Below are 57671 nucleotides of genomic sequence, written 5' to 3' on the forward strand. Positions count from 1 at the left end.
TGCCGCTGAACACATGACTGCGGTCGAATGCATCAAGGTTGATGCCACTGTCGCCACCAGACTTGAGAATCGCGAAGTCCAGGACCAGTATCGCCAGATACTCGGCAATCACCACCACCGACAGCACCCGCGCCGACAGGTCAATCTTGCGGTAGCCCAGGATCGCAATGCTTGCCATCGCCATCAGCGAGTAGGACCACCAGGGCAGCACCAGGCCGACCACGCTTTCCAGGGTGCCACTGACCACCCCGCCGAACATGCCATACAGGCCGACCTGCAGGATGTTATAGGCAAACATCGCCAGTACCCCGGCGGCGCCACCGGCCAGGCCGCCCAGGCCACGGGAGGTGAAGGCATAAAAACCGCCGGCATGGGTCAGGTGGCGGGACATGGTGGTGTACCCCACCGAGAATGCCAGCAGCACCAGCAAGGCCAGGAGCAGCAAGGCCGGCGTACCGGCGCCATTGCCCAGCATGATGCCAATCGGGAAGCCGCCGGCGATCACGCTGAGCGGACTCGCCGCCGAGATCACGAAGAAGATGATGAAGCCCACGCCCAGGGCGCCACGCTTGAGCTCCGTGGAGCAGTTGACCGGGATAGATACACTCATTTTTTTGACCTTATTGTATGAGGCAGTCGCTTTAGGGGTGGCCCGATCAGACAACATCGGCACCGGTTGCACGCTGGATTTGATCCTATGCGCGCCTGCGAACCGCTCGCTATCCCAAATCGGTAGCATCCGCGACGCCGCCCCAAAACAGGTCGGGCTTGCACGTCCACTCCCCCAGCAGTTGCCGATTCGGGATAGCCGCCGAGCCTTTCATCCCCGCAACCTAGGCTAGCCCGCGCTCTGCCCGGGTGCCGACAACAAGAATAAAAAAGCCAAAGCCCTCAGCAGGAAGTCTCAGCCATGCCTCTAGCCCACCTCACCCTCCAATGGCGCATCACCTTGCTCAGTGGGCTCTGCCTGCTGGCGGTGGTTGCTGCACTGATCGGTGCCAGCGCGCACCAGAATCAAAGCAGTGCAAAACGGCTCAAAGAGCAGAGCAGCCAGTTGCTCGGGCAGGCCGCGGTAGAGCGCTTGCAGGCCCAGGCCGTCGCCCATGGCCAACAAGTGGAGCGCTTTTTCAACGAAACCGCGTTGTATGGCGAAGGGTTCGCACAACAGGTCCTGCAACTGCGCGAGCAAACGCTCAGTGGCCGCCTCACAGTCGCGCAATTACGCCAAACCCTGATCGGCGCCACCCGTGAAACCCTGGAAAAACGCGAGAAAGTACTCGGCCTGTACGTCATCCTGCTGCCGGATGCGCTGGCCGGCCCTGACGCCGCTTGGCGCGGCCAACGTGACCTGGCGGGCAATGAAACCGGGCGCTTTGCCTTGTATTGGTCGCAGAGCCAGCCGGGGCGGCTGGTACAGGAGGTGCTGAGCGAGGCACAGATCAACGCCAACACGGCGCCCTCCGGCAGCGAACCGGCAAACGCCTGGTACACCTGCCCTCAAGCGCAACGACGAACGTGCGTGGTAGAGCCCTACACCATCGAAGTGGAAGGCCGGAAAGTCCTGATGAGCAGTATTTCTATCCCCTTGATCAGCAACGGAAAGACCCTCGGCGTGGTGGGCATGGACATCAGCCTCGACACCTTGCAAAAGCTGGCCGCCAACCTCGGCCAGGACCTGTACCAGGGCAACAGCGAAGTGAGCATTGTGTCGTCCGCAGGCCAAGTGGCAGGCCGTAGCGGCGAAGTCTCGGCGACCGCTCTGGATATACGCCAGGCCGTGCAGACCGTGGCAGGCAATCCCCCCTGGCAACTGCAGATCAAGGTCCCGCAAGCCCTGGTGCAGGCTCCCGCCCGACAGATGCAAAGCGAGCTGGACGACAAAAGCCGTGAGGCCAACTGGCTCAACCTGGGCCTGGGCCTCCTGGCCAGCAGCCTGGGCATGTTGCTGATCTGGTTGGCCGCCTACGGCGTGACGCGCCCGCTGCTCAAGATGGCCGGGCTGCTTGACGCCATTGTCGAGGGCGATGGTGACCTCACCCAGCGCCTGCCTGCCGGAGGGCGCGACGAGTTGGGTCAATTGGCCACGGGGTTCAACCGTTTCCTGGACACGTTGCAGCCGATCATTCGTGACATTCAGGCTGTCTGCCACAACACCCGCAACAGTGCCGATACCTCGTCGGGTATTGCCCGGGACGTCAGCGCCGGCATGCAGAACCAGTACCGCGAAGTGGAACTGGCGGCGACCGCGCTGCACGAAATGAGCACCAGCGCCCAGGAAGTGGCGCGTCACTCCCACAGTGCCGCCAACGCCGCGACCGCCGCCGAAAACGCGAGCCGATCTGGCCAGGCGGTGTTCTCGACCGCCGAGCGCAGCATCGAAGCCCTGGATCAACGCCTGGAAACCACCCTCAAGCAAGTCCACGACCTGGCCGTTAGCAGCACCCAGATCGGCCAGGTCCTGGACGTGATCAGCAGCATTGCGCAGCAGACCAATCTGCTGGCGTTGAATGCCGCCATCGAAGCGGCCCGGGCCGGCGAACAGGGACGCGGTTTTGCAGTGGTGGCCGATGAGGTCAGGCACCTGGCCAGCAACACCCAAAGCTCGGTGGAACAGGTGCGTACGGTGATCGAGACCTTGCAGCAGTTGAGCCAGGCGGTGGTGCACAGTACCCAACTGAGCCGCGAGCAAGCCGGCGGCAGCGTGCTCCAGGTACAACAGACCCGGGTAGCCCTGGAGCACATTTCCCAGGCGGTGGATGTGATCGAGCAGATGAACCAGCAGATCGCCAGTGCCGCCCTGGAGCAAAGCACGGTGGTGGAAGCTATCAGCCGCCGGGTCAGCGACATCCGCGGCATCAGCGAAACACTTACTCGCCGGATGAGCGACGCCTCAAAGGCCAGTGATTCACTGCATCAAATGGCCAATCATCAACAGCAACTGGTCGGCCATTTCCGGGTGTAAGGGGTAGGAAGCGAAGCTGTCGTTTCAAAGCAGGGTTTAGAGCTTGTGGTAACCCAGGGCCAGAAAGCGCTGCGGCGCTGTCTTGCGCAGTCGCATGGCGAGGAACAGACCGCCCAGCAGGGCCATCGGGATAATGACGCAGAGGCCATATGACAAAGCCATGCTGGCCCCCGTCAACACATCGAAATGCACCACCGCAAGTACCAGCACCACCAACAGGGCAAGGCACGAGCAACCGGGGAAGATTTGCCCGCGCCAGGCCCCGACCTTGAGCTCGGGGTGGCGCCAAAAGAACACCAGCACAGCCGCCGAGGTGAGCGCCATCAGCAAAATCATGCACAGCGTGGCCAGGTTGGACAGCCAGGCAAACAGCTGCAGGATCGGGTCCGCCCCCATTGCGGCGAACACCAGCACCACCACCGCAGAGATCAGACTCTGCAACGCCGAGCCCATATGCGGGCTCTGGTGCACGCGGTGGGTGGTGCCCAACAGGCTGTGCAACAAGCCGTCGCGGCCAATGGCATAGAAATAACGCGCCGCCGCGTTATGAAAGGCCAGCAGCCCGGCATAGATACTGACCATGAACAGCACCCGGATGATCTGCGTCAGGTGCGGGCCGACAAAGTGACCGTCGCGGCCAATGGCATAGAAATAACGCGCCGCCGCGTTATGAAAGGCCAGCAGCCCGGCATAGATACTGACCATGAACAGCACCCGGATGATCTGCGTCAGGTGCGGGCCGACAAAGTGGTCAGACATGCCGTAGATAAAGGTGGTCGGGTCCTGCAAGGCCTGGAGCATCGGCACGATCTTGTCCGCGCCCACCCCCACCACCATCGACCACACCGACAGCGCGTAGAACCCGCCGATCAACAACACCGAGCAGTAGGTGGCAATCGGGATGGTACGTTGCGGGTTCCTTGCCTCTTCGCCGTAGATGGTCGTGGCCTCGAAGCCGATAAAAGCTGCAAAACAGAACAGCAAACCAATGGACGGCGTGCCGCTGAACACATGACTGCGGTCGAATGCATCAAGGTTGATGCCACTGTCGCCACCAGACTTGAGAATCGCGAAGTCCAGGACCAGAGTGCCGCTGAACACATGACTGCGGTCGAATGCATCAAGGTTGATGCCACTGTCGCCACCAGACTTGAGAATCGCGAAGTCCAGGACCAGGATCGCCAGATACTCGGCGATCACCACCACCGACAGCACCCGCGCCGACAGGTCAATCTTGCGGTAGCCCAGGATCGCAATGCTCGCCATCGCCATCAACGAGTAGGACCACCAGGGCAGCACCAGGCCGACCACGCTTTCCAGGGTGCCACTGACCACTCCGCCGAACATGCCATACAGGCCGACTTGCAGGATGTTATAGGCAAACATCGCCAGCACCCCGGCGGCGCCGCCGGCCAGGCCGCCCAGGCCACGGGAAGTGAAGGCATAAAACCCGCCGGCATGGGTCAGGTGGCGGGACATGGTGGTGTACCCCACCGAGAACGCCAGCAGCACTAGCAAGGCCAGGAGCAGCAAGGCCGGCGTACCGGCGCCATTGCCCAGCATGATGCCAATCGGGAAGCCGCCGGCGATCACGCTGAGCGGACTCGCCGCCGAGATCACGAAGAAGATGATGAAGCCCACGCCCAGGGCGCCACGCTTGAGCTCCGTGGAGCGATTGACCGGGTTAGATACGCTCATGTCATTGACCTTATTGGCTGGAGGATCGGTGGCGCGATCCTAGGCCTGCGCCAAAACGCCCCGGTATCCCAAATCGGTCATTCGCTGTTTGTGTTCAGGCGCGCGCGTCACCGTGGATAGCCGCACGGGCCGTCTGGGACGGCAACTCTGCAAACAGCTCCTGATACTGCGCCGCAAAATGGCTCAGGTGATAGAAGCCCCACTGGGCAGCGGCATCCCCGATCGAGAGGTCGGCTGCGCGAGTGGACATCAAGGTGCGTCGTACCCCATTGAGCCGCACAGAACGCAAGTAGTTGAGCGGCGTGGTCTCGGCAACCGCCCGGAAACTGTTCTGCACCGTACGCCGGCTCACCTGCAGGCGCTGGCACAACTCGATCACGCTAGGCACGTTGAGCATTTGCGTGGTTGCCAGGCGGTGGCATTTTTCGACGATAAAGCTGCGCGTGGAGCTGGGGCTGCGCTGGTGTTTGTCACAGGCCGGGTCAGTCATCAGTTGCAGCAACTCATCGAGCATGGCCTGCTCCAGCGCCAACTCCCGTGCTCGCGTGCTGTCGCCACCGTCATGGGTCAAGGCCTGGGAGAACAGCGCCAGCAAGCGTCGCCGGGCCTGTGCAAAGCGCTGGGGAGACACCCTGATCACCGGCTGGCGCAGCAACAGCTTGAGTTCCCTGGACGCCGTCGTCTGCTCCAGCGCCTGCTCGAACAAATCCCGCTCGAAGGTGATGGACAGCAGCTCCATGCCCATCGGCATATGGAACATGAACTCTTCGCCACCGTGCAGAAAGAACAGGCTGCTGTCATCCACTTCCCGCCCCTGCATCCGAATCGCCCCCGGCACGTTGATCGGCACGGCAAAACACATCTTGCCCCGCGGGGCCACGCCGTTCTGCACCACACGTTGGTTGATCTGTTCGAGAAACAAGTGACAACCCGCCGTCGTCAGTTGCATCAGCGAACTTTCGGCCGAACCGGCGGTTAACTGGTTGTAGTCCTGGTTCCACTCTTGCACGGTCGCCGCATGCACATGGACGTCTCGAAAATGGCTGATATTCATAGTTGTCATGATGTACGCACGCCTCGACCAGTCTTCTTGTTTTTAGAGCGCTTTTCTTGATGATATTCGCACATGGCGAGATTCCTGCAAGTTATTTGCCGTGTTTTCTCGCCATTGCACCCTGCCTTCAAGCCGGCCTGGCCAAGTGCCGATTCGGGCTACCGGCCCGGCCTGCGCCACGGGGATGATCGACTCACTGAAAACAACACGCAGAGAAGTCGTCATGAGTGAAGCCAAACTGGAATCCCTCCACTTCGCGGATGCCCCGCGGATTATCTCCAACACACTGCCCGGCCCCAGGGCCAGCGAGGCGCTGGCCCTGTCAGCGCGTACCGAGTCGATGGCCCGCGGCGGTGGACGCATGCCGGTGGCCATGGACCGTGCGTTCGGTGCAACCTTCAAGGACCCCGACGGCAATACCTACATTGACCTGTCCGCCGGCGTTGGCGTCAGCAGTGTGGGCCGTTGCCATCCCAAGGTGGTACAGGCCATTCGCGAGCAGTCCGAAGTGCTGATGCATGCCCTGGAAATCAACAGCACGCGCCGCACCGAGCTGGCCGCCAAGCTCTCCGAGATCGCGCCCGATGGCTTGCGTGGCGATTGCATCACCTTCTTCACCCAGAGCGGCAGCGATGCACTGGAGGCCGCGATCAAGTTCGCCAAACGTGTCACCGGGCGCCATCAGATCATCGCTTTCCACGGTGGCTACCACGGCGTGTGGAACGCCTCGGGCGCCCTGACCACCGGCACCGCCTACCGCAAAGGCTATGGCGCGCAGATGGGTGGCGTGATCCATGCCCCCTACCCTTATGCCTACCGTTTTCCGTTCGACACCACCCACAAAAGCGCCGAGCAGATCGCCGGCGAGTACGTGGACTACCTGCTGAACACGCCCTACACCGCCGCCGACGATGTCGCCGCCGTGATCGTCGAGCCGGTACAGGGCGAAGGCGGTTACGTGCCACCCTCGCCAGATTTCCTGCAACGCCTGCGCCAGGCCTGCGACCGCAGTGGCACGCTGCTGATCGTCGATGAAGTGCAATCCGGCGCTGGGCGCACCGGCAAGATGTGGGCGGTCGAGCATGCCGGCGTGAAGCCCGACATGCTCACCTTCGGCAAAGGAATCGGCAGCGACCTGCCCATGGCCGGCCTGATCATGCGCTCGGACCTGGCGGCCAGGATTCCCGACGGCTCCATGCCCAATACCTTCGCTGCCAACTCGTTATCGGCGACGGTGGCGCTGACCAACATCAGCCTCCTGCAGGACCCCGAACTCGACCTGCTCAACCGTGCCCACACGCTGGGGCTGGAAGCGCAGGCGCGGATCCGTGGTTTTAACAGCCCATTTGTCGGTGAGGTCCGTGGCCGCGGCCTGATGATCGGTATCGAACTGGTCGAAGACCCAGTCAGCAAGACGCCCCTGGCGGGCGAAAAAATCGGCCAGCTCATGGGCTACCTGCTCAACCATGGCGTGCTGATGGTGCCCTGCGGCCGCTACAGCAACGTCATGCGCGTGATGCCCTCGCTGACGATCTCACGCGCGCTGTTCTTCAAGGCGCTGGACATCTTCGGCGCGGCCCTGGCGACCCTCAAGGCCTGATCCTGCACACTGTTTATGGACTGCAAAATGACTAATCACTTCAATCACTTTATCGAGGGTGCGTCCTGCGCAGCCTCTGACGGGCGCAGCATTACCCTGGTCAACCCCATTACCGAACAGGTCTACGCCACCTGCGCGCGCGGCACGGCGCAGGACGTGAACCGCGCGGTGGGCGCGGCGTGCGCCCAGCTTGAGCGTGGCGCCTGGAGCCGGCTTGACGGCGCCCAGCGCGCTCGGCTGCTGTTGAAACTCGCGGACCTGGTCGAACGCGACGCCCACTTGCTGGCCGACCTGGACGCCAACGCCATCGGCCGCTCCCCCGTCGAACCACGACGGATGGACCTGCCCAACGCAATCGCCAATCTGCGCGCCGCCGCCGGCTGGGCCAACCAGCTTGAGGGACGCACCATTCCCACCGGCGGCTATTTCGGCAGCAAGACCCTCTCCTATACGGTACGCGAGCCCGTGGGCGTGGTCGGCGCCATCGTGCCCTGGAACTCACCGCTGATGATCACCGTCTGGAAACTCGCCGCGCTGCTGGCAGCCGGCTGTACCGTCGTGATCAAGCCATCGGAAGAAACCCCGCAGTCGGCCCTGCACCTGGCGGCGCTGGCCCAGGAGGCGGGCTTCCCCGACGGGGTCATCAATGTGGTCACCGGCTACGGTGACGAGGTGGGTCGCGCCCTGTGCGAACACCCACACGTCGCCAAGATCAGCTTTACCGGTAGCCCCGAGGCCGGGCGCGAGATCCAACGCACCGCCGGCGTGCGCTTCAAGCGCGTGGCCCTGGAGCTGGGCGGCAAAAGCCCACAGATCGTGTTCGACGATGCCTCCTTCGACGACGCGTTGCGTGGCTGCGCCCTCGGCCTGTTCGCCAACCAGGGGCAGATCTGTGCGGCCGGCTCGCGCATCCTGGTCCAACGCGGCCTCGCCGAGCGCTTCGCTGCGGCGCTGGCCGATGCCGCGCGGGCGGTCACGGTGGGTGATCCCCGGGAGCCCGGCATCCAGATGGGACCGGTGGCCAAGAAAGCCCAGTTCGATCGCGTCAACCGCTACATCCAACTGGGTATCGACCAAGGCGCTTCTCTGTTGGCCGGTGGTGTCTCGACTCCTGAGCGGGGCTGGTTTGTGCGCCCGACAATCTTCGCCAATGCCCGCAACGACATGACCATCGCCCGCGACGAAATCTTCGGCCCCGTCGGCACGGTGATCACGTTCGACAGTGAAGACGAGGCGGTCGCCCTGGCCAACGACTCCACCTACGGCCTGGCGGCTACGGTCTGGACCCGCGACCTGGTGCGTGCCCATCGCGTCGCCGCCGCCGTGAAGGCCGGTGCCGTGGGCATCAATTGCTGGAGCCCGCTGGATGCCAACCTGCCCTGGGGCGGCGTCAAGACCAGCGGCATTGGCCGTGAGGGCGGGTTTGGCGGCGCGCTGGCCTACACCGAAGAAAAAGTCATCACCGTGCTGCTGCCTGCCTGAGCACCTTCCCTGTCCTGACCGGGCCACCCTGTGCCAAGGGTGGCCCCCTGACGCCTTTGCTGATCAATGGAGAGCCTGCGATGAACCCGATAGACCAACCGACAATTGATCGGTATCCGACCGCCCTGCGCCTGTTGCATTGGCTGCGCGCCGTACTTGTGCTGGGCCTGCTCTGGGCCGGCTGGCATATGACTGGCCTGAATGATGACGTGGCAAGCAAATACGAGCTCTATTACCCCTGGCACAAGTCCTTCGGGTTGTTGACGTTCCTAGTGGTCCTGACCCAGGTCACCCTGCGCTGGCGCACCCCGCACCTGCCGCAGCCCCTGAAAACCCTGGCGCAGTACGAGAGGGTCTTGTCCAGGCTCGCGCAACGGGCCATGTATGCGCTGCTGGTGCTCGTGCCGTTGATGGGGTACTCCATGTCGAGCACTTACACCATGAGCGACGGGGTATTCTTTTTTGGGGTCAACCTGCCGGAACTCTTGACCAAGAATGACGAGTGGTTCGCTGTGTTCCAATGGCTGCACAAAGTGTTCGCCTATAGCCTGCTCGGGCTGATCGTGCTGCATGTCGCGGGGGCCCTCAAGCATCGGTTCTACGACCAGGACCCGCGCAACGACGCCCTGCGCCGCATGCTGTGACGGCATGAGGTGTTGGCGCAGGACGCCAACACCTTCACGGCTTGGGCTGTCGATCCCGGGTAAAGTCCTGCGGCACAGCGACAGGCTGGACCCGGCGGGCATCCTCCAGCAGCAAGTAACCCTCCTGGATCGCCTGTTGCTTGGCCGCCTCGAAGCGCCCTGCATACTGGGTATAACTGCCATAAAGCGCCTGCAATCGTTGCGCGGAATACGGCACCTTCGTGTCGTACACCGTCCCGCAAGCGGTCTCCTGATCGGTCAGGTAGGTGGCGCTCGGCACCTGGATCCACGGTGGGCGCACCCCTCCCAGCAGGTTGCCACTGTGCGGATCGCGAGCAACGCCCTGGCCCTCGCGAACCACCCGTTCAGCCTTGGGCATCGGCGTACCGTCACGTACCCAGCGATCCATCGCCTCGAGGATCGCCGACACAACCGTCTCCACCGGCTCGTCATAGAGGAACTGGCATTGCAGCTCGTTGCGCTTGTCCCCGTCAGCCGGGTGTGGTTCCGTGCTGTCGGTGCCCTGATCGGCAAGACGCAGGTGCGGCATCCCGGTCACTTCGTAGTAACGTAGCTTCGGCTGGTTCGTATCGGGCGGTAGCGCGATTGCCTGGCTGGCATCGTGCACCACCTCGGTCTGGCTATAGACCGTCACAAACGGCGCATCCCCGGGCAGGTTGCGCGGCGTTCGCAGCACCTCTCCCCCCAGGTCGCCGTACACAACGTGGCCGGTCATATAGGCGTCGATCAGCGCTTGCCCATCGGGCATGCGCCACTGCTGGTGGCGCCCCTGGTCGAGATAATCGAACCAGAGCTGGCCGTTGATTGCCCAGGTGTTGACATAAAGGCGCTTGACGTTCAACCCCGGCATGGGGCCGCTCGCGAGGTTGGACTTGAGCAGCAAGGCCAGTTGCGCGGCAATCCCCTGCGCCTGCGGCGGGTACTGGTCGGGGCCATTACCACGCCGGAACCGGTCGCTGTCATAGTAGCTGCCGAGCGGCGCATAACGCTTGTAGTCATAGCGGCGCATAAAGTCCAGGTTCAAGTTGCGCGGCTCGGGGTCCCACTCCAGGGTCTTGGGATCATTCGCCGGCCGGTTGATGCTCAGTGTGTAGCCGACGAAGGCATAGCCCTTGCGCATCAGGTAGTCGCGGGTGAGGATCCAGCCCGCGCCACGCTCGCCCATCCAGCTGAACGGTTCGATCACCACGGTGCCGTTGAATCGCCCGGGGTCCTTGGGTTTTCTGATCAGGAAGCGCGTCACGTAAGGTGCGTCGAACAAACGCTCGCCAGCGGCGGTGATCGCTGGCGCGAGCCCCACCATGTAGTACTCCTCCTCGACGTAGCCGAGCTTCTCCAGGTCGACATATTCCGTGCCATGCCGTGCCGCCGACGCCAGTGGCAGCCGGCCGCTTGCAGGCACCGGCGCGATCTGCGGCATGACCGGCGTTTGCGCAGCGACGGGCTCGCCCCTCGTCAACACCAGGAAAGCCGCCAGGGATAGGATGGGGAGCCGCGGCCCGCCGACGGGCCTCACTTCCAGGCTCCAATGACTTTACCATCGGGCAGGCGCAGCGCCTGAAGGGCACCGCCCGCCTTCGTCTCGTCTTTCATCGGCGCAAGTTGCACGTTGATCCTGTCGCCCGGCTTGAGGGTGTTGGCCATCCAGCCCTGGCGCATCAGGATGTTCGGGCCGCCGGCTTCGATGGCCCAGGTCTCGGTCTTGTCCCCGGTCTGCACATCGACGAACAACCAGACATGCGGGTTTTTATACTGCACCTCCCCCACCGTACCGACGATCTCCACCATCCTCGCCATATCGAACGCCGAGTAGGAATGGTGGGCAAACGCAATGGGTGCCGTAAAGCCCAGCAGCACCAAGCTGAACACCATGGGTTTGATATTCACTGTGTCTCTCCTTGTTTCTTATTGTTCTTGCGCTCGGGGATGGTCGTGACTTCCGCTCCCGTCACCGGGTCGATCGACTCGTTATTGCTGTCCTCGCACACGTACTCAATGAATTCGACGCCCTTGGGCGCGCGGCGGAAAGTCAGCGGCGCCCAATGCCATGGCTTGACCAGCGCATCCGGGTCTTCGACCAGGCCATCCACCTGCAGCAGGCCTTTATCGTTGATGAAGATCCGCTCCCTGATGATCATGCGCGGGCCGTGGCCAAGTGCATCGTCGGCATGGCCATACTCATTCAATGTGGTTTCCTGCCGGATGTTGGTGGTTTCGACGACCAATACATTGCCCTCCCAGTGCGCGGTCGAATGCCCCTCGAACGTCGGGGGGGCTTCCTCGGGGTTGGGGTGGGCACGCCCGTCGAGGTAAATGCGCCGTGTCTCGCGCAGGAACTCCTGCGCCCAGTTGACCTGCGTCGGCGTCTGCATGATCTCTACCGCGTAGGGCCCCACCATGTTCGTCGGCATGCCCAACACCTTGCACGAGGTCTTGAACTCACTGCCGACCGCCGCGAGCGCCGCCGTGCGCTTCTTGAAGCTTTCGAGGTACACCCCCTTGAGCTGCGGCACGCTGCCGAACGGAGGGCCGACATTGGTCTCGGGGTTATCGGCCCCGGTGCTGTTGACGAGCGGGTCCACGGAGCTGCCCACCGGCATCCAAAGCCCGCTGATATCGGGCGGCGCGGCGCTTGAGTTGAGCGGGTACCCGGTTGCCGCCAGGGCAACCAGCAGTATGAGAAAGAGGGATTTTGTTATAGGCATAATCTGCATGTCCTCTATTAGCGGTTTGGCATCCCGGCCAGCGCCGGGCGCGTGGGGACGATACGCAAGCACTCTGCGGGTGAGGTAGCCCAAATCAGCATGCGCTCACGCTGCTGGGCGACCTGGGCACCCCTTCAGTAATTCACCCACACAATGAACTGCAAGTAGGTGTTGGTGGCGGCGCTCCCGCTCTGCAGGCCGCCGTCCCCGAACCATTTCCTGGGCTTGTAGAAGCCAATGAGCGGCGAGAGCGTGATGCTGTCTGTCACCCTCCAGTCCAGGAACAGGTCCACCTCCCGCGCACTGGCATCCTGCGAGTCCCGGTCGGAGAGTTGGTGGTAATTGAAGAACATCGCATTGAGGGTCAACTTGTCGGTGGGGCGGACCGAGAACAGCACATCGTTGATCTGCATGTTCCAGGTCACCGATGCGGCGTAGTTGACCGCCACCTCGCCTTGATAACGCCGGCGATACCCCCCCTGGAACATGAAGTCCCAGCCTTCGGAATAGCGCGCATATCGATAGCTGACCGTCGGTTGCCACGGGGCATCGGCAAAGGTGTAGCCCGCGTCGAAGAACATCGCCCGTTGCGACCCCGAGCGTTTTTCCTGGCGTGCCACCTCGAAGGCGAAATCGGCATGCTCGATCCCCGCATTGCCCTGGCCACGCAAGCTGTAGGTCTCCAGGCCCTTGCGCTCAAGGCGCTCGCCAAAGGCATAGCGCTCGTCGACATCCAGGCCGCGCACATAGGTCGAGCCGATAGAGCCGATGGGCGTCGTGTAGTCGAGGGTGGCGGCGGCCACTTCAGTCTTCGACTGCCCGGGATTGTCCGATTTCAGCCAGATCAGGCTGCCGTGCAAGCCCTGCTCGCCCCCCAGCTTCAATACGGCGCTATGGCCGAACGCCAGGCGCGGGCCCAGGTAGTAGGCCCCGCCACGATTGAAGCGGCCATCCGCTACGCCTTCGATGGGGCTGAAGGCCCTGCCGGGCGCGAAGCCATCGTCGGTAATCAGAAAACCATTCACCGACACGATCTGCCGGCCAAAGGAAAAATCCACGCCGTCCTTGCCCAGCGCGGGAATCAGCTCACCGGAGCGCCAGCCCAGATAGGCCTCTTCCACCGCCGTTCTGCTTTCATCGCCGGCGCTGATCCCCCCCGGATCCCCATCGCCCCATGAGGCGGTGCTGATCAGGCTGAACCCGCCATAGATCGAGCCGGCATCGAGCTTATCCGTGGCACCACTGACGCCATATTTGGCGAAGCCCTCTTGCCAGCGCATCCTGCCGGGCTCCCTCTGCGGGTCGCCGATATAGTTCCTGGCACTGCTGAACCAGCCCAACCCCGCCCAGAGGTCGGCGTTGAGCACGGTTGCACCTTCGTCTTCGTTATACAGCTCATAACCCTGGGCCGCCGGTTCAAAAGCGCAGAGTGCAACCAGCGAAATCAATGGGCCGTACGGGGGAATGCGCATGACGTCTCTCCTGTTTTTATAGTTATGAGGCGAGTCATGAGTGTTGCGGCTTGAGTGGCGCACCGGGTATCCCAAATCAGCACCTGCAAGGGCAACGGTCCTCCCCCTGCAAAACTTGCCCAGCCCCTTGAACAGTTGCCGTTTTGGGATACGGCTTCGGCACATGCTCCCCCTAAGCTGGGCGCCATAAGAACGTATAAAAACCGAGGCACCCGTCATGATTCCTTTGCCACGTCCGCCCCTGTCACGCCGGCAACTGTGACTGTTGACCCTCATCGCCTGCAGTGCCCTGCCGTCCCTGGTGACCGCCCACCATTCGTTCGCGATTTTCGACCAGACCCGCACGATCACGCTCAAGGGGGTGGTCGGGCGCTTTGCCTGGACCAACCCTCACGTCGCGATTTACCTCGATACGCCCGGCCCGCCGCCCCAGCAATTCAAGATCGAGACCGGCAGTGTCAACGCCTTGAAGCGCACCGGCTGGAACGCTGACTCGATCAAGGCCGGCGAGAGTGCCGAGATCTCCTTCAAGCCGCTGAAAAACGGTGACCCAGGCGGGCTGCTGGTGGAAATCAAGATCGGTGGCGCCGTGCTCTCGGGAGGCGGCTGAGGCAAGCCCCTGCCCGCTGCATGCAGACCGGACTGACCGTGGAGACACTTCGATGAAACCGACACGCACCTTCAACCTCGCCCTGCTCTGCCTGGCGGCCGCGTTCATGAGCGTCACCGGGACGAGCGAGGCAACCCCTCAGGACAGCAAACAGGCACGCCCCGATATCAGCGGCACCTGGGAAAGAACCCCGGACGACTGGTTCGGCGAGAACCCGGACGATCCGGTACACCCGGGCGGGCCGATGGATTTGAAGGCGCCCTATGCCAGCGAATATGCCGCGCTGAAAAAGCGCCAGGCCGTAGCGAACGAGGCCGGCACGCCACTGGCCACGACCAGTGCCCGATGCCTGCCCGAAGGGATGCCAACGTTGATGGCGGCGCTCTTCCCGATCCAGATCATTCACGACGCCAAGCAAGTGATCGTGCTCGGCGAGTATCTCCAGCAGGTACGCCGGATTCTCTTGAACGAAGCGATGCCGGCACAAGACAAGCTGGACCCTACCTATCAAGGCCATTCGCGCGGCCACTGGGAAGGCAACACGCTCGTGGTGCAGACCCAGGGCGTGCGCACGGACGTGAGTTTCTACGATGTGCCGCACAGCGCTGCGATGAAGATCACCGAACGCCTGCGGCTTCGAGGCCCCGACCACCTGGAAAACCAGGTGGTGATCGACGACCCGCAGGTGCTCAACACGCCGTATCGCTTCACGTTCGACTACAAGCGCTCCGACTACGCCATTCAAGAATACGTTTGCGAGAACAACCAGATCGTGATCGACAGCGAGGGCAAGGCAACCCTCAGTCGCGAATGAACTGCCACCCCCTTGGAGATGACCGGATGAAACGGCTGATAACCGTCAGCGGGTTGCTGTCGCTGATCCTTACGTCGAACACGTTCGCCCAGGTGCCAGCCATGCCCACGGCGCTCGCGGTGCCTACTTCAGGCCAGGCACCGCTGTCGTCGGCCAGGCGCCCGGGCACCGAGTACAGCGACCTGGACGCCTACGGCTATGTCGAGGAGGAGTTTTACCTGCAAGGCGTCGCCCCGGCCATCACCGCCTCGGGCCACCCCCTGTTGGAGGCGCCTTACACCACGCGCATTCTGGTGCGCAAACCGGCGGCCCCCGCGCGCTTCAATGGCACGGTCGTGATCGAGCCGTTCAGTTGGTTCGGCGAGCGCGGCGCGGGCTGGATCCTGACCCGTGACTATTTGCTACGGCGCGGCTACGCGTATGTCGGGTACACGCTGAATGTGAATACGCCGCCGGTCGATCCCAAGTTCATCGCCGACACCCCGGCCGCGCAGGCCGAACAGATCGCACAGTATGGCCGGATCGTGAACTTCGAGTTTATGCGCCGCTTCGACTATGCGCGTTATGCGCCGCTGGGCACCTATTACGATCCACAACGTTTCACCCGCGGCGACGGGCCTGATCCGTTCCTGCCACAGTCCCAGGGCATCGGCGCGCAACTGGCCTTGCTGCTGAAAAGCAACACGGCGCAAGGCCCGTTGGCCGGCCTCGCTGTACAACGGGTCTATGTCAATAGCTGGGCCGTGACTGCGCAAGTCTGGATGGACTACCTCGACCAGGGGCGGCACCAGCAATGGCGCATGCCCGACCAGACGCCGCTGATCGACGCCTACATGACCGGCCGCATGGCCTACGGCGAGGTGGGTGGCGACGTGATCCGGCTGCCGCGCAAAATGCCCGATGGCGTGCCGTTCGTGACCGTCTACAGCCAGTCCGAACTGATGCATGACGTGATCGAGGGCATCAACCTGCCCCCGGACACCGACACCCCACAAGTGCGCTACTACGAAGTGACCGGCATGCCGCACCTACGCCTGGCCGACCTCGGCACCGAGCACAGCGAACGGCTCCCCGCCGACCTCGACAAGGGCAACGACCCACGGTGCCAGACCTTGTATGACGAACCGGCGGAACTGGTCGTCTCGGCGCTGCTCGATGGCATGGACCGCTGGGTGCGCGAGGGCAAGCCCATGCCGAGGGCTCCCCGGGTCGCCCGCGAAGGCAAGGCCGCCGCGCGCGACCCGGCAACCGGCAACCTGCAAGGCGGTGTACGCCCGCCGTGGGTCCAGGTCCCTAGCGCGACCTACCTCACCGAGCAGGAAACCGGCTGCGGCCTGATCTATGACACCAAGGTGGCTTACCCGAAAGACGTGCTGGGCCAGCGCTATGGAAGCTTCAGCCACTACCGACAGCAATTTGAAAGCGCCAAGGCCGTTTCAGTCCAGGAAGGCTTCCTCCTGCCGGAAGATGCGGCGGGCCTGCGTCCGATCGCAACACCTCAAGACTTCTAACCCCACGTCGAGGAACAACCGATGTCATCAGAGCTCGTCATTGCCTGGATCTACGCCTCCCCCTTGAGCACAGGCATCAGGGACATGCTGTGGGTCGTGCCCACCGTCCAGAGCATTCATATCCTGGCCATCGCCGTGATCTTCGGCTCTGCGGTGCTCTGCGACCTGCGCCTGGCAGGCGTGTTCGCCACCGACCAGCCCCTGGGCGCTGTGGTGCGTCGTTACGACCCGTGGATGCGCCATGCGCTGCTCGTGCTGCTCTTGACGGGGCTGATCATGACCCTCGGCGAGCCTGATCGCGTCCTCGTGAACACAACGTTCTGGCTGAAGATGGCCCTGGTCGTGAGTGCGTTCACCTTGACCTGGTGGCTACACCGCTCCCTGCTGCGCCCGGCTGACGCGGCCCAACGCACTGGCGCGCCCCGGCTTGGCAAGGCACTGGCCTGGCTGTCAATCGCCTTGTGGTGCGTGGTGATCATCTGCGGTCGCTGGATCGCCTACACGCTCTAAGCGTTTTCAATCATAGCTCTCAGGTACTCGCCATGGATATTCAACCCTTGCTGCAAACCCTCCAGGACACCGGGACCGCGACGTTCATCCGCGAGTCAGGCTCGGCCTTTCCCGCCCTGGAATCGGTGCATGTGATCGGCATCGCTCTTGTTTTCGGCACCATCGGCGTCGTGGATCTGCGCCTGCTGGGCGTGGCCGCCCATCGCCGCAGTGCACTACGGCTGATCCAGGAACTGCTGCCGTACACCTGGGTGGCCTTCGCCGCCTGCGTGATCACCGGCCTGCTCATGTTTAGCGCCAACGCCACCACCTATGCGCAGAACAGCGTGTTCTGGTGGAAGATGGGCCTGCTGCTGCTGGCGGGCCTCAACATGGGGGTCTTTCACCTCGGGGCATTTCGCCGGATCAACGACTGGGACACCACATTGCCGCCGCCCGGCCCGGCGCGTGCCGCCGGGTTCAGCTCGCTGGCCTTGTGGGCCGGGGTGATCTGCCTGGGTCGCTGGATAGCGTTTTCCTGATGGCCCGCCTTGTGCACCCGGCCTCCGGCCGATGGGAGTCGCTGGCCCTGCTGTTGGCGACGCTGGCCGTCATCGCCAGCGTGGCCGGCTATGTGCTGCTGCGCCCGCAGAAAGTCGGCCCGCCTACGCCCTTGAGCTGGCAGGTACGTTCCTTCGATGGTTTGAGCGCGGTCGACCAGGCTATCCACAGCGCGCTGTTACCGGCCGGAGAAGAAATCATCTGGTCCAACAACGATACCGGTGGCTGGATCACCCTGGAGCATGCCCAGAAGATTTTGCTGCCGCCCTTCTACCGCGATGCCTTCTGGAAGGCCAACGGCGAGGTGCACTGGCAATTGATTCTGCCCGGCACCCACCGCCCCCACGGGCTTGCCGCCGACGCACTCACACCGGCCGCCAGCGACGTGTCCCGGGCCACCCAGGGCCAGGGGGCGACGGTCTACTACGGCTCAGGGGGCCGCGCCCCCGGCCAGAGCGCCTACCTGCTCGTCATCGGCCACGCCCATGCCGGTGTGATGTGGGCCAACCAGGCAACGATCTGGGTCCACCGCGACCCGAACGCCCCCTACCCCGGCATCGTCAAGCCCGAATCCCTGGTCGGCAGCGGCTGGCGCCAAGTCATCCCCTACGACGGTGCCAGTGAAGTCGAACGCGTAAAAGGAACCCAGCCATGAACCTGTCCAAAAAGTACCCTGCCCTGTGGCGCCATTACCTGGCGCTGCTGGTACTGCTACCTGCCATCGCGTTTGCCGGCACCGGCCCTTCCCCGGGCACCCCCCTGAAAATCGGCGTCACACTGCACCCTTACTACAGCTTCGTGGCAAACATCGTCGGCGATCGGGCACAGGTCGTTGCGCTGATCCCGGCACAGGCCAACCCGCACAACTACCAACCGCAGCCGGATGACATCACCCGTGCGATGACTCTCGATGCGCTGGTCGTCAACGGCATCGGGCACGATGAGTGGGCCTCGCAGATCATCAAGGCCGCCGGCCGCGGGGCAACATTGCCGATTATCCAGGCCAATGCCTCGGTGGCCCTGATTCCCATCGGTGGCGACCAGGGAGGCGCCAAGGTGGTCAACCCGCACACCTTTGTTTCCACCACGGCAGCGATCCAACAGGTGTTCGAGATCGCTCGCCGGCTGGGGGAACTGGACCCGGACAACGCCAGCGCGTATCGACACAACGCCCTGGCATACGCCGCACGGATCCGCGCACTACGGGCACGCTTCATGACGCGCTTCGCCGCACTCGACCTGGCGTCGTTCCGCTGCGCGACAACCCATGCCGGCTACGACTACCTGATGCAGGAGTTCGGCCTGTTCGTCAGTGCCGTGATCGAGCCGCGCCATGGCGTCGCCCCGACAGCACGCCAGCTGGCCAACACCATCGAGGCGATCAAGCAGGCCGATGTGCGCGTGCTGTTTGCCGAGAAACACTTTTCCATTGACCTGGCCAAGCCTATCGAGGCCGCCACCGGGGTGAAGGTTTTCGCGCTGTCTCACATCACCGGCAGTGCCTACAGCGCGGACGAGTTCGAGGTGGCCATGGGTGAAAACCTCGAGACCCTGGCGGCGGCCGTTGAATACATGCAGCGATGAAGGAGGATCAAGCCATGCGCGGACCCGCGATAGTGTTCGATAACGTCTCATTGCAACTGGGAGGCACCCAGGTGCTGGACAAGGTGAGCTTGCGCGTGGAGGCCGGCACGCTCCATTGCCTGGTGGGCCCCAACGGCGGCGGCAAAACCTCACTCGTGCGTGTCTTGCTGGGACAAATGCCCCATGCCGGGGAGGTGCGCCTGGAGGGTGCGCTCACAGCGCCGCTGGGGTATGTCCCGCAATTGCCGGACCTGGACCGCAATGTGCCGATGACAGTCAACGATCTGATGGCCTTGCTGGGCCAACGCCGGCCCGCCTTCCTGGGCGCCAGCCGCGCCGCCAAGGCGGCCAATGCCCAGGCCCTGGCACGTACCGGCATGGCCGCCATGGGCGCCAAACCCTTTGGCAGCCTGTCGGGTGGCCAACGCCAGCGCGTGCTGCTGGCCCAGGCAATCAGCCCGGCGCCCTGGCTGTTGATTCTCGATGAGCCGACCGCCGGGATCGACGAGGCAGGTGTACGCCTGGTGGAGACGCTGGTGGGCGAGCTGCTGGGCCGTGGCGTCACCATTCTGTGGATCAACCATGACCTCGAACAGGTCAGGCGTCTCGCGCAGTCCGTGACCGTTATCAACCAACGGGTGCTGTTTCATGGTCCCGCCGATCAGATCGACCGCTGGCTGGAGGTGATTCGATGAGTGCCTTGTATGACTTCATTCGCGACCGGCTCCAGGCCCTTGCCGCGAGTCACCTCTTGCCGCAACCCTTTGAATACGAGTTTGTGATCAATGCACTGATGTGTGCCGTTCTGATCGGGCCGTTGCTGGGTGTGCTGGGTTCGATGGTGATGATCAAGCGGATGGCGTTCTTCAGCCAGTCCGTGGGCAATGCGGCGATGACCGGCGTGGCCATTGGCGTGTTGATCGGCGAATCCTACACCTCACCGTACTTTTCAATGTTCGGTTTCTGCCTGCTGTTCGCACTGACGCTCAAGTACACGCAGCACCGCACCACACTGGCCAACGACACACTGATCGGCGTGTTCCTCTCCATTTCCCTGGCGGTCGGCGCCTCGTTGCTGCTGTTCGTCTCGGCGAAGATCAATACCCATGTGATGGAAAGCGTGCTGTTCGGCTCCATCCTGGCCGTCGACCACCGCGACATGAACGTACTGCTTGGCATAACGGTGGTGTGCACACTTATCGGGCTGCCCCTGTACAACGGGATGTTGCTATCCAGCCTCAACCCGAGCCTGGCCCATGCGCGTGGCGTAAAGGTGCGCAGCGTCGAATACCTGTTCGTGGTGTTGGTCACACTGGTGACCGTCGCCTGCCTGAAGATCATCGGTGCCGTGCTGGTCGAGGCCTTGCTGCTGATACCGGCAGCGGCAGCCCGCAATATCAGCCACTCCCTGCCGGGACTGGTCACCCGCGCCGTCCTGATCGCGACGTTCTCCTGTGTCGTCGGGATCCTGGCCCCGATGCAGTTCCAGATTCCCGTACCGACGGGCGGTGCCATTGTGATCGCCGCGGCATTGGTCTTCGTGGTCACCACCGTGATCCGCGCCACCGCGTCCCGGTTCAGGGGGGCCAGCGTATGACCCGGCCCACTGTTCTGCGCCGCCTCTGGCCGGCGTTGCTGGTACTGCTGCTGGGCGGCCCGTCATCGGCCTTGGCGCAAGCCGAACGCCAGCCAGTGCTTGTTGCCCTGCCGGCGCTCTTTGCGCTCACTGCGGCACTCGGCGATGGCACGCGCCTCGAGGTGGTACGGCTTCCGCCAGAGGCTGGCGTGCCCATGGAAAGCCAGGCCAGCGCGCTGTCACGCCTGGAACCGGCGCTGTTCCAGCAGGCCGTCGCCGTGGTCACCCTGAGCAGCCTGTGGCGCGCTGACCCCCTGTATGCCACGGCCCGGCGCCACAACCTGCGGATCGTCGAGATCGATGCCTCACGCTCATGGGACAGCCTCAAGCCCAGCGTGGCCGTGACCCGCGTGCCCTCCAGCGATGTGCCCTGGGCTGGCGTTCGTGATGGCGCTGGCGCCCCGTCGCCGTATGCCTGGCTTGGGCCTGTCAATGCCATGCGCATGTCGGCGCTGATTGCCGCCGACCTGGCACGTTTATCCCCCGCCGATGCGCCGCAGATAGAACGCAACCTTGCCGCACTGGACGGCCGATTGCGCCGGTTGAAGGCCGACTACGGTGCGCGCCTGCTGGAGGTACCGGATCTGCGTGTGCTGTCGCTGGCCAACGAGTTGGTCTATCTGTTTGGCGAGTTTGGCGTGTATGTCGACGGTTGGTTCGTCCGCCAGGATATCGACTGGAGTGACGCCGACCGCGCCGCCCTGACCCGCTACCTGCGCGAGCGGGAGATCCGCGTGGTGGTCCACAAGTGGGCACCTGACCCCAGGATTGCACAGGCCATCGAGGCCGGTGGCGCACGCTTGCTGATACTGGATACCGGCAACCCGGGCCTGCTCGCCAACACGGCCAACCGCTACGAAACCCTGCTCAGTGCCAACCTGGATGCCTTGCTGGCGGCCTTTGCGCCGGCTGGCAACCCTGCGGCTGCCATTCAAGCCTCGGCACCGCAGTGATCAACCTCGACTGTGGAGACTCAAACCTTATGAAACCCCGATATTTGGCCCAACCGATGTTCATGACCGCTGCACTGTTGTGCTGTCAGGCAGCCTTGGCCCATGCCCCCGTGTTCGACTGCTATATCGAGCACGATGACTGGGTGAAGTGCGAGGCGGGCTATACCGATGGCAGTTCCGCCGAGGGTCGAAAAATCCAGGTCCAGGACGCAAGCAACAAGCTGTTGCTCGACGCCCGTGTCGATCAGGACAACAGCTACAGGTTCCAGGCGCCCGCCGGCAGCTATCGTGTGGTGTTCCTCGGTGGAGACGGCCATGACACCACAATCCAGTCCTCCGATATTTCAAGGTGACATCGACCATGGCGATCACACCACGACTGCTGCAAGCCCTCGCTGCCGTGACCTTCGGGTGCGTGAGCTGCGCCGCCCAGGCCCACTTCCAGATGCTCTATGTCAAGGAAACGGCGCTGTCGCGTGCAGATGACCTGGAGTTTGCAATCGTGTTCACTCACCCGTTCTCCGCCGGGCCGACCATGGCCATGGGGCAACCCCGCGCCTTCAGCCATATCGGCTCCCACAGCGGCGAGCAAACCGACCTGCGCCACTACCTGCGACCTGTCCAGTGGCAGAGTCGCGGCAACCAGGCGAGCGCCTACCGTGCGTCGATTCCACGGGCGTTGGTGCGCTCACTGGGCGACCATGTGTTTGTACTCGAACCCGAGCCCTACCTGGAAACCGAGGAAGACGTCTATATCCAGCAGTTCACCAAACTGATCGTGAACGTGGGCGGCGTACCCGGCAATTGGTCAGAGCCGCAGGGCTTGCCGGTGGAAATCCAGGCCCTCAACAAGCCCTATGCCAACTGGACCGGGGGCGTGTTCCGCGCCGTGGTGTTGGCCGACGGCAAGCCCGTGCCGTTCGCCGAGGTCGAAGTCGAATACCTCAACCACTCCGTCGATATCGCCAACAACGTCTTCGGCCAGCACGACTATGTCACGGCTCCCCAACCGGCCTTCAAGTCTCTGAGTACGTATGCGGATGCCCAGGGGATCGTGAGCATCGGCCTGCCCCGCGCCGGCTGGTGGGGCATTGCAGCGCTCAACATTGGGGCGACGAAAACCCATAAAGGCAAACCCCTGTCCCAGGACGCGGTGCTGTGGGTGCAGGCCAGGGATATGAAATGAGTCGACTCCCTACCGCTGTCGCGGATGGAGTGATGAGTTGGGAACAGGTTTTCGGCAACGCTTGCAAACTGGCTGGCGACGCGGCCGGCGTGGCGTGGATGGCAGCCGGTCACTGGGCGCCACCTTCTTTTGCAAAAGAAGGTGGCGCCGTTAACACCGGTGTGTTTCTCAGACCAGGCTGAGCATATCCGCGCTCAGATTCGCCGGGTTGAAGCCCACCAGTGTGACACTGGCGTCTCCGGCCTGGATCAGCGTGTCATTGCCTTGCTGGCTGGCGGCACTGATCACCGCATCGGTAGAGGCGAAGAGCGACTTGGAAAACACCAGCACATCCAGCCCGTTCTGGTGAATGTTGAAGTCGCTGATCCGATCCTGGCCAAAGCCTGCCTGGTCGAAGACAAACACGTCACTGCCGACGCCGCCACTGAGCAGATCGTTGCCCTGGCCGCCCACCAGGATATCGTTGCCGGCGGCGCCATAAAGCTGGTCATTGCCGCTACCGCCCAACAAGGTGTCGTTGCCCGCGCCACCGTGCAACAGGTCATTGCCACCGCCGCCACTCAGTGTGTCGTTACCGGCCTGGCCAAACATCAGGTCACGGCCGCTGGTGCCATTGAGGTTGTCAGCCAGCGTGGTGCCTTCAATGGCTTTGTTGTACGACTTGTCCTGGCCAAACCAGCCTTCGTAATCCAGCTTGCCGCTGGTGATGGTGTAGGCCGGGGTCAACGCCTGGCCGATGCTGCTGAGAAAATTGCCGATCAAGGGCAATTGGCTGGCATTGGTGGCCAGGGCCGTTTCAAACTCTACGTGCTCGACGCCGCGCAGTTCCTTGAGCCCGTATTGGCCGCTCGTATCGTTGAGGAACACGGTACCGTCACTCAGATTGACCGCTTCATAGTTCGCCGCGGCGCCTTTGAGGAACACCTTATCGTTGCCCGCACCGCCGGCCACGGTATCGGTGCCGGTGCTGAGCCGGAAGCTGTCGTCGCCGGCAAAGCCATCGAGGAAGTCATCGTGGCGACCGTCTTGCAGCTTATCGGCGCTGGACGTCCCGAGCAGGAACGCCGGGGTGCCATAGTGGTTGGAGGTCGCCGTCGGTTTGTCGCTGACCCAGGTGAAGCTGCGGCTGATCGGGTCGAGGTTGCTGATGATGATGGTGCTGTCACGCTCGATGTAGTCGTAGAACGTCGACTGGCTGATGGTCTGGATGGGGTTGATGAAAATGCCTTCGAGGTGGGCAGCCCAGCCTGTCAGGTTGGCAATGGAGAACGGACCATTGGGCCAGGTAGGCAAAGCGTAGATCGTGTCGAAGAGCACAATGTTGTCGGTGGTCGAGGTGTAGTTGATATCGCTGCCGGTCAGGGCGTCGATGGCGGCGCTGCCCAGGTTGGTTTCTTCGCCGATCAGCCGGTGCACCACATCGTTTTCAAAGCCAAAGTTGAAGATGCCACTGTCGTTGCCGACCTTGGGCGACTCCATGCCGAAATAGTCCGAGTCTTTGAAAAAGCCATCTGCCAGAGTGTCCTTGGCCAGGAACATGCTGTTGGTCACCGAGCCTCCCTGGCTGTAGCCGGTAACCAGTACGTCTTTGCCGCTGAGGTTTTTGCCGATGGCGTAATCCTTGACGGCATCCAACAGGTAATCGAAACCGTTGATATAAGAGTTGTCGATCATGGCTGGCCAGCCTGCCAGATCGATCAGCGAGTTGGTACCGGCAGAGGCAAAAGCCATTTTGGTCAACTGGCCACTACTGTCGTACTGCCCGAACACCCGGGCCTGGGCACCGAGGACATCCCCGCCGGTGAAGCTCCCCGTAAGGTCCAGATGGCTTTTATCGACATTCAGCTCGCTGGCATTAATCTCACGCCAACCCTGGGGAAGAGTGAAGGTGTTGCCCTCGCCAAGGACCGCCCCGGGTATGTTGTAAAGCACCCCGACGGTGGCAACACCACTGGCGTAGGTGGCCAGGTTCCAGGCATCAGAAATGAGCGTACGGGCGTCTTGCCCTTTGTAATCAAATATCGCCATGATTCATTTTTCCTGTAAGTTGAATTTCAAGAAAAAACAAGCAGTTGGAAATACAGCATTTTATTACTACGATCAAAACTTCTGAGCCTGGACTTAAATCTCTAATAGATCTGGTGTTCCGAGCCCGCGCCAACCCTACAGGGTTGTTTTATCGGCAGGGCCTGGAAATTGAACATTGGCAGATTTGCCTTATATATAGGCAAATATGTTCTTTTGTCGCTTATTACCCCATCAACGTTACCGCCCCTCAGAAAATACTGATCGGGTAATCAACAAAAATGCGCAGTTCGTTACCCCCTACATTGTAATTGCTCGCTTTATTGGAGACGTTCAAGTGCGAACTGCGAACCTTGAAACTCAGGTCCTTGGCCTTGCCACTTTGCACCACATACTGCAATTGATTGAACAGCTCAGTCTCCCGGCCGTCACCGGTGCTCTGCGTCTTGATGTTGTCACCCCGTACATAGGCCACCCGATAACTCAGCCCGGGTACCCCGCTGGCGCCAAAATCATAGGCATAGCTCAACTGCCAGGAACGCTCATCTTCGGCATTGAAGTCAGACCAGTAGGAGTTCGCCACATAAATCGTGCCATTGCTGTCTCCCACCCCACCGGCATTTTGATAGCGACCGTAAATGTATCCGGTGTCCCCGGTATTGCGTTGGTGGGCAAGCATGAACGCATGAGGCCCCGTCTTATAGGTGGCGGCCAGGCTCCAGATCACATTGTCCCGACCTGCCCCGGCCGCGAAGTCTTTGTCCAGGCGGGTTTTATAGGCATTGAAGTCAACGGTCAGGGAACGCTCTTTCTCAAGCGGCATTTCATACAGCAGATTGGCATATTGGCGCTTCAAGACCTGTTGGATATCTGAAGCGTACAGCGCTGCACTCAGGCGATTGTTGAAACGATAGCGCACCCCGTACACATCGATCCTGTCCAGCCCGCCACTGTCGCGCCCCTCGGCGCTTTTCCTGGACTGCGCCGTAAAACGGCCGAGATTGACTTCCAGCCCTTCAAGCTCTCTGGAGGTGATCAGGGTGCCGGTGTAGGCATCCGGTAACAGGCGGGCACTGTCATGCCGCAAGACCGGCAACACCGGCATCTGGTCACCATATTCAACGACGGTTTTGGAGAGACGCAGCTTGATTGACGCGCCAGCCTTGGCAATGTCATCGGCAGGCGCCCCACTGTCGCCCTGTTTGAAAAAATCGATACCGCCAGCACCGCTGCGACCCTTGCCGCCATCCAGGCGAACAGCGTAGTCAGCAAAGCTGTTGACGCCAAACCCGATGAACCCTTCAGTAAATCCAGAGGTGAACCTGGCGCTTATCGCCTGCCCCCATTCGGCCTTGTCTTGATTGCCGTCTTTGTAATCGCGGCTGATATACGCGTTCCTTAATAAAACATTCAGGCTGCTGTCTTGAATAAACCCATTGGCGGGCAATGGTTCATCGGCTTGTGCCTGCATGGACGCAGCGGCCACAACGATCAGGACATATACTTTTTTATTATTCATATTCATACACCCGAGCAAAGTCGTGGGCATATCCGCAAGGACACACCCAAGTCATCATTTAAGTTAAGTAGGAGCTACAACAAGAACACGCCAGTCAAACAGCCCTTGCGCTTATTGACTGTTCACCACGGGATTGCGCAACAGGCCAATACCCTCTACCCAGGCCTCAATAACATCCCCGGGCACCATCCACTCTTGCGGCGTGCGCCCGGCTCCCACACCCGAGGGGGTGCCTGTGGCAATGATGTCGCCCGGCTCCAGGGTAATTGCACTAGCAATGTCGGCAATCAACGCGGGAATTCTGAACAACATATGGCGTGTATTGGACTCTTGCTTGAGTTCTCCATTTTTCTTGAGCGTCAGCGCCAGGTTGTGGGGGTCCTTGATTTCATCGGCGGTTACCAGGCAAGGTCCCATGGGGCAATAAGTGTCTTGCCCCTTCGAGAAGATCCACTGCCCGGCCCGGCGATTGTCCCGCGCGCTGATGTCGTTGATCACCGTATAACCGAACACGTAATCCATGGCCTGCGATTCGGCAATGCCTTTGGCCTGGCGCCCGATCACCACCGCAAGTTCCACTTCCCAATCCAGTTGCTGGGTGAGTTGGGCGTTGTGTTCGATCCCATCGCCGGGCCCGATCACACTGGTTGGCGGCTTACTGAACACCACCGGTTGTGACGGCAGTTGCGCCGCCGTGTCCAGGCTGCGACTGGATTCGGCGACGTGTTCACGGTAATTAAGACCAATGCCAAAGATGTTCTTGCGCGGTTGTGGAATGGGCGCCAGCAGGTGCACATTGTCCCGCCAGGTCGAGGTGCCTGGCGGCCATTGGTCGGCGTACGGGTCACATAACCGGCCCAGTAACGCCAGTGCATCGGGGCCGGCATCGATCAGGCCCAGCATGGAGTCCGGCAGTGTCTGGCCGGCACTGGCGGCCAGGCGCGCCACATCAACCACACGCTCACCGAGCCATACGCCAAGACGGGCCGCATCGGTGCGAGCACGGTTCTGGTAGGTTACCAAACGCATATCAGTTCTCCTGACCTTGAGTCATAAGTTGATGGCCGCCATTCAGGGCATAGGCCTCTTCGCGGTAGATCGACAGGGCTTTCATCACGGGAAAATCGCTGAATGAAAACAGGCAGGCATCGTCGTCCGGCGACAGGTTGGCGTGCTCGTGCCACGCCCAGGAAGGTACGCAGAAAATGTCGTGTTCCTCCCAGTCAAAGCGCTGCCCATTGATGATTGAATACCCGCAGCCTTTGGCCACGTGATAGATCACATTGCCCGTGTGACGGTGGGCGCGGGTCGCTTGCCCGGCCCGCAGCATTTGCATAGTGGCCCCCAGGGTGGGCATGACCGGCCCGCCGGTCAGCGGGTTCACGTACTCCAGCATCACCCCGTCGAACGGCGAGCCCTCGCTGGCTTGCGCGTATTGGCAAAGCGCCTCGTAGGTGTGTGTCCACGAATACTTCAGCAACGGTGAATAGGCTTTGCGCCAATCCGGCTCCAGGGGCCTGACAGCGGCATGGCTGTAGGTGTTGTATGACGCATCCAGGGGCCGGGTGACGCGCTGGTGCAAGTCGGGATGCACTTCGTAGAAGTTCGCCTCCAGGGTGTTGATCAGCGGAATATCGAGCCCGTCCTGCCAGATACAAGGACCGCTTCCCGTGTCATTGCCGTGTTCATGCCAGGTGCCATTGGGGGTGATCACAAAGTCATTGCGGTTGAGGCTCACCCGCTCGCCCTCGACGATGGTATAGGCGCCCTCGCCTTCGATGATAAAGCGCAAGGCAGACGCCATGTGCCGATGCGCGGAGGCCGCCTCCCCCGGGTTCATGACCTGTAGGCCGGTGTACAACAGGCCGACCGCCGCGCTGACATCGTGCCGCTTGGGGTTGACCAACATGATGACCCGGCGTCCCGCCTCTTGCGGGCGGACCAGTTCAAGGGAGCGCAGCACCAGGGGACGCAGTTGCTGATAGCGCCAAATCATCGGAACCGAATGGGCCTTGGGCTCCCAGGGCTCGATGTCATTGGCCACCGTCCACAAGGCCCCCGCCTCGTATTCGGCAAGCTGCTCGTAATACGCGTTGAGCTGCGGTGTATTGACGACTCGGGCGCGGCCTTCAACGTTGTCATCCTTCATGGCGGCTAGCTCCAGCAGTGAACCTCTCGTCATTGGGCGACGCCTCTGTGCCCAGCGGCACGCGAGGGCAAGCGAGGGGTTCTTGAGTGATGATATTCAGCGCCTCGAGCGGGCGTTTGTTGAGCGACAGACTGAAGATATCGAAGCGGTTGTAGTGACCGACGATGTCGTGCATCTGTTTGGGCTGGATGCATTTGCTGAGGTCGATCTGCGCGTAGACGATGCCTTCCCGGTCAATCAACGGCTCAGTCAGCAAACGACCATCGGGGCCGAAAATCCCGGAAAACGCGCTGTTCTTGCGCTCCAGCATGGCCCGGGCCTTGGGATCGTCCCCGGCCACGGCAGTGATGATCGGCTCCGAGATCGCCGAGCAAGACACGATATTGAAGACCTTGCCTTCAAAGGCATGGGCCGCGGCGCGCAGTTTGATGGCCTCGACCATGTCGTAGTCGTCGGGCGCCACGGGCAAGGCAATGTAGTTGGCAATGTGGATGAGTTCGCCTTGGGCCAACAGGCTGAACCGCGCCAGGGTATTGGTGTTCTCGCCACAGGCCAGGGCGCCGATCGGTCCCAGTTCGGTTTCATGGACCGTTAACGAACTGCCATCGCCGCCGGTCCACGTCAGCTTCTCGGCCCAGGTGGGCACCAGCTTGCGGTGGCGCCCGATAAGGTGGCCCTGCGCGCTGATCATCAGCACCGTGTTGTAGAGCGTGCCGTAGCTGTGGGCACCGCGCTCGTTCACCCCGATGACGACAACGCAGTTGGCCTGCCGGGCAGCCGCGCACAGCCGCTCGGTTTGCGGCCCGGGCACATCAATGGCGCTCACATACAAGCGCTCGTACCACGCACTGCCCTCTACGGGGTTCATCGTCCAGTTCCAGTAGGGATAGCCAGCCACAAAGACTTCAGGAAACGCCACCAGGCGCGCCTGGTTGTGTGCGGCCTCGGCAATCAAGCGACAGGCCAGTTCAACCGTGGCGTCAGCCTCCAGGTACACCGGTGCGGCTTGTACAGCGGCGGCAATGAACGGCGGATAGATCTTCATCCCTTCTCCTCCAGGGTAGCCAGCGTGGGCAGGCGCTGATGGATGCAGCGATAGGCGATGGCCAGCACCAGGAGCAGTGGCACGCCAGTCACCAGCGTCATGCGAAACTGTGGAACCAGCAGCGTGGTGCCGAGCAACGCCGCCATCAGCGTGCCCCCCACCAGCGTGGTCCACGGAAAACCTCTGACTTTGAAAGCAAGCGTGAGGTTGTGGTGTTGGTAATGGCGGCGAAAGCGCCAATGCGTGATGAAAATCATCAGCCAGGTAAAGAGCGCGCCGAACATGGCAATCGACATCATCAAAATGAAGGTGCCCTGGTCCAACAGCACGCTGCACAAGCCCGCAGCGGCCACGCCGAATGTCGAGAAAAACAAGCTGTTGAGCGGCACCCCCTTGGCGCTGACCTTACCCAGCATTTTCGGGGCATAGCCTGTACGGGACAGGCTGAAGATCATGCGTGAGGCCACATACAACTGGGCATTCATCGCCGACAACGCTGCCGTCAGGATCACAAAGTTCATGATGCCCGCGCTGCCCGGGATCCCGATCAACTTCATCACCAGGACAAAGGGGCTCTCACGTTCATTGGCCATTTGCCATGGAACAATGGCGACCATGAGCGCCACGGTGAAGATGTAGAAAAATACCAGGCGAAACAATGCCGACTTGAAGGCGCTTTTTGCCGCAGCGCCTGGATTGTCCGCCTCGCCGGCGGCCACGGCGATAAACTCGATACCAATAAAACTGAATAACGCGATAATGGCCGCCGACCAGGTCCCAAAGAACCCATTAGGGAAAAAACCTGCCCCCTCCATATAATTATCGAAGCCAATACCGCTGTCGGCAGGTGTTTTAAACACGATATAACTACCGATCACAATAAATGCAGCAATCGCCGCCACTTTGAAAAACGCCAGCCAGTATTCAAAAGCCCCAAACACTTTGACGGTTTGCGTATTCAAATAAATAATCGCGCCGGAGAAGATGGCAATCCATAACCAGGCGGGCGACCCCGGCGCCCAATACTGCATGTAGACCGCAATCGCGGTGACTTCAGTGCCAATCACCAGCACCACGGAAATCCAGTACGCGTAGCGCACCAAAAAACCGGCGAGCCCGCCCAGGTACACTTCGGCATAGGCGCCAAACGACCCGGTAACCGGGTGCGCAACCACCATCTCGCTCAAGCAGGCCATCAGGATAAATGCCACCAGGGCGCTGATCGCATAACTCAGAATGACGCTCGGCCCTGCCATGCCGATCGCTGTGCCGCTGCCCAGGAATAGGCCAGTGCCAATGGCACTGCCGATTGCAATCATGGTCAGTTGCGGTTTGCTCAATAGCCTCTTTAAACCATTTTCCCGCTGCGTAATACCATCTACAGTAGACATAGGTCATCCTCTGAACAGCAGAACTGTTCATTAAGCCTTATAAGTTATTGCGCTACCCTGAGCGGGCAATCGCGTTTTTTATGCGTAATAGGGCCGAGACAAAAACTATCAGGCACCGGAGTGCCGGATATAAAACACCATCCAATCAAATCAACGTTCTAAAACAACTTGTTCAGGTGAAGGCTTTGCGTTCTTCACCGGAAATAACCAACCATTCACGGTTGACCATAATCTCTTCAAGTGCGCTGACCAAGTGCTCCACTTCATCAACATTGTTGTACAGCGGGGCAAAACCGAAACGCATGAAATCGGGCAGTCTGAAGTCGCCAATGATCTGGCGTTTCTGCAGGGCTTGCATGATTTCGTATCCCGCCTTGTGCCGCAGCGATACATGGCTGCCACGCTGTGCATCGTCCATGGGCGAGGCGATGACAAAGCCATGGGCTGCAAGCCTGTGTTGCGCAGCCTCCATGAAGTGGCGGGTCAGGGCTGTGCTCTTGGCTCGCAGCGCCTGCAGGTTGACACCCTCAAAAGCATCCAGGGCGTTGTGCAACACTGACAAGCCCAGCACCGGATGCGTCCCGCAGAAGAAGCGCTCAATCCCTGGCGCCGGTGCGTACTCAAGGTCGAAGTCAAACGGCGCGCGATGACCAAACCAGCCTGTGAGAGGTTGTTCGCATTGCTCGATATGGCGCTTGGCAACATAGAGATACGCCGGGGCGCCGGGGCCGCCATTCAAGTACTTGTAGCCACACCCGATGGCAAAATCGACTTCACAGGCATCCAGTTCGCAAGGCACTGCCCCGGCGGTATGCGACAGATCCCAGATCATCAACGCCCCGGCGGCCTGGCAGGCCCGGGTATAGGCCTGCATATCGTGGATATGTGCCGTGCGGTAATCGACATGGGTCAACACCACGGCGGCGACATCCACATCCAGGGCCTGGGGGATGCTGGCCGCCGGCACGGCATCCACAATCAAGCCATGGGTCTTGGCCACTTCATTGATGATGTACAAATCGGTTGGAAAGGAATCGATGTCCGTCACAATCCGCGTGCGGCCTGGACGCAGCCTGACCGCGCTGACCAGGACCTTGAACAGATTGACCGAGGTCGAATCACAGGCCACCACTTGGCCGGGGCCGGCACCGATCAGACGGACCACTTTTTCCCCGGTGCGGGTGGCCAGGTCACGCCAGTGGGCATCATTCCAGGAGCGGATCAGGCCCTGCGCCCATTGCTTTTGCACCACCTCAGTGACCTTCGGGCCCACGCTCCTTGGCATCAGCCCCAGCGAGTTGCCGTCAAAATAAGTCACCCCTTCCGGTATCGTGAAACGCTCGCGCATCGATGCCAACGGATCCGTGCCTGCCACATTTTCTGTACCCAACATACTGATCAAGCTCCCAACCGTGTACGAATTGTCCAAAGCTCCGGGAAGAATCGGTGCTCTACCACGTGCTTGAGCCACGCCACGCCTGCCGATCCTCCGGTGCCGGGTTTAAAGCCCAGAATGCGCTCGACCGAACTGAAGTGCCGCCAGCGGTATTGGGAAAACAAATCGGAAATCTCGGTCAGCCCTTCGCCCAACTGATAGAGGTCATTTTCCGCAGAAGGATCGGCGTACACCGTCATCCACGCATCCTCCACGCCCGCATTGACGACATAGGCCTGCGACCAGTCGCGCTCCAGGGCATCCGCGGGCATTGCCACCCCACGGCGGTGCAGATAGCGCAACACGTCGTCATACAGGCTGGGGGATTTCAGCGCCTGTTCAAGGTAGGGATAGACATCCGGGTTGTTGGCATGGGCCTGGGCCAGACGCACCGATTTATTGCCGAGAATGAATTCGACATGGCGATACATGTAGGACTGCTGGCCTGAAGAAATCCCCAGGTTATTGCGAAACTCATTGAAGCCCTCAGAGGTAATGGTCGACAGCACGTCCCAGGTTTTGATCAGGTACTCGAACAGGCGCTTGATCCGCGGGATCAGGACCAGGGCCCCGGGCAGGTCGTCTTCCTGGATACGGCGCTGGAAATTGTAGGCTTCAAAATGGATCGCCTTGAACGTCAGCTCCGTGCACTGGGTGATCAGGATAAACAGCATCTCATCATGACCTTCACTGCGCATATGCTGGGTGCTGAGGAGCAAATCGTTGCGGTGATAGTCGATGTAAGGGTTACTGGTCCCATCGAAGTCGACCATGGGCTGGCCCGAGGTTTGCTTGACGCTTTTTTCCCGGCTCTCGTGGCTCGTCTGATCAATCTGCCTGACCAAGGACAACTCCAGTGCGGGATCACGCACCAGGGGAATGTGCCGGCTTCGTGTTTTTTTCATTGTGGTACTCCTGACAACCGCAGTACGTCAGCGCCAATCAAGGTGGCTGACTGGGAAATATCAAAAACGATATCGAAGTGATTACGCCCTGGAACTTCATACAAGGAGACGTCGGCCCCCACGCTGATCAGGCGCTGTGCAAAGTCGCGGCTCTGCTGCTTGAACGCATCGGTTTCCTGCTGGCCAAAGCACACAACCGTCGGGCAAGGGCTGACAATCGGTTGCAGTTGGGGGCTTAACGCCAGCGCCGAATCCAGGGTCAGCTTGAGCGGCGTATTGATGTAGGTCGGGATCAACGGACGCAGGTCGTAAATCCCGGAAATCAACAGCGCGGCGGCAAAAGGTGGCTGGCCGCCTTCGCGTGCGCGCCAGTCGAAGGTCAACAGCATGGCCGCCAGGTGTGCGCCGGCCGAACTGCCGGCGATCACTATCCGGCAGTTCGGCCGGGCCGCCTGCAGCGCCTCCAGGGCACGGCAGCATTGCCGGGCCATATCAAAGATATTCGCGGCGGGGGCAAGGCTATAGTTGATGGCCGCATATGCGATGTGGTGCGCGAGCAGGCCCTCGGCCGGGAAGCAAGAGTCCTGCGCCGAAAGCTCTTGCCAGTAGCCGCCGTGGATGAACACCAGCATCGATGACGCGGCCTGGGTGGCCGGCTCGAACAGGATTGAATATTCATCGGCACCCTGGCCGTACTCAATACGCGTGGCGGCATGCCGGGTACACATAAGATCACTGAGCGCTCGGTATTGAAGCACCACGGACATAAAGTCCGGGGCGACAGAGCTGGGTGAGTAGGCTCGTTCCAGAGCCGTTAGCGACATTGCCATGAGTACGCCCGCCAATCGTTTGTTTTGACGGTTTCATTTTAGGGAGATCGGCCAGGTAAATTTTGCTTGTCTGCTGGCAAAAAACGACGTCGCCCGGTTATTCGTTTCCAATCGAAGGCAAAAAATGGTTAGTCTTTCCACCTGCCGCGCATAAATACAAAAATACCCTCTTTTTCCTGCCTGAGGACCCGCACATGCCTGCCGCTATCGAACTGTCTGCACTGGATCGGGAAATCCTCTGCGTCCTGCAGAGTGACCCCCGCATTTCCATGGCCAACCTGGCCGAAAAGGTCAACAGTTCGGTGTCACCGTGCTGGCGTCGGGTCAAGCGCATGGAGGACGCGGGCATTATTCGCGACTACAGCTTGCAACTGGATCGCAAGGCATTGGGGTTTGGCATCGATGCGTTTGTCTTCGTGAAAATCGTTTCCCACATGGAACAGCACGCTCAAGAGTTTGAGCAGGCCGTCTCCAGGCTGAGCAATGTACTGAGCTGCTACATCCTCTCGGGGATGGACGACTACCTGATCCGGGTCGTCGCCCCCGACCTGGACACCTTTGCAAACTTTAGCCGCAAGGTGCTGGCTGCCCTGCCCCATGTAAAGGAAGTGCGCAGCACGTTCGTGATGCACGAAATCAAGGAAACCCAATGCCTCCCCCTGCAAGGCATGCCCTACCTGTTCAGCCAGTAATGGCACCCGCCGCCATCGCCGTTGACGATGGTGGGCTCGCGAACCACTGATGTACGGGGCCATAACCCCCTCTTAACATGCCCCCACACAGGCAAACGCCTTGGGCGCGAGCTTATTTCAGAGGGGGTCAAGCCATGAAAAACTTTCGTATCGGTCAAATCGTTCCAAGCTCCAATACCACCATGGAGACTGAAATCCCGGCAATGCTGACGTCTCGTTACGCCCAGTTTCCCGAGGAGCGCTTCAGTTTTCATTCCGCGCGCATGCGCATGAAGAATGTCAGCCACGACGAGCTGAAAAAAATGGATGCCGACAGTGATCGCTGTGCCCTGGAGCTGAGTGATGCGCGCTGTGATGTCATGGCTTACGCTTGCCTGGTCGCAATCATGTGCCAGGGCCCGGGTTACCACAAAGTGTCCCAGGCGCGCCTGTCCAAGGTCGTGCAAAGCAATCAGGCACCGACGCCGGTGCTCAGCTCCGCCGGTGCCCTGATCGACAGCATCAATGTGCTGGGTTTGAAGAAAGTGGCGATTGTGACGCCCTACATGAAGCCCCTGACGCAACAGGTGATCGACTACATCGAAGCGGCTGGTATCGAGGTGACGGACTCCATCAGCCTGGAGGTCTCCGATAACCTGGCCGTCGGGCGCCTGGACCCGATGAACCTGATCGCTCATGCCGATCGCCTGAACATCAGCTCAGCCGACGGCGTGGTGCTGTCGGCGTGTGTCCAGATGCCCTCGCTGCCGGCCATCCAAATCGTCCAGGATCGCCTCGCCATGCCGGTGCTGTCAGCCTCGGTGAGCACTGTTTACCAGATCCTCAAGACCCTGGGTTTGAAAGCCCAAGTCCCGAACGCCGGTTATCTGTTGTCCGGTGCATTCTGATCTTCAAGCGTAGCGGTTAGTATGGGTCATACTCAGGCAGGCAAATTGGAGCCGGCAATGAAACTTGATCCCGTCTCCCTACGCTTGTTTATCAGTGTCATTGAAGAGGGCACGATCAGCGCCGCCGCCCAGCGCGAACACATCGCCGCGGCGGCGGTCAGCAAACGCTTGAGCGAACTGGAAGAATCCCTCGGCTTAAGCCTGCTGGTACGTACCAACAAAGGCATTACCCCGACGCAAGCGGGTATTTCCTTGCTGTATCTTGCGCGAAGCGCACTCAACAACCTCAACGACATCGCCGTGCAAATGCGGGACTACTCCGATGGCCGTCGCGGCTCGGTGCGGGTGCTGGCGAACATCTCGGCGATCAGTCAGTTTCTGCCGGCGCTGCTCAAATCCTTCATGACGCTTTACCCGTTGATCACCATCACCCTGGAAGAACAGGAAAGCCTGGCCATTACCCGGGGCATTGCCGAAAAACGGGCCGACATCGGCCTCTTTACCCATATGCCCCATGGCGCGGATATCGAGGTTTTTCCGTTTCGCCGCGATCGCCTGGTGTTGCTCGTGCCCAAGGATCATCCGCTGGCCAATGAGACCAGCGTTCGCTTCCACGCCACCCTCGATGATGAGTTTGTCGCCCTCAAAAGCGGCACCCACTTGAACTTCCAGATGATCAAGGCCGCCAACGACCTGGGCCGCACACTGAAATTGCGCATGGAAGTGTCCAGCTATGACGCGTTGTGCCTTATGGTCGATGCGGGTATCGGCATCGGCATCCTGCCCCAAGGCAGCGCGCGCACTTACAACCTGCCCAACACGCGGGTCCTGCCCCTGGATGAGCCTTGGGCCCAGCGGGAACTGGCGTTGTGCGTAGCCTCGCGCGACGCCCTGCCCGTGGCAGCGCAACTGCTGTTGGACCATCTGCTGGCGGTCGACGCCGTGCCCAGCGCTTGAGCTGCCGATGACCTCAGTACTCCGACATCACCACCATCACTTCGGCGACCGCGCCCTCCTCGCCTTCTGCCAGGTAAATATGGCCGATGGCGCTGTTGAAATAGGCCGTCTCGCGGCAGCCGATGCGCAGGGATTCGCCCGTTTCAAATTGAATGCGCACACGGCCTGACAGCACAACCGCAAACTCTTGCCCAGGGTGACGGATGTAGTCTTCAAATTGACTCAGTTCCCGCGCAAAGATCCGCGCATACATCGGCGTCATGCTGCGCCCGGGGAAATCCCCGGCCATCGGGTGATAGTCATAATTGCCCGTGCTGTAACCGGCCGCCCCGTCGATGGCGGTGCGAACCGCCGTCGGCTGTACAGCGCTGCCCCCCTGTTTACCCGGGCTGAACAGCTGGGCAATGTCCACACTCAGGGCCCGCGCGGCGGCGGCCAGTTTTTCGTAACTCACCGACACTTGCGCCAGTTCCATCTTCGACAAGGTCGACAACGCCACGCCTGAGCGCTCGGACAATTGCTTGAGCGTCAACTTCTGGTGTTTGCGGATAGCCCGCAGGCGAGCACCGACCTGGGCGCGATCTATCAAGGGATGGGGCGTGGAACTCATGCAGACTCTCTGTTGTACAAAACGGTGACTGGGACTGAGCCAGGGCATGGGGCTGAATAATACCTCAAGGTTATGGGTTGACTGGGAAATTCTCATATCTTACATTTCTCTTATCTGAGAATTACAAAAACAGAGGACAGGGCATTGCGGCCCTCTCCCCACAAACAGTCCCAGACACAGGAGGTACTCGCGATGCACGACAGCGAATGTTTCGATTTCGCCATCATTGGCGGTGGCATTGCCGGGGCCTCCCTGGCCTATCGCCTGGCCGGACAAGCCAGCGTCGTGGTGCTCGAACGTGAAAGCCAGCCGGGTTACCACGCCACCGGACGCTCCGCCGCGATGTTCATGGAAAGCTATGGCACCCCGCAGATCCAGGCCCTGACCCGCGCCAGCCGCCACTTCTATGAGCAGCCGCCAACCGACTTCACCGAACATGCGCTGCTCGAACCCCGTGGCTGCCTGTACATCGCCAGCCAGGCGCAGCAATCGCTGTTGCAACACACCTTCGCCACCAGCCAGGCACAGGCCGCCAATGTGTCATTGATCGATACCGAGCAGGCCCTGGCGTGGGTGCCCTGCCTGCGCCCCGAGGCGGTAGCCGGGGCGATGCTCGAAACCGACGCCCGCGACCTTGACGTCCATGGGCTGCACCAAGGCTTTTTACGGGCCATGCGCCGCGCCGGTGGCGTGCTGCACTGCGATGCGCAACTGAGTGGCGCCACCCGCGAAGGCCGTCACTGGCACCTGACCCTGGCCGACGGCCGCCAACTGCGCGCACGCCACCTGGTCAATGCCGCAGGTGCCTGGGCAGACCAGGTCGCACAGCAGTGCGGTGTGCCGCCCATTGGCTTGCAACCCTGCCGACGTACCGCCTTTACCTTCGACGGCCCCGAGGGCATGGACTGCTCACGCTGGCCGGCGGTAATCGGCATCGATGAAAGCTTCTACTTCAAACCCGACGCCGGGCAATTGCTCGGCTCACCGGCCAACGCCGATCCCGTCCCGCCCCAGGATGTGATGCCCGAAGAGCTGGATATTGCCACCGGCATCTACCACATCGAGGCCGCCACTTCCCTGACCATTCGCCGCCCACGCCACAGTTGGGCCGGCCTGCGCTCGTTCGTCGGCGACGGTGACCTGGTGGTCGGCTGGGACAATCATTGCGAAGGTTTCTTCTGGCTGGCGGCACAGGGCGGTTATGGCATTCAGTCCGCAGCCGGTGTGTCGCAACTGGCCTGTAGCCAATTACTCGATCAACCCCTCCCCGACACCCTGCGCCGCCAGGGCGTCGAGCCCCAGCGCCTGGCCCCTGGCCGCTTGCGTTAATCCATCATCCCAATGAGGTTGCATGCCATGTCTGACACCTTCCAGCGTTACCCCAGCCACCTGCCCTACCCGTTCTCCAAGGCCATCCGGGTCGGTGATTTCTTGTACCTCAGCGGGCAAGTCCCCATGACCCCCCTGGGCGAGGTGGTGCTCGGTGATATCCGCGAGCAGACCGAGGCGGCCATGGCCCGCATCGGCGAGACCCTGGCCGAATGCGGGGCGGGTTTCGAGCACGTGATCAAGGCCACGGTGTGGCTGTCGGACATGCAGCACTTCGCTGGCTTCAACGAGGTGTACAAGCGCCACTTCCACGACGGTTTCCCGGTGCGCTCCACGGTCGGCGGCACCCAACTGGCGCTGGGGGTCGATGTCGAGATCGAAGTCCAGGCGTGGCTCGGCGCCCGTTGATTGACCCAGCACGATGCCCCGGGAGGCCATGAGCAGTGGCCTACCCTCAAGCCATAACAACAATAATGTGAGGCAAATCGTCATGAAAGAAAGTCTGAAAATCGCCGGTGCCTTTGTTGGTGTCATTGTCGGAGCAGGGTTCGCTTCCGGTCGGGAGCTGCTGCTGATGTTCGTGGATTTCGGCATCTGGGGGCTGCTGGGGTCGGTGGTCAGCGCCGCGCTCTTCATCTTTTTGGGCATGGCCCTGGCGGGCATGGGCAGCCGGCTGCGGGCCAAGTCCCACAAGGACGTGGTGCATGCGCTGTGCGGGCGTTACCTGGGCACCTTTGTCGACCTGATGATCACCTTTTTCATGTTTGCGGTGACGGTGGTCATGCTGGCCGGGGGTGGGGCCTTGCTGGAACAACAGTTCGCCATCCCCGCCCTGTTCGGCAGCGCGGCGGTGACCCTGCTGGTGGTCGCGATCGTGTGCCTGGATGTGAAGAAGGTCATTGGCATGATCGGCGCCGTCACACCGCTGTTGATCCTGACCGCGACAGGCGTTGCCCTGTATGGCGTCGCCACCCGGGGCTTGGGTTTCGGTGAACTCAACCAGCTGGCCAGCCAGCAAGACGCCGGCGCGAGCCATTGGCTGCTGGGCGCGTTGTTGTACGTGTCCTACAACATCGTGGCGGGGGTGCCGTTTCTTGCGATCATGGGCGGCGCCGCAAAATCCGAGAAACAGGCGATCTGGGGCGGCATCTTCGGCGGCGCGTTGCTCGGGCTGCTGATGCTGGTGATGAGCCTGGGCCTGCTGTCGCGCCTGGACAGCGTGGCGGACCTGCCCATGCCCATGCTGTCCATCGCCACGGAGGTTTCGCCGGTCCTCGGCCTGCTGATGGCGGTGATCATTTTCCTGATGATCGTCAATACCGCTGTCGGCACCCTGTATTCCTTTTCGGCCCGATTGCTGCCGGCAGGCACCCGCACATTCCGCCTCGGCTCAGCCGCCGCCGGCGCATTGGCGTTTGCCGGCAGCCTGGTCGGGTTTGTCAGCCTGGTGGGCCAGGTCTATCCACTGTTTGGTTACCTGGGCTTTTTGCTGATTGGCGCCGTGGTCGTTGGTTGGCTACGTGCGGGACGCCTGGCCTCCCGGGCTTATTAACCGCTAAGGCGCGCGCTCGGCCAACGCCTCCAGCAGATCAGCAGACGGCACAAAGAACAAACCGCCGGTGACCGCCGTGCTGAAGTCCAGCAGGCGGTCATAATGGCCGGCGGGCCGGCCGACAAACATGTTCTGCAGCATCAGTTCCAGTGGCTGCGGTGAGCGCGCATAGCCGATGAAATAGGTGCCGAACTCCCCCGCTCCCGGCCGGCCAAAGGGCATGTTGTCGCGCAGGATTTTCACTTCCTCGCCATCCTGGGTAATGGTGGTCAAGGCACTGTGGGAGTTGCTCGGCTTGACGTCATCCCCCAGCTCGATATCCGACAGCTTGGTACGCCCGATCACCCGCTCCTGGGCCTCGGTGGACAAGGCATTCCAGGCTGGCATGTTGTGCAGGTACTTCTGCACCAGGACATAGCTGCCACCGCTGAACGCCGGATCCTCCTCGGCGACGATGGTAAAGCCCACGGCCTTGCGCCCGGTGGGGTTCTCGGTGCCATCGACAAAACCGATGATGCTGCGCATATCGAAATTGCGGAAACCCTGGACCTCATCGACCACGCTCACCGCATCGCCGAGGGCCGCCATGATGTGCGTGGCCAGTTCAAAACACAGGTCCATCCGATCGGCGCGAATGTGCAGCAGCACATCCCCCGGCGTGGAGACCGCCATGCGCCCCACCACACCGACCGCCTGAAACGGATGCAGGGACGCCGGACGCGGGCTACCGAACAAGGCATCCCAGGCCGTCGAGCCAAAGCCGCAGACACAGGTCAGGTTGCCATCGGGCACGCGCTTGCCGACGGAGCGTGTCAGGCCGGCGATATCGCCGCACCACTCACGCACGGTCTTGGCCGCCTCATTGCCGGGGGCAAGGGTGGCGACCATGAATATGGCAGCGCTGGTAATAGGGCTACACACAGACTGGGGATCACTATTCGGGTTCATCGTCAGGGGTTCCACACGCAGCTCCACGGTTAAAGGAGAGAGTAAAAAATCCTACACCCATTACCAAACGATATAAATGACTGTGAGAGTTGACAGTTACGTCAGCGCCAGCGGCCACGTAGTTTTTGAACAGGGATATAAATCTCTAGGAGAGAATGATGGCGCATAACCCGATGGGCACCGACCCAACCGACGACGAAAACGATCCGATCTTCAATGCCACCACACAAAAGCGCAATGTAGTGGACCCGCGCACCGGTTTGTTTGAAGTCTATGTGCCCTTGCCGGCGGTGACCGGCAATACCGGCAACGGGCCAGTAATCGAAATGAGCCTGCACAATACCCCAGTGGTCAATAACGAAGCGGCACTGGGGGATGGTTGGTTCTATGCCATGACCACCTACAGCGAACGCCACAAGAAGCTCACCTTGCATTCCGGCGAAGTGTTGACGGTGGAAAAGGATAAAGATCTCAAGCAATCCGCCGTGATTGCGCAATGGAGCGCTGGCAAGCTAACCGTTCACCGCAAAGGTGGCCGCACGGAAGTGCTGACACTGCTGGCCAATACCGGCATTTACGTACCCGAGTCCCTGACCAGCGATGGTTACAACCATGTGACCCTGAGCTGGATGACCACCGCCCATGTCATCGACGCCAAAACCTACTACCAGATCCAGTTGACCGAAATCCGCGACACCACCCGCAGCCTGCTCAAGGTGCAATACACCCCCGGGGACCCGACGGCCACGCCCGTCCTCAGTTCGGCCACGATGACCTTCTGGCCCGACGATGCCGTCGAAACCCTGAGCTACACCCTGGCCATCGAGGATTACGCCCTCAAGTCCATCAGCCTGGGGGCGGATATCAAAAGCAGTTTCGAGTACCTGGATCACCCGACCTGTGGCTGGCTGCTGACCAGCATCACCAGCTTCGACGGGCTCCAGGAGCAGGTGCAATACCTGGACAACGGGCTGACCTTCCCGGACAACCCCAAGCTGTCGGCGCTGCCGTGCGTCAGCACCCATACCCTGACACCCAATGGCGGCGGGATACCGGTCATCACCACCTATGTGTACCAGCGCCAGGACCCGGACCACTACCGCACGATCATGAGCGAGGGCGTGCCGGCGATTCGCACGACTACCTATAACTACAATGAACAACATAACGTGACATCGGAAGTTCTTGTCCAAGGGACGGCACAAACACAACAAAAATATATGATGATCGCGCAGGCAGAACTACTTAGCCGCACGATCTCTACAACGTACACAAAGGCAGGCAGAAGTCGGGAAGAAAAAAATGAAAATCGTTTTAACACTCACTCTGCGCTTGTCAACAATCGACAAAATAATATAACTACTGCGATGGACTATATACCTGCTCCAGAGCAGAGCCCATTGGGAATACATAAGACTACGACAAACGGAGAAATCACATTAAATAGTTTACTGGAGGAGATTAGATTAACGTCCAACCAGCAAACCAATAACCCCATTGATTACTCATGGAGTCCTGTCCTGACAACCCCCATCGAGTTATTTTCGTCTACTTATCTTGACACTGAAATTGTCGACGACCCTGGGCTATTGGCAGTTATTCCAGAGCTAATACCCGGGCTACTTCCCACGCTACTCAATATCATCACCTTCAAGTACCACGCGTATAAAGCAATATCGGGCCTAAGTAACTCTAAAATCATCAGCACTTTACAGGGCAGTCTCGTCAATGAACTGGCTTTCGATGCCGCACTGATCGGCCAACGTGTCGAATACTTTGAAAGCAACGACTTTCGTAAAGGTCGCGTAAAAACGCTTACCCGCAGCACCCTGGGAACCAAGGACCGACGGCCCGTGTTCACCGACCCAATACGCAGCTTTAACTACGTGCTGGGCGGGGTTGGAAATACAGAACTGACCACCACAACCACCGACACCGATGAAACCGGCAATACCCGTACTTCGTCGCAAACCCACAGTGTCCTCAGTGGCCGTCTTGTCCGCCAGGTCGACAGCGATGGCAACCGTACCGAATTTGCCTACAACCCATATGGGCAGCTCATCACTCTGACCACCTGCGCCCAAAGCACCACGTATCGCCAGGTCACCACCTATGCCTACCCCGCCCCGGGGCAAGTGGCAATCACCGAACCCAGCGGGAAAACCCACTTGAGCCAATACGACGGCCAGGACCGATTGGTCAGTGAGTACTTGCTCGAAGGCAGCCAACGCAAGCAAACCAAGGCGGTGACCTATGACCGCCTTGGGCGTGAACTGCGCATGTCGAGTTTTGATTACAACGAGAACGGGACTCAGCTCACCCTCTGGCAGGAAGCTCAGTACGACGACTGGAATGCCGTCAGCGGCCGACGCTACAGCGATGGCCGGGAAGACTTCGATCAGTATGACCCCGTCGCGCTCACCCGCACGCAATGGACCGGCAAGGCCACCGACAAGCATGCCACCGTCACGTTCTATAACACGGACGAAACCATTAAGAAGATTGAATGGAAAGACCAGAACGGCACGGTTTATCAAACCCAGGCGGCCAGCTATACCCGGGCCAAGCAAGTGGAGCGGCTGCACACTGACAACGAATTCGGTTCCACCACGATTGACTATACCTACGATAGCAGCGGTCGGCTGCTGCAGGAGAAACACAGCGAAAAAGCTCCAGGATTGCTCGCGCCCTCCTTCATCTACAGCTACCACTACACCTACCCGGTGCATTGGCTGCTCAAAGAGGCCACGCAAATCGAGCTTGAGTCCGCCGGAAAACGCCAGGTCCTGGGCAAACGCAGCTTCGACAGTTGGGGCCGGGTGACCTCACTGACCCGTGGCAGTTGCACCGAGATCTACACCTACACCGGTACGAGCCCAGTGCCCGCCACCACCGTAACCGCCGACGGCCGCACGCTCAAGCATGACTACATCAAGGAATTGGGCAATCGCCTGGCCAAGGTCAGCACGGTGGATGGCAGCGCACAGAAGACGTTCACCTACGCCTATGGCACACAAGGTATTGCCACGGCATCCGAGGGCGAACATTTCCTCCAGTACAACCATGACCTCTATCTGAATATCACCCAACAACGGGTGCAAACCGAGCCTGGGCAAAGCAAGGAAGTGCTTTATACCCACTCACCAGGCGCACGCTTACTCAACAACACTGACGTACAGGGTCAGCAGACGCTATTCCTCTACAGTCGTAGCGGGCAACGCTACGCGACCAATAACTATCATTTCACCACCAGCCATGATTACGATGCTCAGGGACAGTTTCAGGAAGAAACCATCGCCGGCCCTTATAACCTGGCGCCCATCTCCCCAATAACCTTCAAGGTGAATTACACCCACGACTCACAACAACGTGAAACCAGCCGCCAGTTCACACTCACCGATAAAGTTGATCTCCTGCTGGAAAACACCTATTACACCGATGACAAACTAAAATCTGCCCAACTGAAACAGGGCACCGCCGTGCTGGGCTCCCGCAGCCTGACTTATACCCCCGGCGGCCGGCTTATGGCCTGCACCACTACCGGTGTCTGGCGGCCAAAGACACCGGCCAACAAAAACATCGACAAGCAGGAGTTCACCTACGACGCACTGGGGAATGTACTCACATGCATCACCACCTTTGGCAGCGCAAAAAACACCGCGACCTACACCTACGATGCCGCCAATGGCTATCGTCTTGCGAAAATCCAGAACAGCCATGGGGATTACAGCGCGTCTGCCACCTTGAGCTATGACGCAGCAGGACGGGTGACCCGGGATCAGGCGGGCAAGACCTACAGCTATGACTGGCTGGGACGGCTGATCCAGGCCGGCAGTACGTACTACAGCTACGACCCTTCCGACCGTCTGATGACCCGTGATGACGGCGGCGGACCGAGCCAGATCATCTACAACGGGCTCAAGGCCTGCGGGGACTACTCGCCTGGGAATCTCGATAGTAGCCGCAACCTCAACCCCGGCAGTGCCGCCTGTACCGCACAACAGATCAAGCGCTCCGGGGTCCAGAGAACGCTGTTCGAGCTGAGGGATATCAACGGCAGTGTAGTGGCCAGCTATGACGCCCAGGCACAAACCCTCAAGCATCATGCGTATACCGCCTTCGGCGAGCACTTTTCCGAGGAGAGCGACTCGGTGCTGGGCTTCAATGGCGAATACCGCGACAGCAGCACCGGTCAGTACCCCCTGGGCATGGGCGGTCGCTGGTATGACCCTGTCACCGGGCGGTTTCGTATCCCGGATGACCTGAGCCCGTTCGGCAAGGGCGGGCCGAATCTCTATGCCTATTGCGCCGAAGGAGATCCGGTCAATTATCGGGACCCCACCGGACACTATTCCGTGGATCAGCAACTACGGGAGATTTGGGGAGACGAGTTGCCTGGCCCCTTGGGACTAGGGCCCGCAGGATCGTTGATTCATACGATACTGTGGGGAGGGATCGGCGTATTGACCGCTGTGATGACAGGAGGGGCATCCCTGTTACTGACGGCAGCCGCAGTCGCATTTGCCGTGACCTCGCTTGCCACCGGCATTGCCTCGGTGATAGTCAGTTCTTCAGACCCTACCGCCTCCCGCATCCTGGCCTGGATCTCCCTGGGTACAGGGGCACTGGTCGGGCTGGGGACGCTGGCGGCCAAAGTGGTGAGGCTTGGCATGTATCTGGGGCGGTCTCTGCCGTCGGTCGCCAGGAACCTTGTCAGCAAGGCGTCAACCACAGTGGTCAAAACCCTCAGGCAGTCCCGCGTGGTCCGGGGCATTGAGCGTATCTGGGCAATGGCGTCCCCCCGCACAAACGTGAGCGGGCTGGCTCTCTACAACGATCAGTCGCTAATGGCCCAACGTGGAGCGTCAAGTCTGTTAGACATGGGAGACGTGAACACACTCTCATTCGTGACTTCCGGGGTCTTGGGTAATCTGGAGGTCCTTGAGTCTGAACCTGCACAGCTTGCCGATACCTTTGTCGGTGATATTACGTGGTTACCCTTCGGCAACTTCGACGGGTTGTGGCTGAAGATCAGGGCCCGATGAGGTCGGTGCAATCTTGAACTGCAGCGAAGGAACGCATACCTCAAGCTGACCGAACAGGGCCTGATGCCCTGCTCGGTTAGTGGTTGTCGCTAACAACTGCCAGCCACCTAAAGCAGCGTCCAGGTATAACTGAGGATCAACCGGTTCTCATTGATATCACTGCGATAGTTTGAACGCGCCATCACATTGCGCAGGCGAATCCCCAGGCCGCTGAGCACGCCGCTTTGCACGGCATACCCGATATCCAGGTCACGCTCACGGTCGCGGCCTTCATAGCCGGCACCGGTGTTGACGTTGTTGCCCGTGATATAGCGCACCGTGGTCGTCAGCCCCGGCATCCCATGCGCGGCGAAGTTGTAGTCATGGCGCACCTGCCAGGAGCGTTCGTCGGTGTAGGCGAACTCGTAGGTGGGCACCTCGTTGCCCAGCGGCGTGATATTGGCAAACACCCGTGGGAAAGCGCTGTCGCCATACATCGCCTGATAACCGACAGAGAAGGTGTGGCCACCACGCTTGGCCGACAGCAGCGAGAAAAAGGCCTGGTTGTCGATCTTGCCGAGCAACTGCCCGCCCTCCTCGCGTGCCGTGTAGTAGCCCAGGTTGGCGCCCAGCACCCACGTCCCGAACGGCTGGCTGTGCTTAAAACCGATAAAGCCCTGGGCGTAGATGTCCTGCAACTGGCCATGCCAGAGGCTGACGCTGCTGCGCTCGCGATTAAAGGCATAGTCGCCGCCGACATAGTTGAAGGCATCGCTCTGTGCCCCGCGCTGCGGCACATGGCCGAGCATGGCGATCATCTTGCTGTCACCGGCCTCGTTGCGCAGGCTGGTAGTGCTCAAGTGCCCGGCCTGTAGCGTAAGGCCCGCGATCTCGCTGGAGCTGAGGTTCAGCCCCTGGTAACTGGGCGGCAGCAGGCGGATATCGCTGAAGGCCAGTACCGGCAGGTTGGGTTGCAACTCACCGACTTTCAACTCGCTGCGCGAGACCCGCGCCTTGAAGGTCAGGCCCAGGCGACTGTAGTCGTCGGCGGCGCGCCCATCGTCCTTGACCGGCAGCAGGCCGCTATTGACCCGGTCCGGGCTGCTGTCGAGCTTGAGGCCCAGGGTGCCCAGGGCATCCAGGCCAAAGCCCACGGGGCCGGGGGTATAACCGGATTTATAGGTGAGGATAAAGCCCTGACCCCACTCCTGGGCCTTGGACTGTTGGTTGGCGCCAACGATGTCGGAAAAATCGCGGCTGAAGTAATAGTTGCGGGCCTGCAAGGTGGCCGTGGAACCGTTGAAAAAACCACCCTCGCCCGCCACTGCCGCAAGGGGCAGCCCTAGCAAGGAAAGCCAGATACGTTGTGTGTTCATGTCGTTGCTCTTTGTTTTTATTATCGACAGGGGTGTAGCTACAGCGCCTGGGCGGCTGGCAGCGCAATACGGGTACGCCGCTCGTTCAGGGCGAACACCGTCATCGCCAGCGCCGCCACGGCACCGGGAATGGCAAAGGCCATAAAGTTCAGTTGCAGGGGCAGTTCGATCGCCATCAGCGCGCCGCCCAACAGCGGGCCGACGATGGCGCCATTGCGCCCGATGCCGGAGGCCCAGCCCAGGCCGGTGGCGCGGATCGACAAGCCATAGAGCTGCGCCGCCCCGGCATACAGGAGGATTTGGGTGCCGATGGTGGTGGCGCCGGCGATAAAGATCAGCAGGTACAGGACCGGCATCGGGCTGTTGATGCCCAGCAGGCTGATGGAGACTACGGCGGCCGCAAAGAAGCTGATCACCACTTTCACCAGGTTCAACCGATCCCCCAACCGCCCGCCGAGCAGCGCCCCGGCCATGCCCCCGAGGTTCAGCGCAATCAAAAACGACAGGCTCGACCCCAGGCTGTAGCCGGCCCCGGCCATCAGTTTGGGCAGCCACGAACTCAAGGCATAGACCATCAGCAGGCAGCAGAAAAATGCCGTCCAGATCATGGCTGTGCGTACCGCCAGGCCATGGCGAAACAGCTCCACCACCGACGCGCCCTGGCGTTTGACGTCCGTGATGAGCAGTTCATCCAAGGGGTTGATCGGCGTGCCTGGCGACAGGCGATTGAGCAGCGCCCGGGCCTGTTCCACCCGGCCCTGGCGGATCAGGAACCCGATGGACTCGGGCAGCCACAACACAATCAACGGCAACAGCAGCAGCGGGATGACCGCCACGAAAAACATCGACGACCAGCCGTAGGCCGGCAGCATGAAAATCCCCACACTGGCGGCGAGCATGCCCCCCAGGGAATAGCCGCTGAACATGAAGGCCATCAAGGTGCTGCGTACTTTTTTCGGTGCATACTCGTTGATCAGTGCGGCGGCGTTGGGCATCAGCCCACCACAGCCAAGCCCGGCGATAAACCGGCAGATGCCGAACTCCGTGGGGCTGCTGGCAAAGCCGTTGACCACCGTGGCGACGCTAAATAACGCAAAGCAAAAGACGATGCCTTTCTTGCGCCCGAAGCGGTCGGCCAGGGTGCCGAAGATCAGCGCGCCGAACATCATGCCGAACAGCGCATAACTGCCCAGGGCGCCGGCTTGCAAGGGGGTCAGGCCCCACTCGCGCATGATCGACGGCAGGACCACGCCATAGATAAACAAATCATAACCATCAAAGATCAACAGCAAGGCACACAGGCTGACAATCAACCAGTGGAAGCGGTTGAACGGGGCATTATCGATAATCGAATGAACGTCATGGGTACGCATGGCAGTGCTCTCATTATTGTTGTTGTGAGTCAGTGTCTGCAGGTGGAACGCTATTAGCCGAGGTCGCCACCGCCTACCGGCAAGGTCACGCCGGTGATGTAAGAGGCTTCGTCAGAGGCCAGGAACAGGATCGCGCCCACTTGCTCGTCGATGCTGCCGTAGCGCTTCATCGGGCTGCTGTCCAGGGTCTGGTCGACGATCTGCTGGTACCACACGCGCTCCTGCTCGCTCTGCGCCTGGCTGTTGCGCGGGATGCGGCGCGGCGGGGCCTCGGTGCCGCCCGGCGCGGTGGAGTTGACGCGGATGCCGCTGCCGGCGGTCTCCAGGGCCAGGCAGGCGGTCAGGGCATTCACCCCGCCCTTGGCCGCGCCATACGGCACCCGGTTGACCCCGCGCGTGGCGACCGAAGACACGTTGACGATGGCGCCGCTGCCCTGCTCCAGCATGTAGGGCAGCACGCAATGGCAGCACCACAGGGTGGGGAACAGCGAGCGGCGCACTTCAGCCTCGATTTGCGCCTCGGCGTAGTACTCGAAGGGCTTGGCCCAGATGGTCCCGCCCACATTGTTGACCAGGATATCGATGCGCCCGAAACGCACCTGGGCGGCGGCCATCACCTGGGCGCACTCGGCATGCTGTTCCAGGTCGGCGGTGAGGGTCAGCACCCGCGGGTGCTGCACTTCGTGCACCAGTTGCGAGCGATCGACCGCGACCACCCAGGCCCCCTCCTCCAGCAACCGCTCGGCCACGCGCCGGCCGATGCCCTGGGCGGCGCCGGTGACCAGCGCAACCTTGGTGTCAAAACGTAGAGTCATGCTGATTTCCTCAGGCGGCGTCAGAGCTCGCGACAGCGTTAGGGGTGAACTTCTCGTAATGGAAACTGGCCGGGCTCACGCCCTGGCTCTTGAAGTGCTGGCGCACCGCATCGACCATTGGCGGCGGCCCGCACAGGTAGACGTCAATATCGCCGTCGTTGAGCACCTCGCTGGCCATATGCTGGGTGACATACCCCTGGCGCGGGTGTGCGGTCTGCGGGTCGGCCACGCAGGTGACAAGCGTGAGGTTGGGCAGCCGCGCGGCAAAGGCCTCCAGGGCCTCGACCAGCACCAGGTCCTGATCCCGCGTCACCCCATAGATCAGGGTGATCGGCCGGGTTTCCCCGCGCTGGGCCAGCACTTCAAGCATCGACAGAAACGGCGCCAGGCCAGTGCCGCCGGCCAACAACAGCAGCGGCCGCACCACCTCACGCAGGTAAAAACTGCCCAGTGGCCCGGTGATCAGCACGCTGTCGCCCGGCTGGGCGCGCTCCAGCCAGCCGCTCATCAACCCGCCGGGCACATGCTTGATCAGGAAACTGGCCAGCGTCTCCCCGGGGCGACTGCTGAATGAATACGAGCGGGTCTGCCCACTGTCGGGCACGTCGATATTCACGTACTGCCCGGGCAGAAACACCGGCGCGTGGTCCAGCTCGAAACTCACCTCCAGCGCGGCATCGGCATGCCGGGTGATGCTCGCCAGTGTCGCGGCAAAGCGCGTGGTGCCGGTCTTGCAGGCGCTGGACGGCACCGGCACGGCAATCACGCAATCGGAGTGCGGCACCATCTGGCAGGTCAGCACCTGGCGCTCCTGGGCTTCATCTGCACTCAGGGCGTCTTCGATGTAGTCGTCGCCCAAGTCGTAGGCGCCGGTTTCACAGCGGCACTTGCAGGTGCCGCACACCCCGTCCGAGCAGTCCATGGGCAGGTTGATACGTTGGCGGAAAGCGGCATCGAGGACCTTCTCCCCCACCTGGCAGTCGATAAAGCGGGTCACCCCATCCTCGAAGTTCAGGGCAATGGCATACGTCATGGCGGTGTCCTCAGATGTGGTAGATGTCGATGACCTGGTGGATGTAGTCGTTTTTCAGCACCACCTTCTTGCGCGTGATCAGCGGCTGCTCGCCGCGGATATCCAGGCCATAGAACGAGGTGCCGAAATAGCTGTCCGTGGTCTTGTAGCGGTGGCTGAGGGTGTGCCAATTGAAACGCAGCTCCACCTGCGCGCCATCGTCGGCCAGCACTTCGAGGTTACAGAGCATGTGCACGGTGCGCGGCTCGGGCGTGCTGGCGCTGGAGCGTTCGGTCTTGATCCGAAAGATGCGGTCTTCCAGGCCGTCGCGGCTGGGGTAGTAGATCAGCGAGATTTCGCTTTGCGGGTCTTCGGTGAGGGTGTCGTCGTCATCCCAGGCAGGCATCCAGAATTGCACCTTGGGCGAATAACACGCCAGCCACTCATCCCACTGGCGGTCATCCAGCAGGCGTGCTTCGCGGTAGAGAAAGTCCAGCAGGCGCTCACGGGACAGGCTCATGGCTGCACCTCCCGGTCGCTGGCGATCAGGCCTTGCTGTTCACGTTCGATCGCACGCTGCAGGCTTGCGGCCCAATGCGCGTGCTGGCGCACGAACAAGCCCTCGTCTTCGGTTTTTACCCCGCTGAGCTGCGGCTGCATGCCCATGGCCCGGGCATTGTCGTCGGCCCCTTCAACCCACTGCTTGGCGCCACGGCTAAGGTCATTCCACAGGGTGGTCGCGCCCTGGTAGCCGGTCTGGCAGGCGCGGAACTCTTCTAGGTCATCCGGGGTGCCCATGCCGCTGACGTTGAAGAAATCTTCGTACTGACGGATACGTGTGGCCCGCTCCTCGGCACTTTCACCAATCGGCGCCATGCAATAGATCGTCACTTCGGTCTTGTCCACCGCAATGGGCCGCACCACACGGATCTGCGTGGAGAACTGGTCCATCAGGTACACATTGGGGTAGAGGCACAGGTTGCGGGTCTGGTCGACGATAAAGTCGGCGCGCTCCTGGCCCAGGCGCTCGGCCAGCGCCGCGCGGTGGGCATGCACCGGGCGCACTTCTGGGTTGAGCAGGCGCGTCCACAGCAGGATATGCCCGTGATCGAAGGCGTAGACCCCGCCCAGGCTTTTCGACCAGCCATTGGCGTCGACAGTGCGTGTGCCTTCGGCCTCGTAATTGCGCCGGCCCATGGTCGCCGAATAGTTCCAGTGCACGGAGCTGACGTGGTAGCCGTCGGCGCCGTTCTCGATCTGCAGTTTCCAGTTGCCGTCATAGACATAGGACGAACTGCCGCGCAGCACCTCCAGGCCCAGGGGGGCCTGGTCGACCATCTGGTCGATGATGACCCGGGTCTGGCCCAGGTAATCACTCAGTTCCGGCACCGCCTCGCTGAGGCTGCCGAACAGAAAGCCACGGTAGTTTTCAAAACGCGCCAGGCGCTTGAGGTCGTGGGAGCCGTCACAGTCGAAGCTGTCCGGGTAGGCCCCGGTCTTGCCGTCCTTGACCTTGAGCAGCTTGCCGGCGTTGCTGAAGGTCCAGCCGTGGAATGGGCAGGTAAAGGAACCCTTGTTGCCCTGCTTGCGTCGGCACAACATGGCGCCGCGATGGGCACAGGCGTTGACCAGGCCATGCAGGGTGCCTTGTTTGTCGCGGGTGATCACCACCGGTTGGCGGCCGATCCAGGTGGTGTAGTAGTCGTTGATGTGCGGCACCTGGCTTTCATGGCCCAGGTAGAGCCAGCCGCCCTCGAAGATATGCTTGATCTCCAGGGCAAACAGGTCGGGGTCGGTAAAAATGTCGCGGCGGCAGCGGAATACCCCGGTCGCGGGATCTTCCTGAACGGACTCGCGCAGTTGTACAGCGAGGCGGTCGAGTGTACTGGTCATGGGGCAGGCCCTCCGTTGTTCTTGTATCAGGCGCCCTCACCGTACGTGTTCGTCCCACTCCTCAATATCCGCTTCCTGCACATCAGTATCCGGCTGGCGCAAGCGCCTCAGCGATGGCGCTTCCAGGTCTGCGAAGGCAGCTCGCCAAAGCGTTTGCGATAGGCCTCGGAGAAACGCCCCAGGTGCATAAAGCCATAGTCCAGCGCCACTTCCGTCACGCTGCGCGCGGTGCTCAGTTGCAAGCGTGCGTGCACCTGCTCCAGCTTGCGCCGGCGTACGTAGTCACGGGGCGACAGGCCCACCTGGCGCTCGAACAGGCTGTACAGCGAACGCTCGCTGACCTTGGCCACCGCCATCAACTGCTCGATGCTGATGTCTTCACCCAGATGCCCCTCGATAAACTCGCGCACCGCCTCGAAGCCACCCCCTTGCGCCGCCTGGGGCACCACCCGCAATACGTTGCTGGCCAGCAGCGCCAACAGCTTATTGGCCACAATCCGCTCATACAGGTCCTGCACGTGCGGCTCGGCGGCGTTCTCCGCCTCATGGCAGATCAGGCCCAGCAACGGCAAAAAACCGCCCAGTTCACTGAGCGCATGGCGCGCCGCCGCAAAACGGATCCCCGGCTGCGGCAGCGTCCAGTGCTGCGCCAGGCAAGCGTTTTCCAGCAGGCGTACCGGCAACTTGATGATGAATTTCTCGCAGTCGGCCGAATAGGTCAGGTCCACCGGGTCATCGGGATTGATCAGCAGAATCTCGCCCGGCCCGAACACCTGCTCTTCGCCCCGGGAATCGGAGCGGCAGTGCCCCGTCAGCAGGATCTGCAAGTGGTAAATGCTCTCCAGCGCCACCGACGTGACCCGCACCGGCGCGCCATAGCTGATACGGCACAAGTCCAGGCTGGAAAAGGTCCGGTGGCTGATGCTCGCCATGGGCCGGCCCCTGGGCGGTAGGCGAATACAGTGGCTGCCTACATGCTGGTTGACATAATCCGACACGGCATAGGCATCGGCACCCTGGAAAATCTGGCTGCGCTCACTCAATAGCACGGTCATGGTGCGCCTCTTTATAGTTATTGGCCTCAGGCTGAGGCGTGGCGTCGCAAGCGTCCAATATGGATAAGGTCTGACGGGATACCCTGCAGGTATGGTCAGCTTTGCCTAGGTCGATAATCCGCACTAGGCCGGGCATCATGCGGCGCACGACAATCTGGGTGGCGACATGTCTTGATACGTGTTTACCTGGACGATTATCTCGATTGATGTTGCAAGAACTCAGACAGCCTTGGCGCCGCCTTACATAAACAAGGATCATTATGTTGCGCAAAAGTCAGATCATTACCTTCCCGGCCCTGATCGCATTGTCATTGTTACTCACCGGCTGTCCGCCACCCGCCGAATTCACGCAGTGGAAACGCACGTCCACGAGCGCAGACGGTGTTAAAGCGGCCATGACGGAATGTGGCGACCCGGTAGACACTTCAATGATGCATTTACCAATAAACGAGCGGGTGCTGCAGTTCCAGTGTATGCAGCGCCTGGGTTTTAAGCGTAAAGATGGGTTTGAGTTTTGTGAAGTCATGAAGGATATTCCGGCGTGCGTCGAAGAAAAAAATGGTCGCCCGCTTAGCCTGTCCCAACTCGAAGCATTGCCGTATGGCGAAGATGAAGGCTTCTATCCAATAAAACCCGACTCTGGTCGGTATGAAGACATGCAGGTCACCTGGCGTAAAGTGGGTGCATCACGCCACTTCTCGGTACAACTTGCCAATAATCATGAAGCGCTGCCGGTCATGTACGCCTGCGGCTATCCAAAGCCACTCGGGTCGAATTCGCAAGTCGCCAGCATCGGACGCACAGCCAAAGTGCAACGCTGCATGATAGATCATGGCTTTGAACCGAAAGAGGATAGGGTCTTGGTTTGTCGACCTTATCCCCAAGTGACTGGTTGTAAAAGCAACCTTGAAAACAGGGGCTGATTTTATACTGTTGCGCCTCGTAGCCCATTCTGACTTGGGTTCATAGGGCGGGTTCGTCCAGGCAACCGGCGAACAAACGGAGGGCTAGCCACCCTACTACTCGACCATAAGCCCGCGACGCACTCGCCCCGCCCTTTTATAGGCTCTGACCACCGTATTGGTCTCACAAGAAATAATCCCCTCCAGGGCTCCCATCCGGGCAGTTGAGACAGTCCACAGATCATGGATATCACGACACAACACATGCCAAAACAACTGCGAGCCTCCACTGGTCCCGAACAGGCAGCGCGTGTGCTCATCCTTGGCCAGCTCCAGGGCAACCCCCTCCGCCGCCCCCGGTCGGGTTTGCAACGACAGGATCGCCTCGACCCCATAGCCCACCAACAGAGGCTCAAGCTCTACACGAAAGGTCAGGGCATTGCTGTCGACAAGCCCACTCAGCATCCGCTGAACCTTCGGTTCACTGACGCCACAGGTTTCCGCCAGCACGCCCAGGCTGGCCCGACCATCCAGCATTAACGCCCCCAGCAGCCGCATCTCGTCAGCACTCAGGCTCACAGGCCCAGCCAGCACCGGCTCAGTAGGCACCGACCCATCGATCCGCCAGCGACTGGCGCGCCGGAACGACCTGAGGACCACTTGCGATTGAACCTGCCTTACCCCTGGCACCAGCGGCAGCTCTCGCACCACCATGTCAGACAGCGCCTCCACGCTCGGTAAGTTGATCTCGGTGAAGATGTCGAACTCTCCCGTTGTCGCCATGACCACCTGCGTCTGCGCCAACTGCGCCAGGTGCTCCGCCACTTCCCTCTGGCGCCCGTCGGCGACCCGAATCCACGCATGCAGCACCGGGCCGCCACCGACGACAACCGGATCAAGCTCGCCGATCACCCGGATATACCCACTGTCCATCAGGCGTTGCAGGCGGCGTGAAAGCGTCCGCTCGGCCACATCGCAGCACGCACTCAGGTCGCGCCAGGTGCCGCGTGGGTTGGCTTGTAGCGCAATCAGGCAGGCCAAATCGGTTTCATCCAGCGCAAAATGTCTTTTTTCATCCGTATAGACGATTGACGAGACCATATTCTTACAATACCTTAATTCAAGTGGCCAAATTAAAACAAAACAAAGCCGCGCATGTCCAAAAATAATTACAATTCAAAACCAAAGGCACAAGCCAATGAATTATGCGACTCAAACGTCCCAAGCGGTAAAGCCGCAGGTATCCACCGCGCGTAAAATTGCGGCAGGCAGCATTGGCAATGCGGTGGAGTGGTTCGACTGGACGATCTATGCGTCGTTCGCGGTGTTCTTTTCAACACAATTTTTTCCGAAAACTGACGAAACGGCGTCCTTACTGGCGACGTTCGCTATTTTCGCCGTCGGTTTCTTCATGCGTCCAATCGGTGGCTGGGCGCTAGGCATCTACTCGGATCGCTATGGCCGCAAATCCGCATTGGGGGTCACCATCATGCTGATGGCCGGCGGCTCACTGATGATCGGCATTACCCCCACCTACGAGCAGATCGGTCTGCTCGCCCCGTTTTTGCTGGTGATCGCGCGACTGATGCAAGGCTTGTCGCTGGGCGGTGAATACGCGTCCGCCTCTACTTACCTGGCCGAGTTAGCGCCAGATCACCGTCGCGGCTTCTTTTCGAGCTTTGTCTTCTTTAGCTCCGCCGCTGGCATTCTGACCGCATCGGCGATCGGCTGGGCCCTGACCACCCTGCTCACCGACGAGCAGATGAGAGAGTTCGGCTGGCGCATTCCGTTCCTGCTCGGTGCCCTGGGCGGTATCGCAGGCATTTGGCTGCGGATGTCGGTGCCTGAAGCTGAAGCCTCCACGCCGCAATCCTCTAATAAAGTAGAGAAGCAACCGCTACGCACCCTGCTGCGCGATTATCCGCGCGAGACCCTGCGCATTGTGGGCTTTTCGATCCTCAGCACATTTGCCTTTTACCTGTTCGTTATCTACATCCCAACCTATGCCATCCGGGCGCTGCACGTAGCGTCTTCGACAGCCTTTGCGGCCAATACGGTTGCCATGGTCGCGTTCATGCTCGTGCACCCACTTTTCGGCATGCTCTCTGACAAGTTCGGGCGCAAGCCGCAACTGATCGCTTTTGCCCTGGGTTACCTGCTGTTCTTCTACCCGATCATTACCAACATGCAGCCGACGTTCTCGTCGATCCTGATGGTGGAGCTGTTCGGCCTGTTGCTCTACGCGCTTTATACCTCGATCGCGCCAGCCATCATGTCCGAGCAGTTCCCCAGCAGCGTGCGCGCCGTCGGCATTGGTGCGCCCTACAACCTGATGGTGGCCTTGCTCGGCGGTACGACGCCTTACCTGCTGACCTGGTTGCAGAGCCATGGCCAAGAGAGCTGGTTCTTCTATTACGTGCTCGCAGGCGCCGCGCTCACCCTTGTGACCTTCATCAAAATGCCAGAGACCGCCGGAAAGTCACTGAAATAGGCACTGGCTCGAACAACGCGATGCAATCCCCGTCAACGACCGTCGAAGACGGGGATACCGACTCACCCATCTTAGAACCCAGACATTATGCGCGAACAATCCGAAGCCCTTTGTTTCCAGACTGCCCGGCAGATTGCCCATCTGATCGCGACCCGGCAGATCACCTCGCGCGCCGTCACGCAATATTTTCTGGACCGTATTGCCCGCAGCAGTGCGCTTAACGCCTTCACGGTCGTGTTCCCGGAGCAAGCCTTGGCGGCAGCCGATGCCGCCGACAGTGCGCTCGATACCGGTCACTCCTTGAGCCCATTGCATGGCGTGCCGGTGGCCATCAAGGACAATATCGAAATCGCCAACACCCTGGCCTCGGCAGGTTCGTTAAGCCGCCTGACGGCTATCAGTTCCGCGACCAGCACCGTCGTGCAACGATTACAGGCGGCCGGCATGGTGATCCTGGGCAAGACCCAGATGACC

General features: G+C 60.9%; 50 protein-coding genes and 3 pseudogenes (1 of these 53 running past the window's edge). 27 read left to right on the forward strand and 26 right to left on the reverse strand.

What is annotated here, in order from left to right; translation table 11 throughout:
* A pseudogene (locus tag AO268_RS20165) lies at nt 1–610 on the reverse strand (amino acid permease); the annotation flags it as partial.
* Nucleotides 611–910: 300 nt separating this feature from the next.
* On the opposite strand from AO268_RS20165, the pseudogene AO268_RS34015 reads away from it, so the two are divergent.
* Together AO268_RS34015 and AO268_RS34020 are read left to right on the forward strand one after the other, a co-directional pair.
* Nucleotides 911–2104, forward strand: a pseudogene (locus tag AO268_RS34015) (PDC sensor domain-containing protein); the annotation flags it as partial.
* A 315-nt stretch (nt 2105–2419) separates the two neighbouring features.
* Nucleotides 2420–2962 (forward strand): annotated as a pseudogene (locus AO268_RS34020) (methyl-accepting chemotaxis protein); the annotation flags it as partial.
* A 36-nt stretch (nt 2963–2998) separates the two neighbouring features.
* On the opposite strand, the gene AO268_RS33570 reads toward AO268_RS34020, so the two are convergent.
* Nucleotides 2999–4660, reverse strand: a complete 1662-nt coding sequence (locus tag AO268_RS33570) for an APC family permease (RefSeq protein ID WP_306474142.1) — start codon at nt 4658–4660, stop codon at nt 2999–3001.
* 94 nt (nt 4661–4754) lie between these two features.
* Nucleotides 4755–5723, reverse strand: coding sequence for a helix-turn-helix domain-containing protein (locus tag AO268_RS20180; protein WP_099169607.1), 969 nt, complete (start codon nt 5721–5723; stop codon nt 4755–4757).
* A gap of 214 nt (nt 5724–5937) precedes the next feature.
* On the opposite strand from AO268_RS20180, the gene AO268_RS20185 reads away from it, so the two are divergent.
* The 3 genes from AO268_RS20185 to AO268_RS20195 all read left to right on the forward strand — a co-directional run bounded on the left by AO268_RS20185 (nt 5938) and on the right by AO268_RS20195 (nt 9440).
* A complete protein-coding gene (locus AO268_RS20185; protein ID WP_099169608.1) occupies nt 5938–7314 on the forward strand; it encodes an aspartate aminotransferase family protein in 1377 nt (458 codons plus the stop codon).
* Nucleotides 7315–7341: 27 nt separating this feature from the next.
* Complete coding sequence (locus AO268_RS20190) at nt 7342–8796, forward strand: aldehyde dehydrogenase family protein (protein ID WP_099169609.1); 1455 nt, start codon at nt 7342–7344, stop codon at nt 8794–8796.
* Between the two features lie 80 nt (nt 8797–8876).
* Nucleotides 8877–9440 (forward strand): cytochrome b, encoded by a 564-nt coding sequence (locus tag AO268_RS20195; RefSeq protein WP_099169610.1) that lies wholly within the window; start codon nt 8877–8879, stop codon nt 9438–9440.
* 34 nt (nt 9441–9474) lie between these two features.
* Here AO268_RS20195 and AO268_RS20200 read toward each other — a convergent pair whose 3' ends face one another.
* The 4 genes from AO268_RS20200 to AO268_RS20215 form a co-directional block, all read right to left on the reverse strand.
* Nucleotides 9475–10881, reverse strand: coding sequence for an alpha/beta hydrolase domain-containing protein (locus AO268_RS20200; protein ID WP_099169611.1), 1407 nt, complete (start codon nt 10879–10881; stop codon nt 9475–9477).
* A 92-nt stretch (nt 10882–10973) separates the two neighbouring features.
* The gene (locus AO268_RS20205; RefSeq protein WP_099169612.1) at nt 10974–11348 is read right to left on the reverse strand and encodes a DUF6152 family protein; all 375 of its coding nucleotides are present in this window, start codon (nt 11346–11348) and stop codon (nt 10974–10976) included.
* Nucleotides 11345–12166, reverse strand: coding sequence for a hypothetical protein (locus tag AO268_RS20210; protein ID WP_141562832.1), 822 nt, complete (start codon nt 12164–12166; stop codon nt 11345–11347). Before AO268_RS20210 ends, AO268_RS20205 begins: the two co-directional genes overlap by 4 nt.
* Nucleotides 12167–12300: 134 nt before the next feature.
* Nucleotides 12301–13638, reverse strand: a complete 1338-nt coding sequence (locus AO268_RS20215) for a hypothetical protein (protein WP_099169614.1) — start codon at nt 13636–13638, stop codon at nt 12301–12303.
* 265 nt (nt 13639–13903) lie between these two features.
* Here AO268_RS20215 and AO268_RS20220 point away from each other — a divergent pair, with 265 nt between their 5' ends.
* The 12 genes from AO268_RS20220 to AO268_RS20275 are packed head-to-tail and all read left to right on the forward strand — an operon-like array spanning nt 13904 to nt 22982.
* Nucleotides 13904–14248 carry a DUF6152 family protein gene (locus AO268_RS20220; RefSeq protein ID WP_257154419.1) on the forward strand — a complete coding sequence of 115 codons (345 nt, stop codon included), beginning with the start codon at nt 13904–13906 and terminating at the stop codon, nt 14246–14248.
* 52 nt (nt 14249–14300) lie between these two features.
* Nucleotides 14301–15062: a hypothetical protein gene (locus tag AO268_RS20225; protein WP_099169615.1), complete on the forward strand. Its 762-nt coding sequence runs from the start codon at nt 14301–14303 to the stop codon at nt 15060–15062.
* Nucleotides 15063–15088: 26 nt separating this feature from the next.
* Nucleotides 15089–16573: an alpha/beta hydrolase domain-containing protein gene (locus AO268_RS20230; RefSeq protein WP_099169616.1), complete on the forward strand. Its 1485-nt coding sequence runs from the start codon at nt 15089–15091 to the stop codon at nt 16571–16573.
* 21 nt (nt 16574–16594) lie between these two features.
* Entirely contained in the window at nt 16595–17083 is a 489-nt protein-coding gene (locus tag AO268_RS20235; RefSeq protein ID WP_099169617.1) for a DUF6644 family protein, read from the forward strand.
* A gap of 32 nt (nt 17084–17115) precedes the next feature.
* Complete coding sequence (locus AO268_RS20240; protein WP_099169618.1) at nt 17116–17604, forward strand: DUF6644 family protein; 489 nt, start codon at nt 17116–17118, stop codon at nt 17602–17604.
* Nucleotides 17604–18278, forward strand: a complete 675-nt coding sequence (locus AO268_RS20245; RefSeq protein WP_099169619.1) for a DUF6162 family protein — start codon at nt 17604–17606, stop codon at nt 18276–18278. The genes AO268_RS20240 and AO268_RS20245 overlap by 1 nt, the downstream gene beginning before the upstream one ends.
* On the forward strand, nt 18275–19207 hold the full coding sequence (locus AO268_RS20250; RefSeq protein WP_099169620.1) for a metal ABC transporter solute-binding protein, Zn/Mn family: 933 nt from the start codon (nt 18275–18277) through the stop codon (nt 19205–19207). The genes AO268_RS20245 and AO268_RS20250 overlap by 4 nt, the downstream gene beginning before the upstream one ends.
* A 14-nt stretch (nt 19208–19221) precedes the next feature.
* Nucleotides 19222–19902: a metal ABC transporter ATP-binding protein gene (locus AO268_RS20255; RefSeq protein WP_099169621.1), complete on the forward strand. Its 681-nt coding sequence runs from the start codon at nt 19222–19224 to the stop codon at nt 19900–19902.
* On the forward strand, nt 19899–20804 hold the full coding sequence (locus AO268_RS20260; RefSeq protein WP_099169622.1) for a metal ABC transporter permease: 906 nt from the start codon (nt 19899–19901) through the stop codon (nt 20802–20804). The genes AO268_RS20255 and AO268_RS20260 overlap by 4 nt, the downstream gene beginning before the upstream one ends.
* Nucleotides 20801–21796, forward strand: a complete 996-nt coding sequence (locus tag AO268_RS20265; protein ID WP_257154420.1) for a metal ABC transporter solute-binding protein, Zn/Mn family — start codon at nt 20801–20803, stop codon at nt 21794–21796. The genes AO268_RS20260 and AO268_RS20265 overlap by 4 nt, the downstream gene beginning before the upstream one ends.
* A gap of 29 nt (nt 21797–21825) precedes the next feature.
* The gene (locus tag AO268_RS20270) at nt 21826–22149 is read left to right on the forward strand and encodes a hypothetical protein (protein WP_232243806.1); all 324 of its coding nucleotides are present in this window, start codon (nt 21826–21828) and stop codon (nt 22147–22149) included.
* An 8-nt stretch (nt 22150–22157) separates the two neighbouring features.
* A complete protein-coding gene (locus AO268_RS20275; RefSeq protein ID WP_099169623.1) occupies nt 22158–22982 on the forward strand; it encodes a DUF4198 domain-containing protein in 825 nt (274 codons plus the stop codon).
* A 168-nt stretch (nt 22983–23150) separates the two neighbouring features.
* On the opposite strand, the gene AO268_RS20280 is transcribed toward AO268_RS20275, so the two are convergent.
* The 9 genes from AO268_RS20280 to AO268_RS20320 all read right to left on the reverse strand — a co-directional run bounded on the left by AO268_RS20280 (nt 23151) and on the right by AO268_RS20320 (nt 34281).
* Nucleotides 23151–25010 carry a calcium-binding protein gene (locus AO268_RS20280; protein WP_099169624.1) on the reverse strand — a complete coding sequence of 620 codons (1860 nt, stop codon included), beginning with the start codon at nt 25008–25010 and terminating at the stop codon, nt 23151–23153.
* A 247-nt stretch (nt 25011–25257) separates the two neighbouring features.
* A complete protein-coding gene (locus AO268_RS20285; protein ID WP_099169625.1) occupies nt 25258–26526 on the reverse strand; it encodes an OprD family outer membrane porin in 1269 nt (422 codons plus the stop codon).
* Nucleotides 26527–26637: 111 nt separating this feature from the next.
* Nucleotides 26638–27555 (reverse strand): fumarylacetoacetate hydrolase family protein, encoded by a 918-nt coding sequence (locus tag AO268_RS20290; protein ID WP_099169626.1) that lies wholly within the window; start codon nt 27553–27555, stop codon nt 26638–26640.
* A 1-nt stretch (nt 27556) separates the two neighbouring features.
* Complete coding sequence (locus tag AO268_RS20295; RefSeq protein ID WP_099169627.1) at nt 27557–28675, reverse strand: cupin domain-containing protein; 1119 nt, start codon at nt 28673–28675, stop codon at nt 27557–27559.
* A complete protein-coding gene (locus AO268_RS20300) occupies nt 28665–29720 on the reverse strand; it encodes a carbon-nitrogen hydrolase family protein (protein WP_083743018.1) in 1056 nt (351 codons plus the stop codon). Before AO268_RS20300 ends, AO268_RS20295 begins: the two co-directional genes overlap by 11 nt.
* Nucleotides 29717–31111, reverse strand: coding sequence for an amino acid permease (locus AO268_RS20305; protein ID WP_099169628.1), 1395 nt, complete (start codon nt 31109–31111; stop codon nt 29717–29719). The genes AO268_RS20300 and AO268_RS20305 overlap by 4 nt, the downstream gene beginning before the upstream one ends.
* A gap of 172 nt (nt 31112–31283) precedes the next feature.
* Nucleotides 31284–32504, reverse strand: coding sequence for a kynureninase (kynU, locus tag AO268_RS20310; protein ID WP_099169629.1), 1221 nt, complete (start codon nt 32502–32504; stop codon nt 31284–31286).
* 5 nt (nt 32505–32509) lie between these two features.
* Nucleotides 32510–33451, reverse strand: a complete 942-nt coding sequence (locus AO268_RS20315) for a tryptophan 2,3-dioxygenase (protein WP_099169630.1) — start codon at nt 33449–33451, stop codon at nt 32510–32512.
* Nucleotides 33448–34281, reverse strand: a complete 834-nt coding sequence (locus tag AO268_RS20320; protein ID WP_076960902.1) for an alpha/beta hydrolase — start codon at nt 34279–34281, stop codon at nt 33448–33450. The genes AO268_RS20315 and AO268_RS20320 overlap by 4 nt, the downstream gene beginning before the upstream one ends.
* A 194-nt stretch (nt 34282–34475) precedes the next feature.
* Between AO268_RS20320 and AO268_RS20325 the strand changes: the two genes are divergently transcribed.
* The 3 genes from AO268_RS20325 to AO268_RS20335 all read left to right on the forward strand — a co-directional run bounded on the left by AO268_RS20325 (nt 34476) and on the right by AO268_RS20335 (nt 36817).
* Entirely contained in the window at nt 34476–34973 is a 498-nt protein-coding gene (locus tag AO268_RS20325; protein ID WP_076960901.1) for an Lrp/AsnC family transcriptional regulator, read from the forward strand.
* 134 nt (nt 34974–35107) lie between these two features.
* Nucleotides 35108–35860 (forward strand): maleate cis-trans isomerase family protein, encoded by a 753-nt coding sequence (locus tag AO268_RS20330; RefSeq protein ID WP_099169631.1) that lies wholly within the window; start codon nt 35108–35110, stop codon nt 35858–35860.
* A gap of 57 nt (nt 35861–35917) precedes the next feature.
* A complete protein-coding gene (locus tag AO268_RS20335; RefSeq protein ID WP_099169632.1) occupies nt 35918–36817 on the forward strand; it encodes a LysR substrate-binding domain-containing protein in 900 nt (299 codons plus the stop codon).
* 13 nt (nt 36818–36830) lie between these two features.
* Here the strand turns inward: AO268_RS20335 and AO268_RS20340 are convergent, their stop codons facing one another.
* Nucleotides 36831–37427 carry a helix-turn-helix domain-containing protein gene (locus AO268_RS20340; protein WP_076960898.1) on the reverse strand — a complete coding sequence of 199 codons (597 nt, stop codon included), beginning with the start codon at nt 37425–37427 and terminating at the stop codon, nt 36831–36833.
* A gap of 192 nt (nt 37428–37619) precedes the next feature.
* On the opposite strand from AO268_RS20340, the gene AO268_RS20345 reads away from it, so the two are divergent.
* The 3 genes from AO268_RS20345 (at nt 37620) to AO268_RS20355 (ending at nt 40308) form a co-directional block, all read left to right on the forward strand.
* On the forward strand, nt 37620–38756 hold the full coding sequence (locus tag AO268_RS20345) for an NAD(P)/FAD-dependent oxidoreductase (protein ID WP_099169633.1): 1137 nt from the start codon (nt 37620–37622) through the stop codon (nt 38754–38756).
* A gap of 27 nt (nt 38757–38783) precedes the next feature.
* Nucleotides 38784–39164, forward strand: a complete 381-nt coding sequence (locus tag AO268_RS20350; RefSeq protein ID WP_076960896.1) for a RidA family protein — start codon at nt 38784–38786, stop codon at nt 39162–39164.
* 82 nt (nt 39165–39246) lie between these two features.
* Nucleotides 39247–40308 carry a YkvI family membrane protein gene (locus tag AO268_RS20355; protein ID WP_099169634.1) on the forward strand — a complete coding sequence of 354 codons (1062 nt, stop codon included), beginning with the start codon at nt 39247–39249 and terminating at the stop codon, nt 40306–40308.
* Nucleotides 40309–40311: 3 nt separating this feature from the next.
* On the opposite strand, the gene AO268_RS20360 is transcribed toward AO268_RS20355, so the two are convergent.
* On the reverse strand, nt 40312–41256 hold the full coding sequence (locus AO268_RS20360; RefSeq protein ID WP_099169635.1) for a Dyp-type peroxidase: 945 nt from the start codon (nt 41254–41256) through the stop codon (nt 40312–40314).
* A 158-nt stretch (nt 41257–41414) separates the two neighbouring features.
* On the opposite strand from AO268_RS20360, the gene AO268_RS20365 reads away from it, so the two are divergent.
* Entirely contained in the window at nt 41415–46301 is a 4887-nt protein-coding gene (locus tag AO268_RS20365; protein WP_176561395.1) for an RHS repeat domain-containing protein, read from the forward strand.
* Nucleotides 46302–46408: 107 nt separating this feature from the next.
* Here the strand turns inward: AO268_RS20365 and AO268_RS20370 are convergent, their stop codons facing one another.
* From AO268_RS20370 to AO268_RS20400, 7 genes are all read right to left on the reverse strand, one after another.
* Nucleotides 46409–47656 carry an OprD family porin gene (locus AO268_RS20370; RefSeq protein ID WP_099169637.1) on the reverse strand — a complete coding sequence of 416 codons (1248 nt, stop codon included), beginning with the start codon at nt 47654–47656 and terminating at the stop codon, nt 46409–46411.
* A 38-nt stretch (nt 47657–47694) separates the two neighbouring features.
* Nucleotides 47695–49029, reverse strand: coding sequence for an MFS transporter (locus AO268_RS20375; protein ID WP_099169638.1), 1335 nt, complete (start codon nt 49027–49029; stop codon nt 47695–47697).
* A gap of 53 nt (nt 49030–49082) precedes the next feature.
* Nucleotides 49083–49844 carry a 1,6-dihydroxycyclohexa-2,4-diene-1-carboxylate dehydrogenase gene (locus tag AO268_RS20380; RefSeq protein WP_099169639.1) on the reverse strand — a complete coding sequence of 254 codons (762 nt, stop codon included), beginning with the start codon at nt 49842–49844 and terminating at the stop codon, nt 49083–49085.
* A 10-nt stretch (nt 49845–49854) separates the two neighbouring features.
* Nucleotides 49855–50877 (reverse strand): benzoate 1,2-dioxygenase electron transfer component BenC, encoded by a 1023-nt coding sequence (gene benC / locus AO268_RS20385; RefSeq protein WP_099169640.1) that lies wholly within the window; start codon nt 50875–50877, stop codon nt 49855–49857.
* 10 nt (nt 50878–50887) lie between these two features.
* The gene (gene benB, locus AO268_RS20390; protein ID WP_076960888.1) at nt 50888–51376 is read right to left on the reverse strand and encodes a benzoate 1,2-dioxygenase small subunit; all 489 of its coding nucleotides are present in this window, start codon (nt 51374–51376) and stop codon (nt 50888–50890) included.
* On the reverse strand, nt 51373–52749 hold the full coding sequence (locus tag AO268_RS20395; protein ID WP_099169641.1) for a Rieske 2Fe-2S domain-containing protein: 1377 nt from the start codon (nt 52747–52749) through the stop codon (nt 51373–51375). Before AO268_RS20395 ends, benB begins: the two co-directional genes overlap by 4 nt.
* A gap of 107 nt (nt 52750–52856) precedes the next feature.
* A complete protein-coding gene (locus tag AO268_RS20400; RefSeq protein ID WP_076960886.1) occupies nt 52857–53804 on the reverse strand; it encodes an AraC family transcriptional regulator in 948 nt (315 codons plus the stop codon).
* Between the two features lie 260 nt (nt 53805–54064).
* On the opposite strand from AO268_RS20400, the gene AO268_RS20405 reads away from it, so the two are divergent.
* Entirely contained in the window at nt 54065–54727 is a 663-nt protein-coding gene (locus AO268_RS20405; protein ID WP_099169642.1) for a hypothetical protein, read from the forward strand.
* A gap of 96 nt (nt 54728–54823) precedes the next feature.
* Here AO268_RS20405 and AO268_RS20410 read toward each other — a convergent pair whose 3' ends face one another.
* On the reverse strand, nt 54824–55807 hold the full coding sequence (locus tag AO268_RS20410) for an Lrp/AsnC family transcriptional regulator (RefSeq protein WP_099169643.1): 984 nt from the start codon (nt 55805–55807) through the stop codon (nt 54824–54826).
* Between the two features lie 97 nt (nt 55808–55904).
* Here AO268_RS20410 and AO268_RS20415 point away from each other — a divergent pair, with 97 nt between their 5' ends.
* On the forward strand, nt 55905–57197 hold the full coding sequence (locus AO268_RS20415) for an MFS transporter (protein ID WP_076960883.1): 1293 nt from the start codon (nt 55905–55907) through the stop codon (nt 57195–57197).
* Nucleotides 57198–57284: 87 nt separating this feature from the next.
* Nucleotides 57285–57671, forward strand: the start of a protein-coding gene (locus AO268_RS20420; RefSeq protein ID WP_099169644.1) for an amidase. The gene runs 1026 nt beyond the window's last position; the window shows 387 of its 1413 coding nt (coding positions 1–387); it begins with the start codon at nt 57285–57287; its stop codon lies beyond the right edge, outside the window.

The sequence above is a fragment of the Pseudomonas sp. ICMP 8385 genome (assembly GCF_002699915.1).
Classification (GTDB): Bacteria; Pseudomonadota; Gammaproteobacteria; order Pseudomonadales; family Pseudomonadaceae; genus Aquipseudomonas; species Aquipseudomonas gessardii.

Excerpts from the sequence above, each read along its gene's own strand:
- AO268_RS33570 (WP_306474142.1), bottom strand. The coding sequence starts at position 4,660 with ATGAGCGTATCTAACCCGGTCAATCGCTCCACGGAGCTCAAGCGTGGC.
- AO268_RS20180 (WP_099169607.1), bottom strand. The coding sequence starts at position 5,723 with ATGACAACTATGAATATCAGCCATTTTCGAGACGTCCATGTGCATGCG.
- AO268_RS20185 (WP_099169608.1), top strand. The coding sequence starts at position 5,938 with ATGAGTGAAGCCAAACTGGAATCCCTCCACTTCGCGGATGCCCCGCGG.
- AO268_RS20190 (WP_099169609.1), top strand. The coding sequence starts at position 7,342 with ATGACTAATCACTTCAATCACTTTATCGAGGGTGCGTCCTGCGCAGCC.
- AO268_RS20195 (WP_099169610.1), top strand. The coding sequence starts at position 8,877 with ATGAACCCGATAGACCAACCGACAATTGATCGGTATCCGACCGCCCTG.
- AO268_RS20200 (WP_099169611.1), bottom strand. The coding sequence starts at position 10,881 with ATGCCGCAGATCGCGCCGGTGCCTGCAAGCGGCCGGCTGCCACTGGCG.
- AO268_RS20210 (WP_141562832.1), bottom strand. The coding sequence starts at position 12,166 with ATGCCTATAACAAAATCCCTCTTTCTCATACTGCTGGTTGCCCTGGCG.
- AO268_RS20215 (WP_099169614.1), bottom strand. The coding sequence starts at position 13,638 with ATGCGCATTCCCCCGTACGGCCCATTGATTTCGCTGGTTGCACTCTGC.
- AO268_RS20225 (WP_099169615.1), top strand. The coding sequence starts at position 14,301 with ATGAAACCGACACGCACCTTCAACCTCGCCCTGCTCTGCCTGGCGGCC.
- AO268_RS20230 (WP_099169616.1), top strand. The coding sequence starts at position 15,089 with ATGAAACGGCTGATAACCGTCAGCGGGTTGCTGTCGCTGATCCTTACG.
- AO268_RS20235 (WP_099169617.1), top strand. The coding sequence starts at position 16,595 with ATGTCATCAGAGCTCGTCATTGCCTGGATCTACGCCTCCCCCTTGAGC.
- AO268_RS20240 (WP_099169618.1), top strand. The coding sequence starts at position 17,116 with ATGGATATTCAACCCTTGCTGCAAACCCTCCAGGACACCGGGACCGCG.
- AO268_RS20245 (WP_099169619.1), top strand. The coding sequence starts at position 17,604 with ATGGCCCGCCTTGTGCACCCGGCCTCCGGCCGATGGGAGTCGCTGGCC.
- AO268_RS20250 (WP_099169620.1), top strand. The coding sequence starts at position 18,275 with ATGAACCTGTCCAAAAAGTACCCTGCCCTGTGGCGCCATTACCTGGCG.
- AO268_RS20255 (WP_099169621.1), top strand. The coding sequence starts at position 19,222 with ATGCGCGGACCCGCGATAGTGTTCGATAACGTCTCATTGCAACTGGGA.
- AO268_RS20260 (WP_099169622.1), top strand. The coding sequence starts at position 19,899 with ATGAGTGCCTTGTATGACTTCATTCGCGACCGGCTCCAGGCCCTTGCC.
- AO268_RS20265 (WP_257154420.1), top strand. The coding sequence starts at position 20,801 with ATGACCCGGCCCACTGTTCTGCGCCGCCTCTGGCCGGCGTTGCTGGTA.
- AO268_RS20270 (WP_232243806.1), top strand. The coding sequence starts at position 21,826 with ATGAAACCCCGATATTTGGCCCAACCGATGTTCATGACCGCTGCACTG.
- AO268_RS20275 (WP_099169623.1), top strand. The coding sequence starts at position 22,158 with ATGGCGATCACACCACGACTGCTGCAAGCCCTCGCTGCCGTGACCTTC.
- AO268_RS20280 (WP_099169624.1), bottom strand. The coding sequence starts at position 25,010 with ATGGCGATATTTGATTACAAAGGGCAAGACGCCCGTACGCTCATTTCT.
- AO268_RS20285 (WP_099169625.1), bottom strand. The coding sequence starts at position 26,526 with ATGAATAATAAAAAAGTATATGTCCTGATCGTTGTGGCCGCTGCGTCC.
- AO268_RS20290 (WP_099169626.1), bottom strand. The coding sequence starts at position 27,555 with ATGCGTTTGGTAACCTACCAGAACCGTGCTCGCACCGATGCGGCCCGT.
- AO268_RS20295 (WP_099169627.1), bottom strand. The coding sequence starts at position 28,675 with ATGAAGGATGACAACGTTGAAGGCCGCGCCCGAGTCGTCAATACACCG.
- AO268_RS20300 (WP_083743018.1), bottom strand. The coding sequence starts at position 29,720 with ATGAAGATCTATCCGCCGTTCATTGCCGCCGCTGTACAAGCCGCACCG.
- AO268_RS20305 (WP_099169628.1), bottom strand. The coding sequence starts at position 31,111 with ATGTCTACTGTAGATGGTATTACGCAGCGGGAAAATGGTTTAAAGAGG.
- kynU (WP_099169629.1), bottom strand. The coding sequence starts at position 32,504 with ATGTTGGGTACAGAAAATGTGGCAGGCACGGATCCGTTGGCATCGATG.
- AO268_RS20315 (WP_099169630.1), bottom strand. The coding sequence starts at position 33,451 with ATGAAAAAAACACGAAGCCGGCACATTCCCCTGGTGCGTGATCCCGCA.
- AO268_RS20320 (WP_076960902.1), bottom strand. The coding sequence starts at position 34,281 with ATGGCAATGTCGCTAACGGCTCTGGAACGAGCCTACTCACCCAGCTCT.
- AO268_RS20325 (WP_076960901.1), top strand. The coding sequence starts at position 34,476 with ATGCCTGCCGCTATCGAACTGTCTGCACTGGATCGGGAAATCCTCTGC.
- AO268_RS20330 (WP_099169631.1), top strand. The coding sequence starts at position 35,108 with ATGAAAAACTTTCGTATCGGTCAAATCGTTCCAAGCTCCAATACCACC.
- AO268_RS20335 (WP_099169632.1), top strand. The coding sequence starts at position 35,918 with ATGAAACTTGATCCCGTCTCCCTACGCTTGTTTATCAGTGTCATTGAA.
- AO268_RS20340 (WP_076960898.1), bottom strand. The coding sequence starts at position 37,427 with ATGAGTTCCACGCCCCATCCCTTGATAGATCGCGCCCAGGTCGGTGCT.
- AO268_RS20345 (WP_099169633.1), top strand. The coding sequence starts at position 37,620 with ATGCACGACAGCGAATGTTTCGATTTCGCCATCATTGGCGGTGGCATT.
- AO268_RS20350 (WP_076960896.1), top strand. The coding sequence starts at position 38,784 with ATGTCTGACACCTTCCAGCGTTACCCCAGCCACCTGCCCTACCCGTTC.
- AO268_RS20355 (WP_099169634.1), top strand. The coding sequence starts at position 39,247 with ATGAAAGAAAGTCTGAAAATCGCCGGTGCCTTTGTTGGTGTCATTGTC.
- AO268_RS20360 (WP_099169635.1), bottom strand. The coding sequence starts at position 41,256 with ATGAACCCGAATAGTGATCCCCAGTCTGTGTGTAGCCCTATTACCAGC.
- AO268_RS20365 (WP_176561395.1), top strand. The coding sequence starts at position 41,415 with ATGGCGCATAACCCGATGGGCACCGACCCAACCGACGACGAAAACGAT.
- AO268_RS20370 (WP_099169637.1), bottom strand. The coding sequence starts at position 47,656 with ATGAACACACAACGTATCTGGCTTTCCTTGCTAGGGCTGCCCCTTGCG.
- AO268_RS20375 (WP_099169638.1), bottom strand. The coding sequence starts at position 49,029 with ATGCGTACCCATGACGTTCATTCGATTATCGATAATGCCCCGTTCAAC.
- AO268_RS20380 (WP_099169639.1), bottom strand. The coding sequence starts at position 49,844 with ATGACTCTACGTTTTGACACCAAGGTTGCGCTGGTCACCGGCGCCGCC.
- benC (WP_099169640.1), bottom strand. The coding sequence starts at position 50,877 with ATGACGTATGCCATTGCCCTGAACTTCGAGGATGGGGTGACCCGCTTT.
- benB (WP_076960888.1), bottom strand. The coding sequence starts at position 51,376 with ATGAGCCTGTCCCGTGAGCGCCTGCTGGACTTTCTCTACCGCGAAGCA.
- AO268_RS20395 (WP_099169641.1), bottom strand. The coding sequence starts at position 52,749 with ATGACCAGTACACTCGACCGCCTCGCTGTACAACTGCGCGAGTCCGTT.
- AO268_RS20400 (WP_076960886.1), bottom strand. The coding sequence starts at position 53,804 with ATGACCGTGCTATTGAGTGAGCGCAGCCAGATTTTCCAGGGTGCCGAT.
- AO268_RS20405 (WP_099169642.1), top strand. The coding sequence starts at position 54,065 with ATGTTGCGCAAAAGTCAGATCATTACCTTCCCGGCCCTGATCGCATTG.
- AO268_RS20410 (WP_099169643.1), bottom strand. The coding sequence starts at position 55,807 with ATGGTCTCGTCAATCGTCTATACGGATGAAAAAAGACATTTTGCGCTG.
- AO268_RS20415 (WP_076960883.1), top strand. The coding sequence starts at position 55,905 with ATGAATTATGCGACTCAAACGTCCCAAGCGGTAAAGCCGCAGGTATCC.